This window comes from Halolactibacillus sp. JCM 19043, from assembly GCF_001310395.1.
Taxonomy (GTDB): Bacteria; Bacillota; Bacilli; order Bacillales; family Amphibacillaceae; genus Halolactibacillus; species Halolactibacillus miurensis.
This window is the reverse complement of sequence record NZ_BAXD01000003.1, coordinates 57,672-115,342: the sequence shown is the minus strand read 5'-3', so window position 1 is coordinate 115,342 and position 57,671 is coordinate 57,672. Positions and strand designations below refer to the sequence as shown.

Annotated in this window: 48 protein-coding genes and 17 pseudogenes (2 of these 65 cut by a window edge); all 65 read right to left on the bottom strand. The window is 38.9% G+C overall.

Annotated features, from left to right (window positions below):
• Nucleotides 1-3,310: pseudogene (locus JCM19043_RS03360) on the bottom strand (PolC-type DNA polymerase III) (it extends 983 nt beyond the left edge of the window).
• A gap of 61 nt (nt 3,311-3,371) precedes the next feature.
• A pseudogene (locus tag JCM19043_RS03355) lies at nt 3,372-5,065 on the bottom strand (proline--tRNA ligase).
• Nucleotides 5,066-5,093: 28 nt separating this feature from the next.
• Nucleotides 5,094-6,349 (bottom strand): annotated as a pseudogene (rseP, locus tag JCM19043_RS03350) (RIP metalloprotease RseP).
• Between the two features lie 46 nt (nt 6,350-6,395).
• Nucleotides 6,396-7,180 (bottom strand): annotated as a pseudogene (locus JCM19043_RS03345) (phosphatidate cytidylyltransferase).
• A gap of 1 nt (nt 7,181) precedes the next feature.
• A pseudogene (locus tag JCM19043_RS03340) lies at nt 7,182-7,965 on the bottom strand (isoprenyl transferase).
• A 272-nt stretch (nt 7,966-8,237) separates the two neighbouring features.
• Entirely contained in the window at nt 8,238-8,795 is a 558-nt protein-coding gene (gene frr, locus JCM19043_RS03335) for a ribosome recycling factor (RefSeq protein ID WP_062319976.1), read from the bottom strand.
• Nucleotides 8,796-8,798: 3 nt separating this feature from the next.
• Nucleotides 8,799-9,521 carry a UMP kinase gene (pyrH, locus tag JCM19043_RS03330; protein ID WP_062319973.1) on the bottom strand — a complete coding sequence of 241 codons (723 nt, stop codon included), beginning with the start codon at nt 9,519-9,521 and terminating at the stop codon, nt 8,799-8,801.
• Nucleotides 9,522-9,652: 131 nt separating this feature from the next.
• Nucleotides 9,653-10,537, bottom strand: a complete 885-nt coding sequence (gene tsf, locus JCM19043_RS03325; RefSeq protein ID WP_062319971.1) for a translation elongation factor Ts — start codon at nt 10,535-10,537, stop codon at nt 9,653-9,655.
• A gap of 88 nt (nt 10,538-10,625) precedes the next feature.
• On the bottom strand, nt 10,626-11,369 hold the full coding sequence (gene rpsB, locus JCM19043_RS03320; protein WP_062319969.1) for a 30S ribosomal protein S2: 744 nt from the start codon (nt 11,367-11,369) through the stop codon (nt 10,626-10,628).
• 167 nt (nt 11,370-11,536) lie between these two features.
• Nucleotides 11,537-12,034, bottom strand: coding sequence for a hypothetical protein (locus JCM19043_RS03315; RefSeq protein WP_143103135.1), 498 nt, complete (start codon nt 12,032-12,034; stop codon nt 11,537-11,539).
• Between the two features lie 14 nt (nt 12,035-12,048).
• Nucleotides 12,049-13,431 (bottom strand): DUF342 domain-containing protein, encoded by a 1,383-nt coding sequence (locus JCM19043_RS03310; RefSeq protein WP_062319965.1) that lies wholly within the window; start codon nt 13,429-13,431, stop codon nt 12,049-12,051.
• 26 nt (nt 13,432-13,457) lie between these two features.
• Nucleotides 13,458-14,216: a FliA/WhiG family RNA polymerase sigma factor gene (locus tag JCM19043_RS03305; RefSeq protein ID WP_062319963.1), complete on the bottom strand. Its 759-nt coding sequence runs from the start codon at nt 14,214-14,216 to the stop codon at nt 13,458-13,460.
• A 19-nt stretch (nt 14,217-14,235) separates the two neighbouring features.
• Nucleotides 14,236-14,735 (bottom strand): annotated as a pseudogene (locus tag JCM19043_RS03300) (chemotaxis protein CheD).
• Complete coding sequence (locus JCM19043_RS03295; protein ID WP_062319962.1) at nt 14,732-15,367, bottom strand: chemotaxis protein CheC; 636 nt, start codon at nt 15,365-15,367, stop codon at nt 14,732-14,734. The pseudogene JCM19043_RS03300 and the gene JCM19043_RS03295 overlap by 4 nt, the downstream one beginning before the upstream one ends.
• Before the next feature lie 8 nt (nt 15,368-15,375).
• The gene (locus JCM19043_RS03290; RefSeq protein ID WP_062319960.1) at nt 15,376-15,834 is read right to left on the bottom strand and encodes a chemotaxis protein CheW; all 459 of its coding nucleotides are present in this window, start codon (nt 15,832-15,834) and stop codon (nt 15,376-15,378) included.
• 14 nt (nt 15,835-15,848) lie between these two features.
• On the bottom strand, nt 15,849-16,232 hold the full coding sequence (locus tag JCM19043_RS18565) for a chemotaxis protein CheW (protein WP_369813741.1): 384 nt from the start codon (nt 16,230-16,232) through the stop codon (nt 15,849-15,851).
• A gap of 78 nt (nt 16,233-16,310) precedes the next feature.
• Nucleotides 16,311-16,373, bottom strand: a pseudogene (locus JCM19043_RS18560) (hypothetical protein); the annotation flags it as partial.
• A complete protein-coding gene (locus tag JCM19043_RS03285; RefSeq protein ID WP_369813740.1) occupies nt 16,355-17,875 on the bottom strand; it encodes an Hpt domain-containing protein in 1,521 nt (506 codons plus the stop codon). The gene JCM19043_RS03285 and the pseudogene JCM19043_RS18560, both read right to left, overlap by 19 nt.
• A gap of 16 nt (nt 17,876-17,891) precedes the next feature.
• A complete protein-coding gene (locus JCM19043_RS03280; protein ID WP_062320052.1) occupies nt 17,892-18,977 on the bottom strand; it encodes a chemotaxis response regulator protein-glutamate methylesterase in 1,086 nt (361 codons plus the stop codon).
• 6 nt (nt 18,978-18,983) lie between these two features.
• Nucleotides 18,984-19,529 carry a MinD/ParA family protein gene (locus tag JCM19043_RS17255; RefSeq protein WP_062319958.1) on the bottom strand — a complete coding sequence of 182 codons (546 nt, stop codon included), beginning with the start codon at nt 19,527-19,529 and terminating at the stop codon, nt 18,984-18,986.
• Nucleotides 19,526-19,840 (bottom strand): P-loop NTPase, encoded by a 315-nt coding sequence (locus tag JCM19043_RS17250; RefSeq protein ID WP_062319955.1) that lies wholly within the window; start codon nt 19,838-19,840, stop codon nt 19,526-19,528. The genes JCM19043_RS17255 and JCM19043_RS17250 overlap by 4 nt, the downstream gene beginning before the upstream one ends.
• Complete coding sequence (gene flhF / locus JCM19043_RS03265; protein WP_062319953.1) at nt 19,833-21,011, bottom strand: flagellar biosynthesis protein FlhF; 1,179 nt, start codon at nt 21,009-21,011, stop codon at nt 19,833-19,835. Before flhF ends, JCM19043_RS17250 begins: the two co-directional genes overlap by 8 nt.
• Nucleotides 21,008-23,041: a flagellar biosynthesis protein FlhA gene (gene flhA / locus JCM19043_RS03260; RefSeq protein WP_062319952.1), complete on the bottom strand. Its 2,034-nt coding sequence runs from the start codon at nt 23,039-23,041 to the stop codon at nt 21,008-21,010. The genes flhF and flhA overlap by 4 nt, the downstream gene beginning before the upstream one ends.
• A gap of 29 nt (nt 23,042-23,070) precedes the next feature.
• Entirely contained in the window at nt 23,071-24,159 is a 1,089-nt protein-coding gene (gene flhB, locus JCM19043_RS03255) for a flagellar biosynthesis protein FlhB (protein WP_062319950.1), read from the bottom strand.
• A 4-nt stretch (nt 24,160-24,163) separates the two neighbouring features.
• A pseudogene (gene fliR, locus JCM19043_RS03250) lies at nt 24,164-24,939 on the bottom strand (flagellar biosynthetic protein FliR).
• Nucleotides 24,940-24,941: 2 nt separating this feature from the next.
• On the bottom strand, nt 24,942-25,211 hold the full coding sequence (gene fliQ, locus JCM19043_RS03245; protein WP_062319947.1) for a flagellar biosynthesis protein FliQ: 270 nt from the start codon (nt 25,209-25,211) through the stop codon (nt 24,942-24,944).
• A 14-nt stretch (nt 25,212-25,225) separates the two neighbouring features.
• Entirely contained in the window at nt 25,226-25,894 is a 669-nt protein-coding gene (gene fliP, locus JCM19043_RS03240) for a flagellar type III secretion system pore protein FliP (RefSeq protein WP_062319945.1), read from the bottom strand.
• The gene (locus JCM19043_RS03235) at nt 25,887-26,594 is read right to left on the bottom strand and encodes a flagellar biosynthetic protein FliO (protein WP_197274728.1); all 708 of its coding nucleotides are present in this window, start codon (nt 26,592-26,594) and stop codon (nt 25,887-25,889) included. Before JCM19043_RS03235 ends, fliP begins: the two co-directional genes overlap by 8 nt.
• A 4-nt stretch (nt 26,595-26,598) precedes the next feature.
• Nucleotides 26,599-26,962 (bottom strand): annotated as a pseudogene (locus tag JCM19043_RS03230) (response regulator).
• Between the two features lie 29 nt (nt 26,963-26,991).
• A complete protein-coding gene (gene fliY, locus JCM19043_RS03225; protein WP_369813739.1) occupies nt 26,992-28,101 on the bottom strand; it encodes a flagellar motor switch phosphatase FliY in 1,110 nt (369 codons plus the stop codon).
• 75 nt (nt 28,102-28,176) lie between these two features.
• A pseudogene (gene fliM, locus JCM19043_RS03220) lies at nt 28,177-29,176 on the bottom strand (flagellar motor switch protein FliM).
• Nucleotides 29,177-29,203: 27 nt separating this feature from the next.
• Nucleotides 29,204-29,620: a flagellar basal body-associated FliL family protein gene (locus JCM19043_RS03215; RefSeq protein WP_062319941.1), complete on the bottom strand. Its 417-nt coding sequence runs from the start codon at nt 29,618-29,620 to the stop codon at nt 29,204-29,206.
• Nucleotides 29,610-29,831, bottom strand: coding sequence for a flagellar FlbD family protein (locus JCM19043_RS03210; RefSeq protein WP_062319939.1), 222 nt, complete (start codon nt 29,829-29,831; stop codon nt 29,610-29,612). Before JCM19043_RS03210 ends, JCM19043_RS03215 begins: the two co-directional genes overlap by 11 nt.
• Nucleotides 29,832-29,875: 44 nt before the next feature.
• Nucleotides 29,876-30,760, bottom strand: a complete 885-nt coding sequence (flgG, locus tag JCM19043_RS03205; RefSeq protein WP_062319937.1) for a flagellar basal body rod protein FlgG — start codon at nt 30,758-30,760, stop codon at nt 29,876-29,878.
• 71 nt (nt 30,761-30,831) lie between these two features.
• Nucleotides 30,832-31,203 carry a TIGR02530 family flagellar biosynthesis protein gene (locus JCM19043_RS03200; RefSeq protein WP_062319935.1) on the bottom strand — a complete coding sequence of 124 codons (372 nt, stop codon included), beginning with the start codon at nt 31,201-31,203 and terminating at the stop codon, nt 30,832-30,834.
• Nucleotides 31,204-31,212: 9 nt separating this feature from the next.
• Nucleotides 31,213-31,662 (bottom strand): flagellar hook assembly protein FlgD, encoded by a 450-nt coding sequence (gene flgD / locus JCM19043_RS03195; protein WP_062319933.1) that lies wholly within the window; start codon nt 31,660-31,662, stop codon nt 31,213-31,215.
• Nucleotides 31,659-32,918 (bottom strand): flagellar hook-length control protein FliK, encoded by a 1,260-nt coding sequence (locus JCM19043_RS03190; RefSeq protein ID WP_062319930.1) that lies wholly within the window; start codon nt 32,916-32,918, stop codon nt 31,659-31,661. The genes flgD and JCM19043_RS03190 overlap by 4 nt, the downstream gene beginning before the upstream one ends.
• Nucleotides 32,919-32,951: 33 nt before the next feature.
• Nucleotides 32,952-33,527 (bottom strand): MotE family protein, encoded by a 576-nt coding sequence (locus tag JCM19043_RS03185; protein ID WP_177220621.1) that lies wholly within the window; start codon nt 33,525-33,527, stop codon nt 32,952-32,954.
• Nucleotides 33,528-33,531: 4 nt separating this feature from the next.
• Complete coding sequence (fliJ, locus tag JCM19043_RS03180; protein ID WP_062319925.1) at nt 33,532-33,978, bottom strand: flagellar export protein FliJ; 447 nt, start codon at nt 33,976-33,978, stop codon at nt 33,532-33,534.
• Between the two features lie 6 nt (nt 33,979-33,984).
• A pseudogene (gene fliI / locus JCM19043_RS03175) lies at nt 33,985-35,291 on the bottom strand (flagellar protein export ATPase FliI).
• The gene (fliH, locus tag JCM19043_RS03170; protein ID WP_062319923.1) at nt 35,281-36,069 is read right to left on the bottom strand and encodes a flagellar assembly protein FliH; all 789 of its coding nucleotides are present in this window, start codon (nt 36,067-36,069) and stop codon (nt 35,281-35,283) included. The pseudogene fliI and the gene fliH overlap by 11 nt, the downstream one beginning before the upstream one ends.
• On the bottom strand, nt 36,062-37,072 hold the full coding sequence (gene fliG / locus JCM19043_RS03165; protein WP_062319920.1) for a flagellar motor switch protein FliG: 1,011 nt from the start codon (nt 37,070-37,072) through the stop codon (nt 36,062-36,064). The genes fliH and fliG overlap by 8 nt, the downstream gene beginning before the upstream one ends.
• 11 nt (nt 37,073-37,083) lie before the next feature.
• Complete coding sequence (gene fliF / locus JCM19043_RS03160) at nt 37,084-38,694, bottom strand: flagellar basal-body MS-ring/collar protein FliF (RefSeq protein WP_062319917.1); 1,611 nt, start codon at nt 38,692-38,694, stop codon at nt 37,084-37,086.
• A gap of 35 nt (nt 38,695-38,729) precedes the next feature.
• Nucleotides 38,730-39,032 (bottom strand): flagellar hook-basal body complex protein FliE, encoded by a 303-nt coding sequence (fliE, locus tag JCM19043_RS03155; protein WP_062319914.1) that lies wholly within the window; start codon nt 39,030-39,032, stop codon nt 38,730-38,732.
• A gap of 15 nt (nt 39,033-39,047) precedes the next feature.
• Nucleotides 39,048-39,502, bottom strand: a pseudogene (flgC, locus tag JCM19043_RS03150) (flagellar basal body rod protein FlgC).
• Between the two features lie 2 nt (nt 39,503-39,504).
• Nucleotides 39,505-39,897: a flagellar basal body rod protein FlgB gene (flgB, locus tag JCM19043_RS03145; RefSeq protein WP_062319912.1), complete on the bottom strand. Its 393-nt coding sequence runs from the start codon at nt 39,895-39,897 to the stop codon at nt 39,505-39,507.
• A gap of 614 nt (nt 39,898-40,511) precedes the next feature.
• Nucleotides 40,512-41,297 carry a GTP-sensing pleiotropic transcriptional regulator CodY gene (gene codY, locus JCM19043_RS03140; protein WP_062319910.1) on the bottom strand — a complete coding sequence of 262 codons (786 nt, stop codon included), beginning with the start codon at nt 41,295-41,297 and terminating at the stop codon, nt 40,512-40,514.
• 15 nt (nt 41,298-41,312) lie between these two features.
• Nucleotides 41,313-42,688, bottom strand: a pseudogene (hslU, locus tag JCM19043_RS03135) (ATP-dependent protease ATPase subunit HslU).
• Nucleotides 42,689-42,703: 15 nt separating this feature from the next.
• Nucleotides 42,704-43,249: an ATP-dependent protease subunit HslV gene (hslV, locus tag JCM19043_RS03130; protein WP_062319908.1), complete on the bottom strand. Its 546-nt coding sequence runs from the start codon at nt 43,247-43,249 to the stop codon at nt 42,704-42,706.
• A 13-nt stretch (nt 43,250-43,262) separates the two neighbouring features.
• Nucleotides 43,263-44,168: pseudogene (gene xerC, locus JCM19043_RS18555) on the bottom strand (tyrosine recombinase XerC).
• A gap of 321 nt (nt 44,169-44,489) precedes the next feature.
• Nucleotides 44,490-46,566: pseudogene (gene topA / locus JCM19043_RS03120) on the bottom strand (type I DNA topoisomerase).
• 122 nt (nt 46,567-46,688) lie between these two features.
• Entirely contained in the window at nt 46,689-47,594 is a 906-nt protein-coding gene (gene dprA, locus JCM19043_RS03115) for a DNA-processing protein DprA (RefSeq protein WP_062319906.1), read from the bottom strand.
• A 198-nt stretch (nt 47,595-47,792) separates the two neighbouring features.
• Nucleotides 47,793-48,083, bottom strand: coding sequence for an EscU/YscU/HrcU family type III secretion system export apparatus switch protein (locus JCM19043_RS03110; RefSeq protein WP_062319904.1), 291 nt, complete (start codon nt 48,081-48,083; stop codon nt 47,793-47,795).
• Entirely contained in the window at nt 48,080-49,933 is a 1,854-nt protein-coding gene (locus JCM19043_RS03105) for a hypothetical protein (RefSeq protein ID WP_062319902.1), read from the bottom strand. Before JCM19043_RS03105 ends, JCM19043_RS03110 begins: the two co-directional genes overlap by 4 nt.
• A gap of 24 nt (nt 49,934-49,957) precedes the next feature.
• A pseudogene (locus JCM19043_RS03100) lies at nt 49,958-50,733 on the bottom strand (ribonuclease HII).
• A gap of 105 nt (nt 50,734-50,838) precedes the next feature.
• On the bottom strand, nt 50,839-51,669 hold the full coding sequence (ylqF, locus tag JCM19043_RS03095; protein WP_369813737.1) for a ribosome biogenesis GTPase YlqF: 831 nt from the start codon (nt 51,667-51,669) through the stop codon (nt 50,839-50,841).
• A 38-nt stretch (nt 51,670-51,707) separates the two neighbouring features.
• The gene (gene lepB / locus JCM19043_RS03090; protein ID WP_062319900.1) at nt 51,708-52,232 is read right to left on the bottom strand and encodes a signal peptidase I; all 525 of its coding nucleotides are present in this window, start codon (nt 52,230-52,232) and stop codon (nt 51,708-51,710) included.
• 211 nt (nt 52,233-52,443) lie between these two features.
• Nucleotides 52,444-52,785, bottom strand: a complete 342-nt coding sequence (rplS, locus tag JCM19043_RS03085) for a 50S ribosomal protein L19 (RefSeq protein WP_062319898.1) — start codon at nt 52,783-52,785, stop codon at nt 52,444-52,446.
• Between the two features lie 137 nt (nt 52,786-52,922).
• Nucleotides 52,923-53,666 carry a tRNA (guanosine(37)-N1)-methyltransferase TrmD gene (gene trmD / locus JCM19043_RS03080; RefSeq protein WP_062319897.1) on the bottom strand — a complete coding sequence of 248 codons (744 nt, stop codon included), beginning with the start codon at nt 53,664-53,666 and terminating at the stop codon, nt 52,923-52,925.
• Nucleotides 53,656-54,180 (bottom strand): ribosome maturation factor RimM, encoded by a 525-nt coding sequence (rimM, locus tag JCM19043_RS03075; RefSeq protein WP_062319895.1) that lies wholly within the window; start codon nt 54,178-54,180, stop codon nt 53,656-53,658. Before rimM ends, trmD begins: the two co-directional genes overlap by 11 nt.
• Nucleotides 54,181-54,347: 167 nt before the next feature.
• Nucleotides 54,348-54,575 carry a KH domain-containing protein gene (locus JCM19043_RS03070; RefSeq protein WP_062319893.1) on the bottom strand — a complete coding sequence of 76 codons (228 nt, stop codon included), beginning with the start codon at nt 54,573-54,575 and terminating at the stop codon, nt 54,348-54,350.
• A 14-nt stretch (nt 54,576-54,589) separates the two neighbouring features.
• Entirely contained in the window at nt 54,590-54,862 is a 273-nt protein-coding gene (rpsP, locus tag JCM19043_RS03065; RefSeq protein WP_062319891.1) for a 30S ribosomal protein S16, read from the bottom strand.
• Between the two features lie 80 nt (nt 54,863-54,942).
• Nucleotides 54,943-56,294, bottom strand: a pseudogene (gene ffh / locus JCM19043_RS03060) (signal recognition particle protein).
• Between the two features lie 13 nt (nt 56,295-56,307).
• Nucleotides 56,308-56,625: a putative DNA-binding protein gene (locus JCM19043_RS03055; protein WP_062320050.1), complete on the bottom strand. Its 318-nt coding sequence runs from the start codon at nt 56,623-56,625 to the stop codon at nt 56,308-56,310.
• A 76-nt stretch (nt 56,626-56,701) separates the two neighbouring features.
• Nucleotides 56,702-57,671: the 3' portion of a signal recognition particle-docking protein FtsY gene (gene ftsY, locus JCM19043_RS03050; protein ID WP_062319889.1), read on the bottom strand. It continues 23 nt past the right edge of the window; only the last 970 of its 993 coding nucleotides appear in the window; its start codon lies off the right edge, out of view — the gene reads right to left on this strand; it ends in the stop codon at nt 56,702-56,704.

Sequence of the window (57,671 nt, the reverse complement as noted above, 5' to 3'; positions counted from 1 at the left end):
AATACCTGATAAATCTTGCAGCATCCGGATCATTGTCGGATCATCGTGACCGAGAATATCAAGTTTTAATAAGTTATCGTGAATCGAATGGAAGTCAAAGTGTGTGGTCTTCCACTCTGAGTTCCGGTCATCGGCTGGGTATTGAATTGGTGAAAAATCGTAAATATCCATGTAATCAGGGACAACAATAATTCCACCCGGGTGTTGACCAGTTGTTCGTTTAACACCAGTACATCCTTGAACTAAGCGATCCACTTCGGCATTTTTAATAAATAAGCCATTATCTGAAGCATACCCTTTGACATAACCGTAAGCCGTCTTTTCTGCGACGGTCCCAATTGTACCTGCTCGGTAAACATTGTCTTCACCAAAGAGTACTTTTGTATAGTTGTGAGCGACCGGTTGATACGCACCAGAAAAATTCAAATCAATATCAGGGACCTTGTCCCCTTTAAAACCGAGGAACGTTTCAAAAGGAATATCTTGACCATCTTTTTTATAAGGTGTGCCGCATTCTGTACAATCTTTATCTGGTAAATCAAAACCGCTCCCGTACTCTCCGTTAGTAAAGAAATGATGGTGTCGACACTTCGGACAGACGTAATGTGGCGGTAAAGGGTTTACTTCCGTTATTTCTGTGAAGGTTGCAATGAGTGACGACCCAACGGACCCACGGGAACCAACAAGGTAACCATCATCGAGTGATTTTTTCACGAGTTTATGGGAAATCAAATAGATAACCGCAAACCCGTGTCCAATAATACTCTTTAACTCTTTTTCCATCCGGTTGACGACAAGTTCTGGTAACTCATCACCATATAAGTTATGCGCAAACTGGTAACTCATATCACGAATCTCTTGATCTGCTCCTTCAATTTTAGGTGTATACAAATCATCTTTGACCGGGGTCACATATTCAATGAGATCACTGATTTTATGCGTATTTGTTACAACAATTTCTTTTGCCTTCTGTTCACCTAAAAATTGAAAAGCTTCCATCATCTCATCTGTCGTTCTGAAATAAGCATCTGGTAAGGTTTGACGACTGAGCGGATTGGCATTTTGTGATTTAATCAAGATTTGTCGGTAAATCTTATCGCGTTCTTCGATGTGATGGACATTCCCAGTCGCTACACACGGCTTACCTAACTCATCCGCTAGCTCGGTGATGTTTCTTAAAATATCGTACAGTTGAGCCTCGTTTTGAATAAGTTCCCGGGTAATGAGTGGGTAATAGTTAGCGGGTGGATGCACTTCAATATAATCATAAAATTCTGCCACACGAAGGGCATCTTCCTTTGATTTTTGCATCATCGTTTCAAACACTTCACCCTTATCACATGCTGAACCAATCAAAATCCCTTCACGCAATTGCGTTAGCTTTGAACGCGGGACACGGGGGACATAATGGAAATAGTCAATGTGTGCCATAGAAATAATCTTAAACATGTTTTTAAGTCCTACTTGGTTTTGAGCGAGTAGGACGGCATGGTAAGGTCTTGCGCGTTGATAACTGTTGCCCTCACCCATATGGTCATTAAACTGGTTATGATTATAAATCTCGCGTTCCGCTGATTCTTTAATTAATTTCCATAATAAGTACGCCGTTGCTTCCGTATCATAAATGGCCCGGTGATGCTGAGTCAGTTCAATATTATAATATTTACACAACACATTCAGTCGGTGACTTTTGAGTTGTGGTAAAATAAATCGTCCAAGTTCAAGCGTATCAATCACCGGATTAGTTGCTTCTGGTAACCCCGCTTTAATAAAGCCTTGATTAATAAAACCCATATCAAACTAGCGTTATGAGCGACTAAAATATCATCACCCATAAAGTCTTTAAATTCTTTTAAAACCTCTTCTACTTCAGGCGCATCTACTAACATATCATCCGTAATACCTGTGAGATTAATGATCGTCTCAGACAGTGGCTGGTGTGGATTACTGAATCGTTCAAATCGTTCAATGATTTCGCCGTCTTTTACTTTGACCGCCGCCAGTTCAATAATCGTATCATAAACCGCTGATAAACCTGTCGTCTCAACGTCAAATACAACATAAGTAGCCTCATCTAAAACAATATCTTTCGCATGGTATGCAATTGGGACACCATCATCGACCAGATTGATTTCAACCCCATATAACATTTTAATACCTAATTGCTGGGCTTTACCGTGTGCTTCAGGAAAGCCTTGCGCCCCGGCATGATCAGTAATGGCTATCGCTTTATGCCCCACTTCGCTGCCTGTTCCACAAGCTGTGCTGGTGAGAGTACCGCATCCATTTGCGACATCATCGTATGTGCATGTAATTCGATCCGCTTCTCATCCTCTGGATACGTATCTTCTCGTGTCGCCACTGTTATTTCATTTAAATCATTCATCATCATCGTTAACTCATTGCTAAAAGTATCGGTCTGGATGGTTCCTCTGACTTTTACCCACATCCCTTTTTTCACCCGAGCCAACCGTTCTTTATCTCGATCATCACGGGAGAACATTTTAACACTAAAGGAATCGGTATAATCTGTTATTTTGGCAATCAATAAATGACGACCTGATTTTAGTTCTCTAATTTCAGCATCAAACACATAGCCTTCAAAGATAATACGACGATTTTCTTCAGTGATTGATTCCATTGATACGGCTTCTTCTTTGATTGGATAACCAATGACAAGAGCTTCATCCTTATTTGGATCGTCAGCTTTTGCCTTTTGCTGTTTTTGCTGATCTTCCATTGCTTTTTTGACCATCAATTTATCTTCTAATGCTTTTTGTTCTTGGAACTTTTGAATATCTTCTGTCTTCACTTCTGTTTCGCATTCGACTTTCCATGTCGGCAAGCCGTACTTTAGACAGTAGCTTCGGAATGAGTCGTTAAATCGATTTTTAAGAACCACACTTTCTGTTTCATTCCGTGCTTTTAAATATAATTTTTGATTCTTTACGACTGGCAACTGTTGTTCAATCCAATCACGGTAAGCCGGCGAGAGTGCCGCACTTGATTCTAGAAAGTCACGCCAATAATATTGCATCAATTCACCATCAACAGATTGTTCACGTGATTGAATCGTAAAATCAATGGTCGCGACTGACTGAAACGTCTGCTGCAGTTTCATCCGAAATTGCTTAAACATTTGAATGGGTAACACATGTGGTAACTCAAAATGAAACACCCATTGTTTCTTTTTCTTATAGACATCCAGCTTTAAAAGTTGTGCTTCCGTAAAATAAGAGGCGCGATCGGCTTCTTCAATCTGTAGTTGCTCTAATAAAATAGTCATCTTTTCAGTTGGCGATGTTTTCATGACAATCCTCCTCACTGTTTGTAACGGAAAACCCTTGTTCTTCAACAAGGGCTTCGATTACTTATATAGTCTTGATATAGGCCATTAATTGTTCGATCGTCATCTCTTGTTTTTCATCACGTGTTCGTTCTTTAACTTCTACAATACCTTCTGTTGCTTTTTTACCGACCGTTACACGGACAGGTAAGCCAATCAAGTCACTTTCAGCAAACTTCACGCCTGCCCGTTCTTTTCTATCGTCGTATAACACGTCAACACCAGCATCCGTTAATTGTTCATATAAGGTGTCGCCAAGCTGTGCTTGTTCATCATTCTTACTGTTGACGACAACAAGATGAAGATCAAATGGCGCCACTTGTTTCGGCCAAACAATACCTGCATCATCATGATGTTGTTCAACAATAGCTGCAAGTGTACGAGAGACACCAATACCGTAACAACCCATGGTCAATGTTTCACTTCGACCTTGGTCATTTAAGACTTCTGCCCCTAATTCTTTCGCATAAAACTGCCCTAACTTAAAGACTTGACCAATTTCGATACCTTCTGCGAAGGCGATCACACCTTTACCGTCAGGTGACTTGTCTCCTACTTGGATAAAGCGAATGTCTTCATACGTAAACGTACCAAAATCGCGTGTCGGGTTGACATTAATATAGTGGTAACCATCTTCATTTGTCCCACATGTTGCGTTGGCAACACTTTTCACAGCTAAGTCACAAATGACTTGAATGTCTTCATGGACACCAACCGGTCCGAGTGAGCCAAAATCAGCGCCTAACTGTTCACGCGCCTCACGTTCAGTAGCCATTTCGACATTTTCCGCTTGTAAGACGTGCTTTAATTTGATGTCATTCACATCATGATCCCCACGTGTGACAACGAGCACATATTTCTCATCTGCCTTAAACAGTAATGATTTTAAGCCTTTTTCACGTGCATGACCTAAGAAGTCTGCGACTTCTTGCATCGTTTTTTGATTCGGTGTTGCTATCTTTTCAAGAGTCAGTGGTGTTTCAGTTGATGGCTCATAGTCATCATATACCTCTGCCATCTCAATATTCGCCGCATAATCTGACTCCGTAGAATAAGCAATCGTATCTTCTCCGACTTTTGAAAGAGCCATAAATTCATGCGTATCTTTACCACCCATGGCACCTGAGTCGGCAATCACTGCTCTAAAGTTTAAACCTAATCGGGTGAAAACACGACTATAGCTTCATACATCGCACGGTAACTCTCATCTAAACTTTCATCTGTTAAATGGAAAGAATAAGCATCTTTCATAATAAATTCACGGCCTCTTAACAAACCAAATCGCGGACGACGTTCGTCACGGAATTTCGTCTGAATTTGATACAGAGTGAGTGGCAATTGTTTATAGCTTCTGACTTCATCACGCACAATACTTGTGACGACTTCTTCATGTGTTGGCCCTAACACGAACGCACGATCATGTCGATCGTTTAAGCGCATCAGTTCAGGCCCCATCTTATCCCAACGGCCCGACTCTTGCCACAACTCAGCTGCTTGAAGTGCTGGCATAAGCACTTCATTCCCACCAATCGCATCCATTTCTTCTCTGATCACTTTCTCTATTAAGTTTAAAACTTTCTTACCAAGAGGGAGGAATGTATAGACGCCTGAGAAATTCTGACGAATATATCCCGCTCTAAGGAGTAACTGATGACTTATGACATCAGCATCTGCTGGTGTTTCTTTTAATGTTGGTATCAATGTTTGACTTTGTTTCATTTTCTCTTCCACCTTCTTAAACGTAATCTTAAAAGAATAATCGTTGTAAATCATTCCATGTAACAATAATCATGAGTAGCATCAGTAAGGCGAAGCAATAAAGTGCACCAATCCTTCTTTTTCTTGGGAGATGGGTTTACCACGAACGGCTTCAATACCGATAAATAATAACCGCCCACCATCAAGCGCGGGTAATGGCAATAAGTTAATGATCCCTAAGTTGACACTAAGCGCCGCTGTCCATGTCAAGAAACTATAAAAACCAGATTGGACGACTTGGTCGGTAAAATCATAAATGCCCACGGGACCTGACAAGGCATCGACAGTAAATTGACCGCTGATGAGCATCGCGACATTTGTGATAATCATTTTCGACCAGTAAAAGGTTTCATTCAAACTATAAGGAATCGCTTTTAACCATGACCGTTCTACGCCGCGCATCACACCGATGCGCCCAACCGTTTGATCATCGACTTGATAAGCCTCTGGAACCATTTCAAGTGCGATTGAATCATTATGTCGTTCAATTATTAGTGACAACGATTCATTCGGACGACTAGCCACATAGGTTTGAAATTCCATCCACGTGTTAATAGTTTGATTATCAATATTTGTAATGACGTCCCCTTCTATAAGTCCCGCTTCACTGGCAGGTGTATCAGGTAAAACGTCACCAACTTGCGCTTCTTCTACAGGAATGCCTTGCAATCCCGCTAAGAAGAAAAATAACACCGCCGTTAAGACGAAATTCATGAATGGACCGGCGAATAATTGTAGCGCTCGTTTAGTTTTTGATTTAGATCCAAACTGGCGGTGATACGGTGCGATTTGTGTTTTTGTTTCATTCATCACATAATCCGCCGTTTCACTTACTGTATAACGGGTCGTTTCCTCTTCACCTACGATACTTCCTTCGATGAATAAATCGTGCGTTAAATCCGCTTGTCTTACTTCAATCACTTCGGCGAGCGGATACTTTTCTTTGTGATCGATGATAATATCCGAAACGTCTCTGTCTTTATTAAACAATAAGCCAATATGCTGACCGGGTTTTAATTCAATAATCTCTGGGTCCTCACCCGCGACACGGACATATCCCCCCATTGGAAGAATGCGAATCGTATAGAGCGTCTCATTCTTTTTGATTGAGAATATTTTAGGACCAAAACCAATGGCGAATTCTCTTACTAACATACCTGTTTTTTTAGCAACGATAAAATGGCCGAACTCATGCACAAACACAAGCAGACCAAACATTAATATAAACGCAATGACAGTATTCAATCAAGTTGCTCCCTTCATGTCAATCTATTTACTTACATGGCCTTTTTCATCCGATAAATTGAATGAGATATAAAAAAGGAAAGACAAATAACCAGCTATCGAAACGGTCTAATATACCACCGTGTCCTGGCAATAACTTACCAGAATCTTTTACGTGATAATATCGTTTGAAAGCCGATTCCACTAAATCCCTACTTGCCCAACGGCACTTGAGAGTAAAGCGACGAGTCCGACGATGATAATCGATTCATGGACAGGGAATATTAAGTGAAAGGCGACACCTAACGTCGTCGCCAACAACATCCCGCCGACGGCACCTTCAATCGTTTTATTGGGACTAATCTCTGGCCACAATTTTCGTTTCCCAAAAATACGACCCGAAAAATATGCCCCTGTATCTGTGGCTAGAATCACGATAATCGCAAAGAAAATATATTCTAATCCAACGCGTTGTGTCTCAATAAAGTAATGAAAGCCTAAACCGATGTAAATAGCTGTTATAACCATAAAACCAGCATCTTCAAAGGTAAACTTGTTCTTAACGAGCACAGTATAACCTAATAACAGTATAACTAAACCAATCAGCACTTCTTGTTGCGCATTTTTTAATGGCATAAGCGAATCAATTTGCGGTAGTAAAAATACCCATAGAAGCCCCATTGAGAAAATTGTTGGCACTAAATATTTATGCATCTCGCGCATATTAAATAACTCGTATAACCCTAGCGATGAAATGAACAGCATCACTATGTAAAAAGGCCATCCCCCAAATATAACAAATGGGAAAAACAGCAAAATGGCGACAATCGCTGTAATAATTCGTTTTTTCATATCAATCCTCTTCTTTCTCGTTTAATCCACCAAACCGACGTTTACGCTGACTATAGGCACCCAATGCTTTCAGAAATTCTTCTTCATCAAAAGCAGGCCAGTGGACCGGACTAAACCAAAACTCACTATAGGCAAGTTGCCAGAGCAGGAAATTACTTAACCTTACTTCGCCACTCGTTCTAATTAATAAATCCGGATCAGGCAATGCTTTTGTGTACAGATGTTCAGTAATAACGTCTTCGGTAATAGACGCTACTGATAACTTACCATTTTGTACTTCTTCAGCAATCTGTTTAACAGCCTCTGTAATTTCGAACCTTCCACCATAGTTTAAAGCAATGTTAAGGATAAGACCTGTATTTGACTTCGTTCGTTCGACCGCTTCATCCATCGCTTTTCTTGTATGTGTCGGTAATTGATCAAAGAATCCAATCATTGTTACTTTCACATTTTCTTCAATTAACTCTGGTAAATAGTGATTGAGAAATTGTTGGTAATTTCATCAAAAAATCAACCTCTGCCTTCGGACGTTTCCAGTTTTCTGTTGAGAAAGCATAGATGGTTAATACTTTTACTCCTTCACGATTCGCAACCTTTACGATCCGTTTTACATTGTCCATCCCTTCTTGATGTCCTTTGAATCTCGGAAACCCCTTATCTTTTGCCCAACGTCCATTACCATCCATAATAATGGCAACATGATGAGGAATAACCTCTGAAGCATCACTTCTCTTATCTTTAGATACCTTTGTGCTGTCAGATCGATTTAATAAGTGACCTAACATATTTTTTGGTTTATACCATGACATTCATTTATTCACCCTAACCACTCTTTTGATTAATCAAAAAGAAGACTTTAAAGATTCTTCATACAGTTTATCATGTATTCTATATATATTCACTAGTTTCAATTATTTTCTTATGTATGGGTGTATTTTTTTGCTGGTTGTCTTTTTCAAATTCTTTGACTAAAACATCAAAAATGTGATTGATTAAAAAGATACCAAGTGAAAAGAGGTGTAGCAGCTGTGCTACACCTCTTTATTCAATCACATCATCAAACTTCCATAATTTCTGCTTCTTTTTCCTTCGTTAAGAGATCAATTTTAGCAATGTATGTGTCTGTGAGTTCTTGTACATCATCTTGGTAGCCACGTAAATCATCTTCCGTTAGGTCGCCACCTTTTTCAGCTTTTTTCAATCCATCATTAGCATCGCGACGGACATTTCGCACTTGAACTTTTGCTTCTTCAGCGAATTTACCAACCACTTTTACTAATTCTTTGCGACGCTCTTCAGTAAGTGCAGGAATGGCAATACGAACAACATTGCCATCACTTGAAGGCGCAAGGCCTAAGTCGGCTTTTTGAATAGCTTTTTCGATGTCACCAATAGAAGATTTATCAAATGGCGTAATCATTAGTAAACGCGCTTCAGGAACCGAAATCGTTGACAGTTGGTTCAGTGGTGTTGGTGCACCGTAATAATCAACATACACGCTGTTCAAAATGGCAGGGTTCGCACGTCCAGCACGAACAGTTGCTAAATTACGTGAGTATGACTCAATCGTTTGTTCCATTTTACCTTTTGCCTCTTTAATAATTTGTTCTGACATGGTTTATTTCCCCCTTATAATGGTACCAATTTCCTCACCAGAAACGGCCCGCTTAATATTACCTTCTTCTGTGACATTAAAGACTAATAGAGGTATATCGTTGTCCATACATAATGATGACGCTGTTGAATCCATCACACCTAAGCCATCATTTAACATCTTCATGTATGTGAGTTCATCATATTTTGTTGCGGTTGAATCGATCATCGGATCTGCGGTATAAACACCATCAACATTATTTTTTGCCATTAGAATGACTTCTGCATCAATTTCTGCTGCACGAAGTGCCGCTGTCGTATCCGTAGAAAAATATGGATTACCTGTACCAGCAGCGAAAATAACGACGCGTTTTTTCTCAAGATGGCGCATTGCCCGACGTCTAATGTATGGTTCAGCTACTTGGCGCATTTCAATGGATGTTTGAACACGCGTTTCAACTCCACAGTTTTCTAAGCTGTCTTGTAAAGCAAGTGAATTCATAACCGTCGCCAACATACCCATATAGTCAGCATTTGCACGGTCCATTCCCATTTCACTACCGACTTTTCCGCGCCAAATGTTTCCACCACCAACAACAACGGCAACTTCTACACCTAAGTCGACGACTTCTTTTACTTGTTCAGCAACCGATCGAACAATTTTTGGTTCCAGACCATACCCTTGTTCACCACTTAATGCTTCTCCACTTAATTTCAATACAATGCGTTTGTAACGTGCTGCGACCATAATTACCTCCATTATGTAGAATTTAATTCTATCTTACATGAACTTTTAATTCTAGACAAATATTTTTAAAGTTTTCCTAAAGAAAAGGGAACACGGTGTGCTCCCTTTTTAATTCAAACATGTTTACCTCATTATTTTTTAACTTGATTCATAACTTCTTCAGCAAAGTTTTCTTGACGTTTTTCCATGCCTTCGCCTACTTCATAACGTGCGAAATCAACAATTGATGCACCTTTATCCGCGACTAATTTCTTCACTTTTTGATCCGGATCTTTAACGAAACTTTGTTCTAATAGACAAATTTCTTCGAAGAATTTGCCTAAGCGACCTTCAACCATTTTCTCAACGATATTTTCTGGTTTACCTTCGTTAAGAGCTTGTTGCTTAAGAACTTCACGCTCTTTTTCAACTGTTTCAGCATCTACTGCATCACGTGATACAAAACGTGGATTGACAGCAGCAATGTGCATTGCAATATCTTTTGCGAAGGCTTCATCTGTAGTGCCTTCTACAACTGTAAGGACACCAATGTTACCACCCATATGGATGTAAGCGCCAAAAGCATCGTTATCAGTTTTTTCAGCAATGATAAAGCGACGAAGAGAAAGTTTCTCACCGATTTTAGCGATATTGTTGTTGATGAATGTTTCAACTGTTTCGCCATCACCGTGTAATGGTTGTTGTAACGCTTCTTCTACGTTCGCTGGTTTTTGGCTAAGTAAGTGCTTAGCTAATTCACTTAATAGTGCTTTAAATTGATCATTTTTAGTTACGAAGTCAGTTTCACAGTTGACTTCGAATAATACCGCTGTATTACCTTCAGTCAATGTATAAGCTGAACCTTCAGCTGCAATACGATCAGCTTTTTTAGCCGCTTTTGAAATACCTTTTTCGCGTAGGTAATCAATGGCTTGATCCATATCACCATCAGTTTCTTGAAGTGCTTTTTTACAGTCCATCATACCTGCGCCTGTTTTTTCACGTAATTCTTTTACCATACTCGCTGTTACTGCCATGTAAAATTCCTCCTTAGAATGTAAGTTGCTTAGACGTCGCTTTAAAAAAGGTGATAAAAGGTTACCCTCTTATCACCTCCGTTAACGTTTACTCTTCTGAAGCTACTTCTTCAGTTACTTCTTCAACTGTTTCTTCAACAGCTTCTTCTTCACCTTGTTTTACTTCTAAAATAGCATCAGCCATTTTACCAGTAAGTAATTTAACCGCACGGATTGCGTCATCATTTGCTGGAATGACATAATCAATCTCATCTGGGTCACAGTTAGTATCAACGATACCAACAATCGGAATATTTAATTTGTGAGCTTCAGCTACCGCAATACGCTCTTTACGAGGGTCAACGATAAATAAAGCATCAGGAATTTTCTTCATTTCTTTAATACCGCCTAAGAATTTAACCAGACGATCTTTTTCTTTAAGAAGTCCTACAACTTCTTTCTTTGGAAGGACATCAAATGTGCCATCTTCTTCCATGCGTTCGATGTCTTTAAGACGAGTGATACGCTTACGGATTGTACCGAAGTTAGTCAATGTACCACCTAACCAACGTTGGTTAATGAAGTATTGACCTGAGCGGATTGCTTCTTCTTTAACTGATTCTTGTGCTTGTTTTTTCGTACCAACGAAAAGAACTGTTCCACCGTTTTCAGCAACTTCTTTAATGAAGTTATAAGCTTCTTCCACTTTCTTCACTGTTTTTTGTAAATCGATAATGTAGATGCCGTTACGCTCTGTGAAGATATATTTCTTCATCTTTGGGTTCCAACGGCGTGTTTGGTGTCCGAAATGTACACCAGCTTCAAGTAGTTGTTTCATTGAAATAACTGCCATGTTTTTTTTCCTCCTAATAGGTTTTTTATTTTCCTCCGCTAACATCCTCAATATAAAAGACTTAAACATGAAAATAATTAAGCACCCTTTTACATTTCAACTAGCGTGTGTATTTAACACCGAGAACTAATATATCACATTTCATACATGAAGGCAAGCCTTCCACTTCAGTTTTTGTGAAATTTTATGATCAATGCCACTTCCGTTTTCCCTCGGTTTAATGCTTTAGCAATTTGCTCAGGCGTCTCACCCTTCTCGTACCGTTCAATAATCTCCGCTTGATACGATTTTTGATAAGCAACGGGCTGGTCTTCTATCGCATCAACGAGTGGCGTATAACTCTGTTCCTTAGACACTGACTTTTCAGCTTGGTCTTTGCTTATTTGTTCATCTTCATCTAAATGATGCGTCACGGAAGTTGATGAAGCGTTCTTTTCTATGTCTTGTTTCTGCATAGTGTTAAATGCATCTAATAACCGGTCATTCTCTTCTTTCATTTCTATGAGATACGACATCAACAGTTGCTCAAGTTCTTTTTTCTCTTCTTGGAATGTATGTTGCTCAGATTGATACGATTGTTGCTTTAGATAGTAATGTCTTAGAACAATAAACGTCACCATATGCAATAAAAAACTTAGTAAAATAAGGAGGTATTCCATTGACATTACCTACCTTTCTCTCAAGATCCTCGGTTTGATATCGGTGTAATCATAATTTCACCGTCTTCTAAGTAAGCGCGCGAATATTTATACGCTTTTTTCGTTGTTTCTTGGTATTTTCCGAAACAAAGGTCAACGTTTGGATAGAGTGTACCTTTCGCTAATAGACTCGCTTCATTTTCTTCTCCGATCGAAACAGTTAATGTCGCTTTCTTAGCTTCAATTTTCATTAATTTATCTTCTGTCAGCTGTAACGTATTTTTCTGTTTTAATAACAAAATCCGTTCTTTTGAACTGAGACCACCTGCTTGTGCTTTTGCCTCTAAACCCTGACCTAATTTTTTTAACTTTTTTACGTCTTCGAGTAACGTGTCACGTGCTAAATCCAATTGCTTTAATATTTCCATTGATTTTTGGTTGACAGCGATAGCCACGGTTGTTTTTGTGTCCATTTTATTGCCAATGTCTTTGGCTTCAATCGATTCTCCTGCAGAACAAACTCCACCAATAATATGGCCCGATTGACAATATATGTGGGACTGTGCCGTACATTCACTATGCAGAATTGAGTTATTCACATTGATATTTTGACCAGCAATCACCGTCGCTTGATTAATATAACCGATGTTAACATCCACACCCGCTTCTATCATGCCTTTTTTCATACCAACAATACCTTCAGTAATATGTACAGATCCCCCCGCTGTCAGTTGGCTCGCTTCAACGAGGCCATAAACGTACACATCACCTGTCGCTTCTACCGAATAACCTTCAGGTACGTTACCCCGAATTGAAACTGAACCTTCAAACTTAATATTCCCTGTTTTCATTGATACGTCTTCGTTTACCTCATAAGTGTTAAAAACACTGATTTTAGTATGGCCAATACTCGGCTTACCGATGATACTACTATAAAAACTCAACGTCTCATCATCAAAATAGACATTTTCACCTGCGGTATATTTGACGTTTTTTCCTTTTCTTCCATGAATGACTTTGCCATTAACTTTAAAACCATCCTGTTCTTTCGTAGGCAACGTGATCGTAGCAATCTTTTCATCTTTTTCAACCGTCGGGATTTTATGTATATCTCTAAAACTTTCACGTTCTTCTATATTCACAGTATCTGAGTCTTTTGTTAGAAAACGAATCGTACCATCCTCACCATCGACTGCTGTTTTACCCTCAGCAAGTAAAACAGGAAACGACAAGCCCGAATCTTTTTCGATAAGGCGGTTCAGTGACGCATTTATCAATCCTGCTTTGACATGTTGGGCTTTTAACCACCGTTTAAATGCTTCTGCTTCAATTTCCCCTTCAGGCCATCCCTCATTTAATGTGAGATAAGCTGCTAGCTTATCTTCTGTGATTGTTATTTCAAAAAAATCATCAAATGCTACCACATGATCGGCTCCTTTTGTTGACTGTTTTATATTTTTTGTAAAACATGTCGCAATTTAAAAACAGCTTGTTTGTGAATTTGTGATATTCGTGATGTGGTTAAATTAAGAACATGTCCAATTTCAGTGAAGGTTAGTTCATCGTAATAAAATAAACTGACAACGAGTTGTTCATTTTTATTCAGAGCTTTTATCGCCTCGGCAAGCTCTTCATGATATTCTTCTTTTATCATGGCTTCTTCAGGAGTAAGTTGCTGATTATCAATAATCGAATGACCGATACCTTCTTTAAAATCATCACTATTCTCACCGCTTTTTTCTTCAATAGATAAGAGGTTACTAAACAGTTGATCTTTAATCGTCTCTTCAACCTCTTGTCGGCTAATACCTACATGCTCACCAATTTCATCGGCTGTTGGCTCACGCTGTAAGCTTTGAGTCAATGACTGAATCGCTTGTTCAATTTTCTTTGTTTTCTCTCGCGCAGACCGAGGCAACCAATCTTCTTTTCTTAATCCATCAATAATGGCCCCTCTAATGCGGAAAGAGGCATATGTATCAAATTTCAAATCTCGTTCCGGCTCAAATTTATTGAGTGCATCAAATAAACCAAAAAAGCCCAAACTTCGAATATCATCGCGTTGGACACTTTTCGGTAAATGCACACCTATCCGTTGCGCGTGAAAATCTACTAAGTATTGATAATGTTCGACAAGACGATTAGCTATGTCAGGACTACGTGAATCACTCCACGCTAACCATAACTGATTTAATTTGTCTAAAGTCACAGGTAATCGCCTCCATTTCTTATAAATCTTGCGTCCCTTGATTGACTGTTCGAACATTCAGTAACAAGGTTTCAGTAGAAAATTCAATCGTGCGCCCACTCTTGCCACGGACATCTTCCGCCACAATAGGGATACGTTCTGTTTCTAAAAACTGCTTCACGGCCACAACGTTACGTTCGCTACTCTCAGCATATCATTCGTTGAGCTAAATGAAAACATTTGAGCGCCACCGGCAATTTTAGCCTTTAGTTGATAGCGCTTTGCTCCTTTGTCTAATAAAGTCTGTAACAATACAGGTAACGACGTATCGGCATATTTATAGACGTTGATATTATCTTTTTTAGCTGAGGTTGAATCAGGTAACATGACGTGTGCCATCCCAGCAATTTTAAGTCGGGTATCATAAATAACAACACCTACGCATGAACCTAAGCCTGACGTTCGCAAATGCATCGGTGCTTCAGCAAACTTTAAATCAGCAATACCGACTTTAACTATATGGTCTACTAATGTTTTCATTCATCATTAACTCCAAGCTTGTCAAATAAGTGATCAAATGAGTCGGGATCAGGTAACAAGAAAAAGTGTCCTTTAATCGGATCGCCTTCATCTTCATGGTCATCAATTAACGTGTCAATCACCATTGCATAATCACTTACTTGGGAAATTTCGAGCAACCCTTCTGCGAGGATTGCACCTGCCATGTCGATCGTGAGTAACGGAATAGAAGGTTGAAGACTTCCACCGATGAAATCTGACAAGGCAGATAAATAGGAACCGGCTAAAATATTACCGATTTCTTGCAGTGCTGATAAAGCCATAGGATTATCTGGGTTATTAACAACCGAAAAATCATCGATACCGGTTAATTGTTTAACAAAACTTTCTGCTTCCTCGGGAGAGAGAATAAAAAACATCTGTCCTGGCGCTTCACCCTCAATACGGAGAAAAACGGCTGTAATCACTTCTTCTGGTCCACCAACTAGATTCATCATCTCTTCAAAATCAACGACACGTACCGATGGTACGTGCATATCGATTTTTTTATTTAACATTTTTGATAAGGCTGTTGCCGCATTACCAGATCCAATATTACCAATCTCTTTCATAACATCTAATTGAAGTGGGGTTAATGTTTCGATAGAAGCCAATTCATCACCTACTTCTCTTCATAAAATTCTTTTAGCACATCTGTAGATAAAATCTCATCAATGTTCAGTAAAATGAGTAAGCGTTCATCATACTTTGCCACGCCATTAATATAATCAATTTTTACTGTACCGATTGTTTCAGGTGCTGGTTCAATTGATTCATTCGGAATATCTATGACATCGTAGCATGCATCAACTATAAGGCCTACATCCTTTTCATCATGTTGAATAATGATAACCCGTGTAGCCTCTGTTTCTTTTTGAGCTTCAAAATTAAAGCGCTCGCGCAGATCAATGACAGGCGTCACAACGCCGCGTAAGTTAAGGACGCCTTTAACGAACGGTGGAACGCCCGGAATACGTGTAATGGGCATAACACGCTCAATCGCGCCTACTAAGTCTACGGGTAATGCATACTCTTCATCGTTTAATTCAAAGACAATCGATTTTAAAAATTCTAAAGCCATTGTTATACCTCCTCTTACTTAATTAATGCATCCGTATCAACAATTAGGGCTACTTGACCATCACCTAAGATGGTTGCACCAGAAATTGCAAAGACGTCTGTTAAATAGTTTCCTAATGATTTTAATACCACTTCTTGTTGACCAATAAAGGAATCAACAATAAGACCCGCCATCTTCTCACCTTGTCTAATAATGACAACAGAGTAAAAGTCATCTTCCTCTGTTTCACCAGGAACATTAAAGATATTTGACAATGATACAAGTGGCACAACGCGTCCTCTAAAGTCAATCACCGGCTGATGATGAGCTGAAAGGATATCCTTTTTATTAACAATAGCTGTTTCAATGATTGAAGATAATGGAATAGCATATTTTTCATTTTTAACTTCTGTTAACATGACAGAAATAATTGACAATGTTAAAGGTAGTTGAATAACAAAGGTTGATCCTTCATTGTATTTAGAGTCAATGGTAATATTACCACCGAGAGATTCAATCGTATTTTTTACAACATCTAACCCTACGCCTCGACCTGAAATATCTGAAATCGTATCAGCTGTTGAGAACCTGAGGCCATAATAAGCTGGAATACTTGTTGATCAGAATAGCTCTTAGACTCTTCAAGTGTTAATACACCATTGGCAATCGCCTTTTTAAGAACTTTCTCACGATCAATCCCAGCCCCGTCGTCAGCAATTTCAATAAAGACGTGATTCCCACTATGATAAGCGTTTAATTTAAGCGTACCTTGAGTAGGTTTACCCTTGGTTTCCCGTTCACTTGGTGTTTCAATACCATGATCTAAGGCGTTACGGATTAAGTGCACAAGTGGATCACCAATCTCATCAATCACCGTTCGATCAAGTTCTGTCTCAGCACCATAGATTTGTAAGTCAATGTCTTTATTTAAGTCTTTAGCTAATTGACGCACCATACGTGGGAAACGATTAAAGACTTGATCCACAGGTACCATCCGCATTTTTAAGATAATGTTCTGCAAATCTCCAGAGATACGTGACATATGTTCCACAGTTTCTTGTAATTCATTATTTTTTAATGTCGTTGATATTTGCTCCAAGCGACCTCGGTCGATGACTAATTCTTCGAATAAATTCATCAAAGCATCCAAACGATCGATGTTCACACGAATCGTTTTACTAGAAAGTTGTGACTTTTTCTTCGCATTTGTATCGGTCGATGTTTGCTCTTGTTCGGCTGATTCCTGTTTAGATACTTCATCCGTATCAACTGATCTTTCCGCCGTAACATCACGATCATACGCTTGAATTTCTAGTTCTTTTACAACAACAGTATCAATCTCAGACACTTTGTTTATCTTAGCGGAAACATCTTCTGCTGAGTCTTTCGTAACTAAAACGACCGTAAAGCTATAATCAAACTTTTCTTCTTCAAGTTCTGGTACAGATGGCGACGATTTGATCACTTCTCCGAGTTTTTCGAGAATTTCAAATACCATATAGACACGTGCTGCTTTTAATAAAGTCGTCTCTTGTAAGGTGACAGTGACTTGATAATTGTTAAATCCACCTTCAGCTGATTGTTGTAAAACTGTTAGTTCGAATTCATCTAAAGAGACATCAGTATTAACCATCGCTTCGGTCGGTTCATTTGAAGCTGACGTTGTAACAGCTTCAACGTTCTCTCCGTTTTCCATCGCTTCTAATTGGTTCACAAGACTTTTTACGTTCTTTTTACCCTCACCACCATCGATGATATCTAAAACCATCGCTTCAAGTGCATCAACAGCCTTAAAGATGACATCTAACATCGCTTCATTAAGTGTCACTTTATGATTACGAATGGCATCTAACACATTCTCCATTTTGTGAGTTAAGTCAGCTAAATCTTGGTATCCCATTGTCGCTGACATACCTTTTAACGTATGAGCAGAACGGAAAATTTCATTAACGATTGAAACATCCTCTGGATTCTTTTCTAATGTTAACAGATGATCATTTAACGCTTGAATATGCTCTTTACTTTCTTCAATAAATACATCTAAATACTCATTCATCTCCATCACATTCACCTCTCACTTAAACTAATTTGACAATACGCTCACTAATCAGCGTTAAAGGTTCAACAAAATCAACTAATTTTGTTTTTTCCGCTGCTTGAGGCATACCGTAGACAACACATGTTTCCTTTGATTCTGAAATCGATTGAGTGAATGGATGCTGTTCTTTCATTTGTATTAACCCATTCGTACCATCGGATCCCATACCAGTCATAATCACACTTATTAGTTCAACACCTCTAAGTTCAGCTAATGACTCGAATAACACATCAACGGCCGGTTGGTGGCCATTTCTGTTCTCTTCTTTGGAAATACTGATGCGGAAGCCTTTACTAGATTTTTTTACTCGCATTTGGAACCCACCTGGGGCAATATAGACTACACCAGGGTGCAACATATCTCCGTCCTCGGCTTCTTTTACCGTCACTTTTGACAATTGATTGAGTCGGTCGGCTAAAGATTTTGTGAAACCCGCTGGCATGTGCTGTACAACAACAACCGGCGCGTTTAAATCTTCAGGTAATTGCGTGATGACTTGTTGCAAGGCACGTGGCCCACCTGTTGATGTACCAATACCGACAATTTTTTTAAATGCCTCTGGTTGGTCGCCGAGCGGTTTGGCTGGACGCATGTGGGTTCTTTCTGGTCTTGGCACGAGCTTTTTAATCGGTAAAGTTGGCATATCTCGCTTCAGTGTTTTTACTTCAACTTCAGCAGCTTCTAACACCTTACTTATTATTTCGTCTTCTATGTCTTGAATGTTTAGAGAAATAGACCCAGAAGGTTTTGGAATGAAATCAACAGCACCATATTCCATTGATTCTAAAGTCTTATCCGCTCCTTCTCGCGTAAGACTTGACAGCATAACGACAGGTCTTGGATCATTAGTCATTATTTCTTTTAAGGCTGTAATCCCGTCCATAACCGGCATTTCAATATCTAATGTAATGACATCTGGTTGATGTTGCTTAATCTTATCTAGCGCATCTTGACCATTTCTAGCCGTATCGATGACATGGATACGCGCATGGTCTGCTAAGATATTTGAAATCATTTTTCTCATGAAGGCGGAATCATCAACAACAAGCACGTTTACTTTTTTCATCATGATCTACCTCTCCTTGATTAACTTCTTTAATTTTGATATAAATCCTGACGTTTGCGTCGTTGGCTCTGCACCGGGATTGATTAAATAATGAGACATTAAGTCATGTATGTCTTTGGCAATCGTTGATTTTGGATCGGATAGGATAAAGGGTGTCTGTTTGGACACAGCTTTTGATACAATTTTATCATAAGATAGCTGTCCAAGTGACATGATATCTTTATTTAGAAATTGATATACCACCCGCTTCAAGCGTTCAATGGCCATCATACCTTCTTTTTTTGCTTGCACACGGTTCATAATTAAATAAAATGGCAGATCATTATTGCGGGCATGAACATGTTTAATCATGGCATAAGCATCCATCATAGCCGTCGGCTCTGGGGTTGTTACGACAAAACACTCATCGGCCGATAAAATATAAAACAAACTTTCCCTTGTCGCTCCTGCGCCCATATCGAAAAAGATATAATCGTACTGAGCAAGTACGCGATTAAACTGATCTAGAAAGAAATGTATTTTTTCTTCATTCATTTGAAAAATATCCGTCAAACCAGAACCAGCTGTAACGTAAGCGAGTCCTTGACTTGTCGTTCAATCACCGTTTCAATATTTAAATGTTGTTGAAACATGTCAACGATGGAGTACTTACTTTGGAGTCCGAGTAAGATATCTATATTACCCATACCTATATCTAAATCAAAAATCATTACTTTTTTACCTCTATTAACAAGATCGATCGCTACGTTAAGTGTAATATTGGATTTTCCAACGCCACCTTTGCCACTGATAACGGCGATGGTTTTCGCTTCGTGTGCGCCTTTATTCATTTGTCTTCGTAATTGTTGTGCTTGATCATTCATGTTGTTGTGACCTCATAATGTGTGAAGATAAGTAACGTGGTGTCGCACGTTTAATGTCGTCTGGTACATCTTGTCCTGTCGTGACATAGCTGACACCTAGCGATGATTCCATCACTAAGTCAACGATGACACCTAGTGTATCTGTTTCATCCAGCTTCGTTAAGATAAACCCTTTTAAAGGAATCTTATCAAATTGATGATAGATCGCAAGGATATCTTTCGGCTTTGCTGTTAAACTTAACACTAAATATGTTTCAATATCTTTTGATAAATCAACAATTTGGCCTAACTCCCGAATATATTTTTCATCTTTAAAATTACGTCCTGCCGTATCAACAAACACACGGTCATATTCTTGGAACTTTAGCCGTGCTTTTTGGTAATCCTCCACGGTATAACAAACCTCAATCGGAATATCTAAGATTTTCGCATAAGTTTTTAGTTGTTCGATAGCCGCAATCCGGTAAGTATCTGTCGTAATCATGGCAACAGATAGCTTGTCTTCCATTAAACTCTTAGCGGCAAGCTTAGCAATGGTCGTTGTTTTACCAACACCGGTAGGGCCGACAAGGTGAATGAATTTTGTTTGAAAATTCATGACACCTGAGGCTGTTTCATAAAAATAGTTCGTCAGTCTTTCTTTCACTTGATTTTTTATATCATCATACACGAGGGTTTGCTCATCGTTTTTATCCATTACTGCTTGAATGAGCCTCTCTGCCTGTGATTTGGATATGTCTTCTGCTAATAATTCTTGATAAACCATATCATAACTAGCAGGAAATTGACTTTTTTGATCCGTTGATTCTTCCATCCATTTCCTTAGTGAACGAAGTTCTTCAAGCACGATTTGTTGCTCTTTTTCCGCCTTCGTTTCGTTTGTAATAAAAGATTGAAGGGAGGCTTTTTTTTGATTCCCTTGCTGGTCAGCTATTTGGTACGGTTGCGCTTGTGAAACAGGTCTTTGAGGTGATGGCTTTTTTATCGGTGATGGCTTCTGTTGTGGGTCAACAGCTGCGACCACCTCAATATTCTTCTTTTTAAATAAACCTAAAAACCCACCTGTTTCGACTGTTTTACTGTTTAAAATAACCGCATCCGGTCCGAGTTCTTTTCTCACTTGTTGCATCGCCTCAGGCATTGATTTTGCGATATACTTTTTTAACTTCACGTCATGTTCACCACCCCTACACTTTGGACATCTAAGTTCGGTTCCAATTCATTATACGATAACACCACAACATGAGGGAAGAACCGATCCAACAGTTGTTTCATATACATACGAATGGTCGGTGAGCACAAAATAATCGGGTACTCTTCATGAAGAGAAATCTTCTCAATTTGATTTTTCACCGCATGGATTATACGCTGTTGTTTATCGGGGTCTAACGCTAAATAATTACCATGCTCCGTTTGTTGAACGTGTTCAGCCATCGTTTGTTCTACTTCACCAGCCACGGTTATAACTTTCAGTTCTGATTTACCTTGCGAGTATTGCTTCGTAATTTGTGATGCGAGCGACTGTCTCGCATACTCACCAAGTAATTCCGTATCGTTTGTCATCTTCCCAAAATCAGCTAACGTTTCAAAAATAACCGGAAGATTTCGAATCGAGACTTGCTCGCGTAATAGTTTGGCTAATACTTTTTGCACGTCCCCTACAGATAAGACGTCTGGCGTGACCTCATCGACTAAGATAGGATACGATTCCTTCAAATGATCAATCAGTTGTTTTGTTTCTTGACGTCCGAGTAATTGATGCGCATGTTTTTTAATGACCTCGGTAATATGCGTTGCCACAACAGATGGCGGATCGACCACAGTATAGCCATTGAGCTCAGCATCATCTTTTAGTTCTTCTGTGATCCATTTCGCTGGAAGACCAAAGGCTGGTTCCGTTGTTTGAATACCTTCTAAATCATCACCATCTAAACCACCAGTCATGGCCAAGAAGTGATCCAACAATAATTCACCTGCTGCTACTTCATTACCCTTTATTTTTAGTGAATAAGCATTCGGCTGTAGTTGAATGTTGTCTCTAATTCTTACTACTGGAATGACTAAACCAAGTTCAATCGCCAGTTGTCGTCTGATCATCACGATGCGGTCCATTAAGTCACCGCCTTGACTCGCGTCAACCAGAGGAATGAGAGCATATCCGAATTCAAATTCAATCGGATCCATACTGATTAAGTCGACCACATTTTCTTGAGAACGCATATCTTCTGTTGTTTCTTCTTCTTCGACTTCTGCCTCATCGACAAACGCTTCCGTTTTGGGACGTTCTAGTAAGTAGCCACCTCCAATCAGAATCAAAGCGATGATCGTCGTTAATACTGAATTAATCGGAGTAAATCCAAATAGAAAGATGGTTCCACCTGCTACATATAATAGTTTAGGATATTGTAGTAATTGCCCGGTAACATCGGTACTTAAGTTACCTTCAGATACCGCACGGGTCACGATAATACCTGTTGCTGTTGAAATCAGAAGCGCAGGTATTTGACTGACAAGCCCATCCCCAACTGTTAACTGCATGTAGGTTGATAAGGCTTCATTGAAGCTCATCCCTTCTTGCAACATACCGATAATTAAACCAAAAATGATATTGATCATGACGATAATAATACCGGCAATGGCGTCTCCTTTGACGAATTTACTCGCACCATCCATGGCCCCGTAAAAGTCAGCTTCGCGTTCGATTTTTTCACGACGCTGTTTCGCTTGTTGTTCATTGATCAGTCCTGCGTTTAAATCTGCATCAATACTCATCTGCTTACCAGGCATCGCATCTAACGTAAAACGCGCACCCACTTCTGAAACACGCTCTGAACCTTTTGTAATAACTAAAAACTGAATAATGATTAAAATGACGAACACAACAAAACCAACAAGCGGATTGCCACCAATAACAAACGTTCCAAATGTTTCAACCACATTACCCGCTGAACCTGTACCTAAAATAGATCGTGTCGTTGAAACATTAAGACCTAACCGAAATAGGGTCAGTAATAGTAAGAGCGATGGCAAAATCGAGAACTCTAATGGTTCTGATGTGTTCATCGCAACTAAAATGACAATGAGGGAAAGTGAAATATTCGTCAATATTAAAATACTTAAAAGTATATCTGGTAGTGGAATAATTAACATCACGATAATCGTGATGACAAATAACACAACGGTAAAATCTCTTGCTCGCATAAATGTTTACTCTCCTTACCCTCAGAAAACTAAGCTTTTTTCTCTAAACGATAGACATAGGCAAGTATTTCAGCCACTGCCTGATAATACGATTCATCAATATCTTGACCAATCTCAACGTCCCGGTATAGGGCGCGTGCTAATGGACGATTTTCGATAATCGTCACCTCATGGTGCGTCGCAATTTCTCTCATCTTAAGGGCGACATAATCGACCCCTTTTGCCACAACGAAAGGTGCTTGGTGGGACCCATTACTTTCATCATATTTAATCGCCACCGCATAATGTGTAGGGTTAGTAATAATGACGTCAGCCTCAGGTACCTCACTCATCATACGACTCATCGCCATCTGACGTTGTCGCTCTTTAATTTTTGATTTGATTAGCGGGTCGCCTTCAATATTTTTATATTCATCTTTAATGTCTTGTTTAGACATACGAATATTTTTTTCATAATCATATCGTTGGTATATATAATCTAATACACCAATAATAAATAAACTAATCGCGCCAGCAATACCGATAAAAATAGTCGTCTCACCAAAAAAGGCAAGGGCGGTATCTAAATCTTTAAAGGCTAACATAAAAACGTCATCTTTTCTCATCCATACAACCGTCACCGTCACAGCCGCCACAAAACTAATTTTAAGTAATGACTTGACCAGTTCAACTAAAGCACGGGGAGAAAATAAGCGTTTAAATCCTGAAATCGGATCAATTTTATCTAACTTAAAGGCAAGTGGTTCTGTCGTAAATAAAAAGCCAATCTGCGCTAAATTACTCGCTACACCGCTTATGAGTGCGACACCTAATACAGGTGCAATCGTTAAGCCGATATAACCTAGTACTTCGACAATAATTAATTGAATGGAATCAAAGGTTAACGTCCACTGCGTATATTCTGAAAATACTTTCGTTAATAGATTCGTTAATCGCATCTTCCAAAATGAACCGAGCAACATAAAGGTTAAAAAAATCATAAATAGCGCCACAGCCGTATTGATATCTTGGCTTTTAGCGACTTGTCCCTTTTTTCTTGTGTCTTCTCGTTTTTTTGGTGTTGCTTTTTCTGTTTTTTCACCAGAGAAAAATTGGAGATTCAGTTGTAAATAAGTCATGTAATTAACCTCCAAGAATACGCATAAGCACTTGCATCATTTCAATAACATAATGTACGAGACGCTTCACTAAATCAATATAAGCGATCATAAACAAACTTAGGACAAAAAGTGCCACGCCAATCTTAAGCGGAATGCCGACGACGAATACATTTAATTGGGGTACTGTACGAGCGATAATGCCTAACGTCACATCAACTAAAAATAACGTGCCCACAATGGGAATCGCCATCTGAAAGGCAATTAAAAAGAGTTGATTAAAGATATTAACGGCCGTCACTAACAATTGATCTTGCCCTAAATCAATGAGTTGGTCCACTTGGATGACATCAAAGCTATGGATTGCTCCTTGAATCAGGAGATGATGACCATCGACGGCAAGGAGAAACATTAACGCAATGATATATAAATATTGACCAATAACAGGTCCTTGCGCACCTGTTTGTGGGTCGATGACATTTGCGATCGCAAAGCCCATTTGAAAATCAATAAAGTTACCTGCAATTTGAATAGCGGACATAATAATATAAGCGACAAAGCCAATAATTAAACCGATAATGACTTCTTTTATAAGCAAGAAACAAAGGTTAAATCTAAATCAATAATCGGTAACTCCATGGTAAACATCATCATCATGCTCACAAAAGCAGCAAAACCGATTTTAAATTGCGTGGGAATATTGCGATAAGAAAAAATCGGTAACGTCACAAAAAATCCTGCAAGTCGACCAAAAACAAGTAAAAAAACCGTCACCCAATCGAGTTCAATAACAGCTAGCATCGTTATCTAATAACCGTAGTAAGATTCTGAAAAATCTCCGTAGTAAATTGCACCACTTGCGTGAGCATCCACGGACCGAAAATAACTAAGCCGAATAAAACAGCGACAATCTTTGGGATAAAGGCTAAGGTTTGCTCTTGGATTTGTGTTGTTGCTTGAAATATGCTGACGAGTAGACCGACGACAAGTGCTAAAATAAGCAGGGGGCCTGCCACCATTAATACGGTCGTAATGCCACGTTCAGCTAATGAAATAACAAATTCTCCACTCATACTTTCGCCTCTTTCTAATTAAAACTCGATAATAATGCTTCTGATATTAAATACCACCCATCCACTAAGACAAATAAAAGCACTTTAAACGGCAATGAAATCATAACTGGTGGCAGCATCATCATCCCCATCGACATTAAGACACTGGCAACGGTCATGTCAATGACAAGAAACGGAATGAAAATCATAAAACCCATTGTAAAAGCAGTTTTTAATTCACTAATCGCAAATGCCGGGACTAAAGCTGTCAGTGGAATGTCTTCGATTGTTTCAATTTCAGGTGCTTCAATATAGTTTAAAAATAAAGCTAAATCCCGTTCACGGGTATGATCTGCCATAAACATCTTAATGGGTGTACTCGCTCGTTCATACGCTTCCTCTATGTTGATTTCTTCGTCTAATAATGGCGTTAAGGCTTGTTCATTAATCTCTGAAAAAGTTGGCGCCATAATAAAGAAAGTCATAAATAAGGCAAGGCCAACCAATAATTGATTAGGTGGCATCTGTTGAGTTGCGAGTGAGGTACGTGTAAAAGACAACACGATAATAATTCTTGTAAAGCTGGTCATTAAGATTAGTATACCAGGAGCTAGTGAAAATACCGTTAGTAGCAGTAGTAACTGAACAGAGGTCGCTACATTTTCCGGATCACTTGAACTAAATATATCAATAAATTCATTCATAGCGATCATGCCCCTTAATATCTTCTCTTATCTTTGACTGTTTATTTTTCATCTGTATTAATTCACCTTCGAATAACGCCGAAAAGGATGCTTTATTTGTGTGATCGGAAGATGTTATATCATTGTTTTTAAATTGTTTTTGTTGCTGTAAAGATTGCGTAACTTTTGAAAAAAGGTCAGCACCTGGTGCCTCTTTGTTACTTAACAGTTGATCAATAAACGCTTGATCTGTTACTTCTGTTAATAATTCAACCGTATCACCTACACCAAGTAGATACACAGTGGAACCAACTTTTACAAGTTGTACCGACTTGTTCATACCAACAGAAATTCCTCCAAGGTTTTCAAGGTTTTTTAATTGCCCCTGTTTTGACGTGAATTTATTCATCAGTTTAAGTAAGACGTAAATAAGCACAACGACAAGTGCTAATGCTAATAGAAATCGAATGACTAAGCCCCAAAAACTAAGCGTGTCATCATTATCTTCAAATAAAGATGGCGTCGTTTCCGCTGGTGTTTCTGCTTGATCGTTCAGAACCTGATTGTTGCCATCATCTGATTCCGATTGGTTTGTTTCTGATTCATCTGTGGAAGATTGGCGATAAGCATCAAGTACGGATCCATTATCGTCTTCAGCGAGGACAGTATGCGGAAACAAACAAATAAACATAATAAAACAAAGGCTAATCCAACGTTTCATCATATTATCCTAATGCTTTATTGATGGCCTCTAACACACGGTCAGCTTGAAATGGCTTAACAATAAAGTCTTTCGCTCCCGCCTGAATAGCATCGATTACCATTGCTTGTTGTCCCATTGCTGAGCACATAATAACAGTCGCATTTGGATTGTGTGCTTTAATTTCTTTTAATGCTTGAATCCCGTCTTTTTTCTGGCATGGTAATATCCATTGTCACAAGGTCTGGTGTTAGTTCAGTATATTTTTCTACAGCAACTTGTCCATTTTCAGCTTCCCCTACGACATCAAAGCCATTTTTAGATAAAATATCTTTAATCATCATTCTCATAAATGCTGCATCGTCTACGATTAATACTGTATTTGCCATGGTTGTTTCCTCCTAAAATGTCTCCATTATTATCTTAGTTTTTTTAGTCGATCACTTTGACTAATAATTTCTGTTACTCTCACACCAAAGTTCTCATCAATAACGACAACTTCACCTTGTGCAATAAGCTTATTGTTTACATGAATATCAACCGGTTCACCGGCGAGTTTATCAAGTTCTAAAATAGAGCCTGTCGATAAATCTAAAATGTCTTTAACTGCTCGTTTCGTGCGACCGAGTTCTACTGTCACTTGTAGCGGAATATCTAACAGCATATCTAAATTGCGCTTTTCATGTTCCGGCAATTGGATCGGTTCAAACGCTTGGAAACTTGCTTGTTCGATGTTTTGTTGATTCGCCATCGGTTCACCCATATTTCTAGGCTGACGTGGTGGCTGTTGATACATTTGTTGTTGCGGCGCCTGATTCATATTCAGTTGCGGTTGTGTCTGTTGTTGTGGCTCTTGCGATACCTGATTAGGAGTCTCTTGCACTGGTGGCGCGACTTGTTTTGGTTCTTCTTTTGGACCATTTAACAACTCATCAACCATTGCTTTCGCAAAAGATGGCGGTAATAACTGCATGATTTTCGAATCAATCAATGACCCAATCTTTAACTGGAATGAAACTTTAATGATAAATTCATCATCCGGAATATATTTATCACTTTCCTCTGTCCCCACTTCTAACATCACCGTTTGAGGGGGAGAAATGTCAATGCGTTTTGAAAACATCGTTGACATGCTCGTGGCGGCTGTTCCCATCATTTGATTCATTGCTTCCTGGACGGCACTCATATGGATTTCATTAAGTTCAGTTTCACTATTAGACCCATCGCCACCTAGCATTAAGTCTGCAATAATTGACGCATCACTTGATTTTAAGACGAATAAATTATCCCCTTCAAAACCTTCTGTGTACTCGACTTCAACACCGACATGAGGATGCGGAAATTCTTGTTCTAACTGATTACGTTTAACAATTGAGATCTCTGGTGTCGTTATATCTACTTTTTGATTTAATAATGTCGCAAGTGTCGTTGCTGAACTACCAAAAGAGATATTACCAATTTCACCTAATGCATCTATTTCAATATCTGAGAGAATATTTGCGGTATCTTCTAGTGTCTCATTTGTCACGTCGTTTGTTTCTGTTTCTTCTTCATCTGATGTTCCGTTTAGTAGAGCATCAATCTCTCTTGTGATAACATACCATCACTCATCATCGGAAGACCCTCCTTTAATTTCATCAATCACCTGCACAGCGACGTTATTTTTTTGGCTACCAGGCTGAACATAAAACAATGGTTCCTCACTTGACTGCATGATTAAAGCTCTTCAATCGATTGATTTAACTTCAATACATCGCCCTTACCTAATTCAAGTAAATCATCAATGGTAATACGTGTTTCACCTAATACCACACTGAGTTCAAGCACCGTTGATGAAATGTTTTTTGTTAATTTCTCATACTCACCAGGTTTCCGTTCTTTTTGGGCTTCATTCTGCATCCAATAATGAACAGATAACCGAGGGATAATCGGCTCCAAGACACATGTGGGATACAAATATTAATCATCCCGCTCGTCTCACCTATCGTCGTATTTAATGACACAACAATTACCGTTTCATTTGGTGATACAAGCTGTAAGAATTGGGGGTTCACTTCAAACTCTTCAAGCATGGGATCGATATCAATCACACTCGCCCACGCTTCTTGTAAGTTGTCTAGTGACTTTTCAAATAGATTTGACATAATGGTAGATTCAATCTCCGTCAAGTTCTCTATTTTATTTAAGCTTGTTCCCCGACCACCTAAAATTCTGTCCAACATCGCATAGGCAACGTTTGGATTAATTTCGAAAATGATTCGGCCCTCGAGAGGCTCCATACTGAAAATATTTAAGACCGTCATTGTTGGAATGGATCGAATAAATTCTTCATATGGAATTTGATCAACTGAAGCGACAGAAATATGCACATAGTTTCGTAATTGTGCTGAAAAATAAGTCGTCAACATACGGGCATAATTTTCATGGATTCTCGATAAACTTCGCACTTGATCTTTTGAAAACCTCAGCGCGCGTTTAAAGTCATAACTTTTTACTTTCTTTTCTTTCTCTTCTTCTTTTAATTGATTGGCATCCATTTCCCCTGAGGATAGTGCGGATAGTAAAGCATCTATCTCATTTTGGGATAAAACCTCATCTGCCATAAACTCACCTCCGGTTCGGAGTCGTTATTACTGAACAATCTTATTGATAAGATAAATGTCCGTAACTTCCCCTTCTTCCATTAACACATTGACTTCATCTTTTAATCGATTTTCAAATCCAGATAAATCACTTTGTAAGGCACTGGACTCCAAATCTACTGTTTGTTTAATTAAAATATTTTTAAACTGAAACATGCGTTTTTCTACTTCTTCTTTAGCATCTTCATTATTCGTAATGATATTAAATTGAAGTTGTGCATAACGATTATCAGCTAAATCAATATTGATTGATTCTGTCGTGTATGAATACTCGATCTGTTCATCAATCGTCAACTCGCGATTAGGATCATCTTGATTCATCAGTATGTAAATAATCGCCGCCATACCTAAAATAGAAACTAAAACGAGGCCGATGATAATATTTTTAAATACTTTACTTGCCATTTGTTTCACCTACCTGCTGATGCCAAGGAAACATGCCGATATTTTTATAGAAGGTTTGTGATAATTGACTTATCTCGGCTTCAGTTTCTCTAACAAAATATTTCTTACCATTCACAAGCGTAATCGTCGTATCCGGTAAAGCCTCAACTTTTTCAATATACATCGCATTTAATGTAAACGTACTTCCTTTAAAATTGGTCAATGTAATCATAATTTAAGTTGGGAGTAAGCCTTTTTAAGGCTTACTCCTACCTCCTATCGTTTTAGATTGACAAGTTCTTGTAAGATCTCATCAGACGTTGTAATAATACGTGTATTCGCCTGGAAACCACGTTGAGCAGTAATCATATCTGTGAACTCCTGTGCTAAATCTACATTAGACATTTCTAATGCACCAGAAACAATAGCCGCTGTTCCATCTGATTCCGGCACAATTAAATCCGGATAACCTTCGACATCATTACTCACCATGCCATCATTGACAGAAGACCGATACATGTTGCCACCAATCTTTTCTAATCCCCCTGGGTTAGAAAACTTAGCCAGAAGTATTTGGCCAGCTACTTGAGTTTGACCTTCTCCATCAATATAGTTAACCGTCCCATTACCTTGAATACTAAAACTCGCCGCGTTTTCTGGAATGCGAATAATACCAGCGTTTCCTCCAGCTGGATTATCACCTACGAGATATTGTCCATTTGCATTGACGATATAGCCGTTTTGATCTAAGTACATATTTCCCGCTCGTGAATACTCTAAATTAACATCGGTAATATCAATGGCGGTATTTAATGTAGCTGAATCCTCAGGTGCATCGACATTTGATGCAAATATAAACATCCCATCACCTTCAAGAGCTAAGTCTAATACACGATTTGTCGTTTGACGATTACCTTGGGTATGGATGTTATCAATAGATCCCATTTGCGATCCCAGTCCTACTTGAATCGCATTAATCCCCCCACGAACATTGGTTGGTTCTGATGCTCCTGAGGTTGTTTGACTCATCATATCTTGGAAAGTTGTCCGCGCTTTTTTATAGCCTGTTGTATTTACGTTTGCGATATTGTTACCTACGACATCGAGTTGTGTTTGAAACCCACGCATACCTGCGATACCTGAATACATTGATCTTAACATCTAAGTTCCTCCTTCTTGTATCTACATCAATCAGTCAGTAGATACACATGCCTCCCAATCTGGGTCCAGCATTAATCAATTATGATTGTTCCATTTATATTAGTGAAAATTTTCTCTGTTGCTTCTTCTCGGTTCATCATCGTAATGACCGTTTGATTTTTGGCACTGACTACTAGTGCCGCTTCATCGGTTAACACAAGTGAATCTGTAATACCTTTAGCCTTTGCTTTTTCAACTTGTTCGGCTATTGAATGCCACTTTGATTCATTCATAACAATGTTGCGCTCAACCATACGTTGTTCTGCATGTTTTGTTAACGTAAGTGTCGATTGTTTTTGTTCAAGGATCGATTGAAACGCCTGCACAGGTTTCTGTGTCGATGTTTTCGGTTTGGATGAGGGCAACATGGCCTGTTTAGGTAGTGGATGAATATTAATCCCCATAAGACCCTCCTATTCTGATGTGTTTTGTGTCGATATTCTTAACACTTCATCGGTATAAATTTTTTGATTATTTTCAAGTTCAATCACCGCAAATCCTTCTTTTTCAGAAATGGCTTTCACTTGACTTGTGATAATCTCTTTTGGTTCAATGATTTCACCAGATTCTTCATCCAGTTTATAATAACTCACTTCTTTTCCTATCATATGGCTATATTGAATAACCGGTGATACCGTTTGATTGTGAACCAATTGTTGAATAGAATTATTCATATTCATCATTTGTTCCAGCGATGAGAAGGTCGTCATTTGTGCGATAAATTCTTTATCGTCCATGGGATCAAGCGGATCTTGATTTCTAATTTGCGCCATTAATAGTTGTAAAAACTCTTCTTTACCCAGGTCACTACTTGGTTCTCGTTTTGGTTGATTGCTTAAGTAATACGAAGAATCTATTTTCACTGGTAAACTCCTTCCTGACTGAGTATCTCACTAAAACTTAATTCGGCTTCCTCGTCTTCTTCAATATAAATGGTGGGTTCCTCTTGATTACTTGCTTGTTCATCTTGTTCTTGATAATCCAGTAATTCAGATGGATGGGCGATTGCCGCTTGCTCTTCTTGTTCCACGATTACTTGATGTGGCGAGAACATGTGACGCAATTCTTTCATATTCGCTTCTAACGCTTCTTTTGCCATTTCTGATGTAGCTATCAGTTTAACAAACATTTCACCATCAATCTCCATCATCTCAACGGTAATCTGACCTAAGTTGTTCGGGTTTAGTTGAAGCTTAATCTGTTGCTGGCCTAAGAGATTTTTGCCAACTTGCATCTTTTGTAAGACAGCTTCAAATTGATCCATCAACTCTTGATTTAACGTTTGTTGATTAGTTGAGGCTGATTGACTTAAATGAATCGTTAATTGTTCTAAAGGCTGGGTACCTTTTGATGTGGCAAAAGCTTCTCCAAATGTCGGTTGTGACTTACCAGATTGACGATCGAGTGCTTGAGCTAACCATTTCGTTATGTCATCGGTCGTGACTTTACCATGAGTGACATATCCCTTTTCACTTAATGCCATGCGCGATTGGAATTTAGCTAGCATATCTTTTAATAGTGTTTGATTTTCTTCTGTTAAAAGTTTACTAGATAACACTTGCTTCATATCGTTAGGTAAACCAGTGAACTGATCAAGTAGCTTGAGCCAATCTTTACTTGATAATTGATCCGTATTTAATTCCTTCAACATAGGCAGTATTTGTTCTAACACAGGCTGTAATTGAATTAAGGTACTCAATTGCCACATATCTTCTTGACTAAGATTGTCCATGTCTATATTGAGTGTCTCCATAAGTGATTCTGTCTCAAGACCTAGCGCCTCTAGTTTTTCTAGTAAAGATGTGATATCTTTTTCACTTAAATCCGCCGCATCTTTTAACATTGATAATAAGGATGGCACAGAAAAACCAGCATCTATATTTAGATCTTGCATCATTGATTCTAAAGACATCGTATCATTTGTATGAGATAGATTATTAACAATCATTCGAATGTTCGACGATGCGTCATTAGTAGAATCAATCATATTTAGACTCGATTGGTCCAACGTCTTTTTAAAGGCTTGTGCATCTCTATTGTTGATGGAATTACCTAAATGACTTGCAGGTTTAGACGCTAAAATAGCCGGTTGATTAAATAACATGTCCATCGTATTCATTATTTCACCCCCTTTCAATAGAAGCTCGTCATGTTACTGATATAACAATTCTGTTAATTCAGCAGCTTTTTCTGCTTCCATAAATGAAAGAATCTCACTACGTTCTTCTGATGGTACGCCTTTTAAAATATCAACCGCAATTGTTGTCGACGTTTCAGAAAGAATACGCGCAGCACTCTCAGGTTCCATATCTGAATAAGTCGATACCATGTCTTCTATCCGTGCTTGTTGCTCATTTTGACTGACGATTTCTGATTGATATTCGGCTAATTGATTATTTAAATCGACAATATCTTGTTCAAGTGCTTCAATTTCGTCATCTTTTTCTGATGACTCCATCATTAAACGATTAATTTGTGATTGATAATCACCAATTTGAGCTAAATATTCTGCTTCCATCGCATCGATATTTGATTCTTCTTCTGTCGTAATCAACTTTTCAATCCCAGGCACACGATTGAGAAAGATTTTAGTATTTTTGACTGGCTCCATGCCTAAAAGTGACAAAACAATATAAATAATCGTGACAGATAATACGAGCGGAATAATAGCTAAAAGTAAATAACTTAGCCAACTTTTTTTCTTTTTTTCTTTTTGTTTCTTCGCCATATTTTCACCGATCCCCATGATTATAATATTGTCTGATGGATGCCTCATCTAACATTTTACTTTCCGTCTCTTTTTCTTTCGTTTTAATCAGTTCCCACTTGTGATCAATAATTTTTTCATACTTCTTCACTTCAACATGTTGATCTGTTAATAATAATCGCTTGCCTTCCATAATGGACCGTTTCTCATTAACCGTTGTTTCAACGTGTCGTATCCGCTTTTTTAATTGCTGCAAGTATGTATGATGGGTCATTAATGACGTCACTGAACCTGACGTATGAAGCGCTTGTTGATATTTATCTTCAATCGTCTCTTTTTGTTTTAGTAATTGATATAACTCTTCAGCAACCGTTTCAAATTCACTAACGGCTGATGTGTACTCTAGCTGGGCTTCGTTTTTTAAATTTTCTTGGTGATGTAATATTTTTTCGAATGCTTGGATATTGGTCATCTGATTTTACCCTCCATATAGTAAGGATTCCACCTGATCAAAAGCCACATCTCGATGACAATTATCTTCAATACCTTGTTTTAAGAACGTGATAATTTTCGGATGCAGTTGAATAGCTCGGTCGACTTGTGGATTAGAGCCGCGCTTATAAGCACCGATTTGAATGAGCTCATAGTTTTCTTCATAGCTCGCTAGGTAACTACGTAATTCATTCGCAAGTTTTTGTTCTTTTTCGGTTGTAATTTGTGGCATCACCCGACTGATAGATTTTAAAACGTTTAAGGCTGGATATTGTCCACGTTCAGCTAATTTTCGATCTAAGACAAAGTGACCGTCTAAAATACCTCGCGTTGTATCAGCGATTGGATCATTTAAGTCATCACCATCAACGAGCACAGTATAAAAAGCTGTAATGGTCCCTAAGTCACTCGTTCCTGTTCGCTCTAACAACTTCGGTAATATCGCAAAAACAGAAGGTGGATAACCTTTCGTTGTTGGTGGTTCGCCAGTTGCTAAGCCTACTTCCCGTTGCGCCATCGCGACACGGGTGACGGAGTCCATCATGAGATTGACATTATAACCACGATCTCTAAAATATTCAGCAATAGACGTGGCGGTATAAGCACCTTTAATCCGCATCAAAGCGGGTTGATCGGATGTGGCAACGATAACGACTGATTTTTTTAATCCTTCTGGACCTAAGTCCTTTTCTATAAACTCTCTCACTTCACGCCCACGTTCGCCAATAAGTGCAATGACGTTAATGTCAGCCTCACTATTTCGGGCAATCATACCAAGTAACGTACTTTTACCGACACCACTTCCCGCAAAAATACCGACGCGTTGTCCTTTTCCAACTGTAAGCAACGTATCAATCGTTTTAACGCCAATCTCAATAGGTTCTAAGATACGTGGACGTTTTAACGGATTAGGCGGTGATTGTTCTGTATTCATCGTCAGTAGTCCTAGCGGGAGTTCTGAACCATCTAAAGGTAAGCCAACAGCATTGATCACTTTACCGACGAGTCTTTGTCCCACTTTAACCGTTAAAGGTTTACGCGTCGCTTCAACTAAACTACCTGGCCCTATATCGTTTATCTCAGTGTATGGCATTAACACCACAACATCATCATGAAAACCAACGACCTCTGCCATGATTTTGTCATACTTTGATGTATGAATGTAACACACTTCCCCCATTTTCACTTCAGGTCCTGTTGATTCAATCATCAAACCAACCACACGTTTGACCTTGCCAAAATGGTATAAGTCTCAGTAGCATCGATAGTATCAACAAGTTGATTAATATCCACGTTGCATCTCCTCCATCGTTTCCGTTAATGCCTCATGAATTTTTTCTAATTGTCGATCAACACTCACATCTAACTGGCCACTAGGTGTCTCAATGACACAACCACCTGTTGGCAACTTATCGTCAGGTAAAACAGATAACATAACGCCGCGAGTTAACACGCGAGATAGTTCATCTGTTTGAGAATGGATCAAATCAAAATCATGAATGCTCACTCGAATACGGATAATTGTTTGATCGTGATACGCTTTAATAGCTTCTTTTACGATTGGTAAGAGTGCGTCTTTTGACATCACTGAATCAAATACGACTTTTTTCGCCACGAACATAGACAGTTCTACTATATCGGTATGGGCTTTATCAATGATGATTTCTCGTTCTTGTTCCGCTTGATGAATAATTTCATTGGCTTTTTCAATACGTGATGAAAAGTCCGACATCGCTTGTGCCTCACCCGCTTCATAACCAGCTTGATAGCCGTCATTCTGAGCCGATTCAATCAACGCTTCCTTTTCAGCTTCCCAGTTAGTTTTAGCTTGTTCGATGTCTTGTTGCGCCTGTTGTTTCTCTTGTTCTATTTGTTGTTGTACGTTTACTAGCGCTTGGTTCAACTGTGCTACTTCATCGTTTAAATGTGCTTTTTGTTGTTCTAATTGTTCAATTTCTGAGAGCGACTCATCTTCTTCGATTATGTGATTAGCAGAGGCTGTATCTTCGACTTTAAACTGAATCGGTTTCAATTTAATTTCGCGAGGTTTAAGCGGTTTAAAATCAGACAATGATATCATCTCCTCCACCACGTGCAATCACAATCTCACCCACTTCTTCTAGTCGACGAATCGATGCAACAATACGCGTCTGGGCTTCCTCTACATCTTTTAGACGAACAGGTCCCATAAATTCCATTTCTTCTTTAAATGTTTCCGCCATACGTGAAGACATGTTACTAAAGACGACTTCTTGCACTTCTTCACTAGCGACCTTCAGCGCAAGACGTAAGTCATCATTCTCAACTTCTCGAATGACACGTTGAATGGCTCGGTTATCAAGCGTAACAATATCTTCAAAGACAAACATCCGCTTTTTGATTTCTTCAGCCAGTTCAGGATCTTGAATTTCTAGCGCATCGAGAATTGTCCGCTCAGTCGAACGATCGACCCCGTTCAACACTTCGACAACTGCCTGTATACCACCCGTTTGGGTATAATCTTGTGTTACCGTTGATGAGAGTTTCTGTTCTAAAATACGTTCCACCTCATAAATGATTTCGGGTGAGGTTGAATCCATTAGTGCAATACGCTTTGCGATATCCGCTTGCATCTCTTGCGGTAACTCAGAGAGAATCTGACCGGCTTGTTCATTATCCAAGTACGATAAAACAAGTGCAATCGTTTGCGGATGTTCCCCTTGAATAAAGTTTAGAATTTGATTCGGATCCGTTTTGCGCGCGAAATCAAACGGCTTTACTTGTAGCGAAGACGTTAGTCGACTAATGACGGCTTGTGCTTGTTCCGCTCCTATCGCTTTTTCTAATACCGTTTTAGCGTAAGCTATACCACCTTGTGCAATATAATCTTGCGCGAGAGCAATTTGGTGGAATTGCTCTAGGACGTCTTCTTTTTGATTATTATCAACTTTTTTCACTCCTGATATTTCAAGTGTGAGTTTTTCAATTTCTTCTTCTGTTAAATGTTTATAGACTTGAGCAGACACATCTGGTCCAAGTGAGATAAGAAGGATTGCTGCTTTTTGTCTACCTGTTAACTCTTGTTGTTTTGCCATTTAGACTCCCCCTAATCCTCAGAAATCCAGCTGCGGAGTAATTTCGCAAAATCATCCGGTTTCTCAGTCGCCATTTTCTCTAATTGCTTACGTTTAATAGAGCTTTCAGTATCTTCTGGCTCTTCAATCTCCGGTATTTCTGTCGTTCTTGTTTCTTCAGACATGTACATGCCTTCTCCTGTAACGGTCGTTTGTTTAGGCTTTCTTATAATTAAGATGACAATAACTCCTATAAGCGCTAATAATACGACACCAATCGCCACATAAGCCCACATAGGCAAGTTAAAGCCTCCTTCATTTGTCTCTCTTGAAATACCGTTAAACGTTTGGAAAACGATGGATGTTTTTTCTGCAGGGTTTATATCCGTGATATTACCATCAATAGATGTCGTAATAATTGAATCGAGGATGGATTGAACGCTTGCTTGTACCTGTTGTTGTTCCTCTACAGTTAACAGTTCAAAATTTCCTTCTTCATCCGTCGTTGCTTTTGTATTATCAACAGCGACTTGAATACCTAAATCTCTCAAACGATAAGGACTTTCGCTAATTTCGCGTTGAATACGATTGAATTCATAATTGATGGTATCTTGCTCTAGCTCATATTCACCAACACCACTTCCATCACCAACAGGATATTCAGTTACATCCTCTTCACCTGTACCAGCAGCTGCCTCGTCAAGCGCACCTTCGCCTTCATACGATTCACGAATCGTCTCTAAGCTAACCGGAATACCTTCCATTGCTTCTTCGTCAACGGGTTCAACGAGCTGTTCAACCCGATTTTCTTGCGTGAAATCTAAGTCAGCCGTCACCGTTGCGATGACTTTTTCTGGTCCAATCATGACGGATAACATTTGTTGCACGCGCTGTTGCAAGTCACGCTCAATTTCTTTTTTGATCGATTGTTGTTGCGCAAACACATCTGACGTAGAATTAATATTATCATTATCTAAGTTATAATAATTAAAGTATTGATCCATTATGACGATATTATCAGTAGTAAGTTTCGGAACAGCTTTTTCAACGAGATGATAAAGCGCCCTTACTTGTTCGTTATTAAATTGATGCCCCGGCTCAAGGCTCAAATTAATAGCAACGGATGTTGAGTCTGTCTGTTCCGTAATAAAGACGGATTCTTCCGGAAGGTTAATCATCACATTTGCTTGGTCAATGCCTGAAAACCCTGACAATAAATTCCCTAACTCAGATTGCATCGCATCGAGTTTAATCATATCGAACTCATTATCTGTCACACCCCATGACGTGTTCGCACTAAAGAACCCATAGTCAATTTGACCAGAGTCCGGAATACCTTGGGCTGCGAGTTCGACGAGCAAACCTTCCGCTTGTCCTTCTGGGACATAAATCGTGGTTCCACCATGACGCACTTCATGTTCAATCCCGCGTGTATCGAGTTCGACTTTCACTTGTCCTGCCTCTTCTTGCGATAAGTCTGAATACAGCTGAACCATTGGGGTACGTGAAAAGAAGATGGTTCCGCCAATAACGATAATCAAAAACAAGATAACTGATGAAATCATCAATCCCTTTTGTTTAGTTGAACGTTGACGCCAGAAGTTTTCAATTGTTTCTTTAAGTTGTTGTAATTTCTCTTTCATTCTGCGCCTCCATACCAATAAAAATCACTTATAAATTAAAGTTGCATTCGCATCATTTCATTATAAGCGGTAATAACTTTACTCTGAACTTCAACAGCTAAATTCAGCCCGACTGAAGCTTTTTGAGCTGTAATCATCACATCATGAAGGTCATCAATTTGTCCGTTCACGAGTTGTTCTGTCTTAGCCTGTGAATCTAGTTGTAACTGATTCACATCATTTAAAGCATCTGTCAGCACATTTTTAAATGAGGCACTGTTGGCCTTCGGTTCAGTTGTCATGTCCGTTTTCATTGTTGGAGGAGTCATAGGTTGGATGAAATTTGTTTGAATCGTCATAGTTTACCTCCTTAATTACTTACCAATTTCTAATGCTTTCATTAACATGCCTTTTGTCGCGTTAAGCGCCGTCACGTTTGCTTCATAAGAGCGCGTGGCACTCATTAAGTCTACCATTTCTTGTAGTGGATCGACATTGGGCATTTGTACATAACCAGCCTCATCTGCATCTGGATGATTTGGATTATAAACAGTAACAAACGGGGCATCATCTTCTGTGATACTTGCTACTTTCACACCATTCACACTCTTATTCTCATCACTTTTTATCCGGGAAAATTGATCCCTAAACTTGGTGAGTCTGTCTGAAAGTTCACGATTTTACGGCGATATGGTTCAAACTCTCCGTCTTCATTCATTCTCGCCCTCGTTGAGTCAGCATTAGCAATATTTGCAGAAACGGTGTCCATTCTTAGTCTCTGGGCGGTAAGTGCTGAACTACTTATATTCATACCATTAAATACTGACATCCTTAACTTCCTCCTCTAATAACCGACTGTAAGCTATTAAATTGTCCATTCATTCGATCAATCAAGGCATTGTAATAAATCTGATTTGTAGCCAAATTCGACATTTCCTTATCGACATCGACATTATTCCCATTATGGTTATACGATGTGCTGTTGTTCGTTGTCACATTAAATTGACTGTTTACTTCATTAAAGTTGAAATGTTTGTCATGTGTTCTTTTTGTTTGCATGTTAGCTGTTAATTCATTGTTTAATATTGATTTAAATGCTACTTCTCTTGCTTTGTAATTCGCCGTATCTACATTTGCGATATTATTAGCAATTGTTTTGTTATTGAGCGCGGCATAATCTAAACCGTGTTGCAGCGAATCAAAAGTTCGACTAAAAAACGTCATTCTAATTCTCTCCTTATAGTTACATAGATAGTAATCTCTTGTCATTGTAGATGAAAAGATTGGGATTGTCTATGTTTGATAGCGATTCCAGAACAAGGGCATAGAACGCATTTTTACCTATCTAAAAAAATGTATTTAAGTCCATATAACCATTGCGTTTTTATTTTTTTCTCATGTGTTTTTAATCTGAATTTCATCACGTTTTAATCTTACTTTTTATGGATTTGTTTTAGTATTTTTTAGTATTATTCCACCTAAACATTAGCATGAAATTCCTTATTATAGCAACGCGATTTACACCGTCTTAACACATGGTATATTATATCATTTTTATTTCTCATTAGCATTATTTTTCTTCAAAAGGCTAAATCCTAAGAAAAATAGTCAATATCAGGATTTGTAATTTACTATTTGTTCCTCCCATTCTTATATTTGTTACGGCTGGATGAGTGAATGAGTTTAATCTCCTATATCTTTAGACTGAAATTTTATTAAGTTGAGTATAAGACGGCGACAGTTCGACGTTTATGCTACCAATAAAATACCTCAAACTAAAAAGTCAACATCGATACGTGAGATCGATGTTGACTTTTAATGACATACTTTTAATCACTTTAATTTTGAGACGATTTTAATTTTTGCAGTTCAACAAGGAACTTGTCATTTAAGACTTTAATGTAAGTCCCTTTCATACCAAGAGAGCGTGATTCAATCACACCTGCTGATTCTAATTTACGCAAAGCATTCACAATCACTGAACGGGTAATACCCACACGATCAGCTATTTTACTTGCAACTAAAAGACCTTCTTTACCATCAAGTTCAGCAAAGATATGTTCAATCGCTTCTAACTCACTATAAGACAATGAGCTAATGGCCATTTGAACAACAGCTTTTGACCGTGCTTCTTGTTCGATTTCTTCTGACTTTTCATGCAAGATTTCCATACCAACAACGGTTGCACCGTATTCAGCTAAAAGTAAATCATCATTATTAAAATCAGTATTTAAGCGGCTTAGAATCAATGTTCCTAATCGGTCCCCGCCACCAATAATCGGTACAATCGTCGTTAAGCCATCTTTAAATAAATCTTTATTTTCCACAGGGAAAGCTGTATATGGGCTATTTATATCCATATTTGATGTGGTCTCTTTAATATTAAATAAACTTTCCGTATATTCTAACGGGAATTGACGTTCTTCTAACATAGCTTTCATTCGCGGATTTTCAATTTGTTGATTAATTGAGAAGCCAAGCAACTTCCCTTTACGACTGACGACGAAGATATTCGCACTCATAATATCTTGAAGTGTCGATGCTACATCATTAAAGTTAACCGACTTTCCCGTTGTCCCTTGTAATATTGAATTAATTTTTCTTGCGCGTAGTAATAATTCCATAGTTATCCTCCATTATTATAAAATATATTGGCTTAAATCTTTGTCTTTTGCTATTTTTTCTAACTTATCATCGACATATTGTGGTGTAATTTCAATCTCGACCATAGCCATCGCATCTGCTTCAAATGATAAATCTTCTAGTAGTCTTTCTAATATCGTATGCAGACGTCGCGCGCGATATTATCGGTTTCTTGATTCACATGAAAAGCAACTTCAGCGATGCGTCTAATTGCCTCATCAGAAAACGTCACCGTTACTTCTTCCGTTTTTAATAACGCTTGGTATTGTTTAAGCAACGCATTTGAAGGTTCTGTTAAAATTTTAACGAAGTCATCCACCGTCAGTTTTTCAAGTTCTACTCGAACAGGGAATCGGCCTTGTAACTCAGGGATTAGATCTGATGGTTTTGACATATGGAAGGCACCCGCTGCAATAAATAAAATATGATCTGTCTTTACCGGGCCATACTTTGTGATGACAGTAGATCCTTCAATGATCGGTAAGATATCCCGTTGTACTCCTTCACGCGAAACGTTCGCATCACGTGAAGATTGACCCGCCACTTTGTCAATTTCATCAATAAACACAATACCCGTATTCTCTACACGATCACACGCCGTTTGGTAAACGTCATCCAAATCAATAAGCTTTAGTGCTTCTTCTTGCTTTAACACTTCTCGCGCTTCTTTTACGGATAATTTGCGTTTTTTCATTTTTTTCGGCATCATGTTTGATAACATATCTTGCATCTGTTCTATTCCTTGATTATTCCCAGTATCAAACATACCCGGCAGTTGTTCTTCCACTTCAATAGTAATCAGATGATCTTCTAATTCACCTAAAGCTAATTGTCGTTTCATCTGATCATGTTTTTGCTTTTTATCTTCTGTTGGTTCATCGTCTTCTTCCGGATTGGAAGATTGATTAAAGAACATTTCAAATGGATTTTTAATTGCGTTCTGTCCTCTTTTACCACTTGGGGCTAAATAATCTAATAACCGCTCATTAGCAAGCGCTTCTGCTTCGTCTTGTACGAGCAATGTCCGCTCTTCTTTCTCTAATCGAATAGCTGACTCAACCAAATCACGAATCATTGATTCAACATCACGCCCGACATAACCTACCTCAGTAAATTTTGTTGCTTCCACTTTGATAAAGGGTGCCCCTACAAGTTTTGCTAAACGTCTGGCGATTTCTGTTTTACCTACACCCGTTGGCCCAATCATTAAAATGTTTTTAGGTACCACTTCATCGATTAAGTCATCCGCTAGTTGCATGCGTCGATAGCGATTTCTAAGTGCAATCGCAACAGAACGTTTCGCTTGACGTTGACCAATAATATAATGATCAAGTTCTTTCACAATCTCTTTTGGTGTGTATTCTTTTTTCATTTTGTCACCTCTTTACTACACTAATTCTTCAATGACTATTTGATCGTTTGTATAAACACAAATCTCTCCAGCGATCGTTAAAGCATGTTGAGCGATTTCTCTTGCGGTTAAATCTTTAGCATATCGCTTCAAACTACGTCCGCTTGCAAGAGCATAATTGCCACCAGATCCAATGGCTAGTATGTCATCATCTGGTTCAATCACTTCCCCTGTACCTGAAACGAGTAGCATGGTGTCTTTGTTCATAACAATCAACATCGCCTCTAATTGTCTAAGCGCTTTATCACTGCGCCACTCTTTCGCCAATTCAACCGAGGCACGGGTTAAATTACCATCGAATTTTTCTAAATAGGCTTCAAACTTCTCAAATAATGTAAACGCATCGGCGACAGAACCTGCAAAACCTGCAAGTACTTTCCCTCCAAATAAACGTCTCACTTTCTTTGCTTTATGTTTCATGACAACAGCATTTCCCATTGTCACCTGTCCATCACCACTCATCGCACATTTGCCTTCATGGCGCACAGCAAAAATAGTCGTCGCATGAAATTGTTCTGGCATTCTTTCACCTCATTTACTTCTTCTTTGCCCGCGGATGACTATGATCATAGACATCTTTTAATCTATCTTTCGTTACATGTGTGTAAAGCTGTGTAGAAGAAAGATGTGCATGTCCTAATAATTCCTGTACACTCCGTAAGTCTGCGCCTTCATTCAATAAATGTGTCGCAAACGAATGTCTGATCATATGGGGGTGTACGTGAACCGTCAACGCGGCTTTTTCTGTTAATTTATTTAATATCAATCGCATCCCTCTAGTGGTCAGCGATTTTCCCCTCGCATTTAAAAAAAAGTGCTTCTGTCTCATTATTTTGTTGTAATGTCTGTCTACCATCATTAATATACCGAGTAAGCGCAACTTCAGCATAGGAACCGATAGGAATGTATCGCTCTTTGTTGCCCTTTCCTAAGACTTTGACGATATTAAGTGAGCAATCAACATCTTTTAACATCAACCTTGGCATTCACTTACACGCATACCTGTCGCGTATAACAACTCTAACAGAGCTTGATCTCTTTGACCTAATGGATCGGTTAAGTCACTTACTTCGAATAACTTTGAAAGCTCTTCTTGATATAAAAATTCAGGTAATTTTTTATCTTGTTTCGGTAATCGGGTGCCCATAAAAGGATTATCTGATACATAATGTTCTCTCTCCATGAATTTAAAAAAAGTTCTTAACGTCGATAACTTTCTTGATACACTTCGACGAGAAAGCGATTGTTCGTATAAATCCATTAAAAAAAGACGTACACATGCGTCATCTACTTCATTCATTTCATTGATTTGTTCCTTCTGCATAAACAAGAAAAATTGATCAATATCATGTAAGTATTCCTTTATCGTATAATAAGAGGCATTTTTTTCGATTTGCAAATACATTTTAAACTGATTTTTATACATTGAAAATGCTTGCATTAAAAATATCCTCCTAGTCAACCGATTAAATCAAACGTACCATATTCTTCATCATTTAGCAACTAATTTACCGAATTGCTCTAACAATCTGAATCGTCTAACATTTTGTCGTTACTTCGCGTTCACTGTTGGATCCGCGACATTATGTCAAGTATATTTACTTACCAACGGATAATTATATAGTTGTTTAAAATAATTGTCAATGAATTTTCTCACAAATGCATCAATTAAAACGATTGTGACTTTACTGACGACCGTTTGCTGTTTAGATTTCAGATACAATCAAAAAAGAGTACGCCCGAAGGCGTACCCTAGTACCGTTTAAGATTGTTGTTCTTCTTTATAATCACAACTTGAACATTGTATTTGCGTGCCTTTTTTCACTTTCTTTTCAACTAACATCTCACTACATTTTGGACATGGCCGTTCAATCGGCTTATCCCATGATAAGAAGTCACACTCAGGATATTGATCACATCCGTAAAATGTTCGCTTCTTCTTAGACTTCCGTTCGACTATTTGACCTTTCTTACATTTCGGACATGCGACGCCAATCTCTTTTAAAATTGGTTTCGTGTTACGACATTCAGGGAAGTTTGAACAAGCCATGAATTTACCATAACGACCCATTTTGTACACCATTTCCGATCCGCATTTTTCACACGTTTCACCAGCTGGTTCATCTTTTATTTCGATTTTCTCCATCTCAGCTTCCGCTTTCGTTAAGCGTTTCTCAAAACCTTGATAGAAATCATCAATGAGATTGACCCATTTAATATCGCCGTCTTCAATTCGGTCAAGGTCATGTTCCATTTGAGCCGTAAAATCAATATCAATGACTTCAGGGAAAAACTCAACAATAAGATCCATCACTATGCCACCAAGTTCCGTTGGGACAAAGCGTTTATTATCAAGACTCACATACTCGTTTTTGAATCGTATCTAACGTCGGGGCATAGGTTGACGGTCGGCCAATACCTTTTTCCTCCATCGTTTTCACTAAACGCGCTTCTGTATACCGCGGTGGTGGTTGCGTGAAGTGTTGATTCGGGATGATTTTATCAGCTTTAACGGTCATCCCCTCTTCAAGTTCTGGCAATAAGCGATCTTCATCTTTTTGATTGTCGTCATTACCTTCTACATATACTTCCATAAACCCTTTAAATTTAATTTGAGAGCCATTTGCTCTAAATTGCACACCGTTTTGATTTAATGTCACCGTAACAGTATCCATTATAGCTGGCGCCATAAGACTCGCCGTAAATCGTTCCCATATAAGCTTATATAAGCGATATTGATCACGAGAGAGCACAGATTTTAACGAGGCCGGCGTCCGGAAAGCACTTGTCGGACGAACCGCTTCGTGAGCATCTTGGGTTTTTTGTTTACTTTTAGATTTTCGATCAGCACCTAAGAATTTTTCACCGTACTGCTCTTTAATATATTGCTGTCCCTCATTACGAGCTGTTTCAGACAGTCGGGTTGAATCTGTACGCATGTACGTAATTAAACCTGTAATCCCACCATCTTTTTTACCTAAATCAATACCTTCGTAAAGCTGTTGGGCTAGCATCATCGTTTTACGCGCTCGGAAGTTTAATTTACGCGCCGCTTCTTGTTGTAACGAAGACGTCGTGAACGGTAGTGACGGGTTCCGCTTACGTTCACGTTTTTTCACTGACTCAATGTCAAAATCTTTTGATGGTATTTTCTCTAAAATTTGATCGACATCATCTTTTGTTGATAACGCTACTTTTTTATTATCCACTCGATAAAATTGGCCATCAAATAGTTCGTCATCCTTTTTAAACTTCGCATCAATCGACCAATATTCTTCCGGTTCAAAGTTTTTAATCTCATTCTCACGGTCAATAATCATTTTAACAGCGACCGATTGAACACGACCCGCACTTAAGCCTTTTTTAACTTTCTTCCATAGTAATGGACTAATATTATAGCCGACCAGACGGTCAAGAATACGACGTCCTTGCTGGGCATCTACTAGATTCATATTAATCGAGCGCGGTTGCTTAAATGATTCTTTGATCGCATCTTTTGTAATCTCATTAAAGACGACGCGACACTCTGAATCTTCATCAATATTTAAGGCATGGGCTAAATGCCAAGCAATCGCTTCCCCTTCGCGGTCGGGGTCAGCTGCGAGGTAAACTTTTTTTGCTTTTTTTGCGGCTGTTTTCAATTCTTTTAATACCGGTCCTTTGCCTCGGATGGTAATATATTTTGGTTTATAATCGTTGTCATAATCAACACCCATTTGAGACTTTGGTAAGTCAATCACGTGTCCCATTGAGGCTTTTACTTTGTATTTACGACCTAAATATCGTTCAATTGTTTTCGCCTTCGCCGGCGACTCTACTATTACTAAATAATCTGCCATTTCTTCCCCTCCAAGAGGTTTCGTTTTTCATGCTTAAAAATATCTGTGAAATCTCCACTATTATTAAATAGAAGATTAGCATTTGTCAAATGAAGAATGAAAAAAAGGCCAGATTTCTCTCTTTATCGCTTAGAATTTTGATTAATAATTTCCCAGTTAAGCTTATTCTCAAGCCATTCTTCAACAATATCTTGGGTATTTTGTACCAATTTTGCCCCTTGTTGGATTAAGGTGTGACACCCTACTGTATTCGGATTAAGAATATCACCCGGCAAAGCCATCACGATGCGCCCCTGTTCTAGCGCTTGGTCAGCCGTGATCATCGTGCCACTTTTTTGCCTTGCTTCGATGATTAATGTACCAAATCCTAGGGCACTGATGAGACGATTACGCTCTGGAAAATGAAATCGCGCCGGTTTTGTTTCTGGTGGATATTCCGATAAAATTAAATGATGGGTCGCTAATTCGTGAAACAACGCCCGATTTTCATAAGGATATGGGTACGAAAATCCACTGCCAATAATCGCAATTGTTTTTCCACCCGCATCAACGGCCAATTGATGGGCAAACCCATCAATGCCTTTCGCTAGTCCTGAAACAATCACAAAGTCTTTTACAATCGGCAAGAGTAACTGCTGCATTCTTCTTTCTGTATGAATCGTTGGTTTACGCGAACCGATGACACTTATTCGGTTCACATGACGGAGTAAACGTTCTTTCCCTAACCCGTACAAAACAACAGGAGGATCTGGGATGGTCCGAAACACGTGCGGATAGTCTTGATCGAGTATGGTCCATGTTTTACATGTTCGATTTGATAATTGTTTCATAAATGTCTTGAATCCATTTTTGATTTGATTGGTCATGTGCTGACACTGTTTCGTTGTTAAGACCGATAAAACTGATGGGTGTTGATTTATAATCGCTTCTATTAGGACATCATGATTTAATTGAATAAGTCGGTACAGCTTTCTCCTACCAATCCCTATTTCTTCATATAAATAGATGATACATTCACGATTGTACATAAGACGCCTCCAATGACTTTTTTCTTTAGTGTAAGACACGGTCATATTCATGTCGACAGTACGTCTTCTTAAAGCAAACGAACGTTTTCTTTATATAAACTAAAATAGGGCACTAAAAAAGAAAAAAGAGGCGTTTTTAATAAAAACCCTCCTTAGTATGTGCCTCATTATTAAATTTTTACGCGTTTAATGGGTTGATTAGTTCGTTTCATTTGACCGATCGACATGATAAATGAACGCGAACACTTCTGCGACTACTAGATATAATTCTTCAGGTATTGCTTGATTAATGTCAATTTGCCCTAGCATTTCAACTAAACTTTGATCCTCTTGAATGGGAACGCCAGCTTCATGTGCACGTTTGATGATTTCCTCTGCGACATAGCCTTGACCTTTAGCTGATACGACAGGTGCTAAGTCTTTGGTTTCATTATATCGCAGCGCCATCGCTTTCTTTAAATGGTGCGGTCGCTCTTTTTCTTCTGTCATGCCCGCACATCCCATCTTTTTTGGTCAGTTATGGTCGCTTGATACATCTCATTATGAGTCACCGTTGGTTCTTTGTCTTTAAAAGGGCGATGGTGAATAGAGGTCAATTGGTAATCCATGCGCGCTAAACCTTCTTTTAGTTGCGGTTTTAACGGTTCTAATAGGGCGCTTACCTCTTGGTTATTAATCACCGTCACTTGGATTAAGCGATTTTGTATCGCCATATCAACAATGGTTTCTCCTAATGAACCAAGGGTTAAATAAAAAGCGATATGGCAGTAATTCGGATCGAGTTCTCCCGACTCTCGCTTTTGTCCATACATGTCTAAATATACTTCTTGCTCTTCCCCTGTCGTCATTGGTAGGGCAATCCCGTAATGAATAAAATGTTCATCTTGCCTTACAATCGATAACTGTTGATCCGTCAATGATTGAATCAATTGATCTAGAGCCGGTATCTTTGTTTGAGATGATTGTTGGACATCTAGCAAGAGTTGTTTCAAGGTCCCACCCTGTTCAGATCCATCCATTAATTGCTGCTCATATGTTAGTCCGGATCTTAAGAGGAAATCTTTAACCCCTACTAAAAACTGATGTTCAACGGGCAAAGTTTGAAGTAACTGTGTCTCTTTCACAAGTGGTGTAAGTGTTTTAAAGTCCGTTTGCGTCAGTTGACGGTCAAACAATTGACGCAATAGCTGCTGAATATTTTGACTTGTTTCACCATTCGGACTCTCAATAAATTGTTTCAGTAACTGTTGGTTGTTACCCGTTAACTGTTGCGATACCTTTTGATATATTGACGGGTTTTCTCTAAGAAATGTCTGCAACTTCTCGGTTCCAAGCATCTGTTCTGTCGGTGATTTTTCGATCAACATGAGCTTTTCATTAGAGACTTTTGCCACTGTTGCTTGAATTATTTCTTTTGAAACGAGCGCCTCATTGTTGATGTCTGACACATTAACTTGAGGGAAAACCTCTTTTATCTGGGCGTGATTTTGGTTCAAAAACGTTTGTCGTTCTTGTTGATTGAGTGGGAGACGTTCGAGTGAGACCCATTGTTTTAATTGTTGGGCTGTTTGCTCATTTAATCCCATCTGACTTTTAAGTAATTGTTCAACTGCTTTTGGGATGTTAGTTGTGTGATCAATTGATAGACCTTTTTGATTAAATAACGTCATCACCTGCTCTATTTGCCTATCGGTCAAAGACGGTGTCGTTTCATTAGGTGACGTGATCGGTGTTTTAATCATTGACAGTTGATCTATCAGTTGCGCTAGCTTTTCTGATGGTGCCATATTTGTTAAGGCCTGCATTAATTGATCGACTAACATAGCTGTCGACTCGGTTATCACCCGGGAAAATGATGCGACCGTTTCACTCGACAGCGGTAATTGATGTTTGATCATACTCATTAACGCATTCTTCACTTCTGGTTGTGGTTGCGCTTTATAAATATCTAACGCTACTTTAAACTGCTGCGGTTTAACTGGGATGTTTTCTGCTAACAACTGACGCAATAGCTGCTCTGCTTCTTTCGTTACAGGTAACGCCATTTTTTTAAGAAGCGCTCCAAGTGGTGCATCATGTTTTACCGCTTGTTGTTCGACCATTTTCAGTTCTGGTATGTCACCCGATGAGATAACTTCAAACACATAACTCTTGCCCTTTTCAACCGGCACTTCAAGTTTGGCGGTAACGCGATTATGCCCCATTTTAATTGTGGCTATTTGGTCCAGATGCAATTGTTCAATTGTCCCTTTCACAATTTGCCCTTTTGATAACGGAAGTTTTTTATTTGATTGCGCGTGATTTAATGTTTGATTAGCATACTGTCTTTGAACTTGCATCCTCTCACCCTTCCCCTTAAACGCTCATAAATATGCCTTCACAGGCGCAAATGATCGTCTGTGAATCGATGTAACCCCATGTGTTTTTAACCCTTCTAGGTGGCTCTTTGTGCCGTAGCCTTGATTATGAATAAAATCATAACCCGGATACTCTTCATCGTAATGTGCCATGATACGGTCACGTGTCACTTTGGCTATCACACTCGCGGAGGCAATAGAGATACTTTTCATATCACCTTTAATTAATGATTGTTGTTGGATAGCGTATTTAGCTTAATCGCATCAAGCAACAAATAATCCGGTGTGAGGGGCAAGGAATCAATCGCTTCAATCATGGCCTGTTTAGTCGCTTCTAAAATGTTGATATCATCAATAACATCCGGTGAAACGATACCAACACCAACAGCAAGCGCTTGTTGTTGAATCGCTTCAAAGAAAAACTCACGCTTTGTTGATGACAATTGCTTAGAGTCTGTCAATCCCATTAAGTCGCATGCTTCCGGTAAGATAACTGCCGCTGCGACAACAGGACCAGCAAGAGGACCACGGCCGACTTCATCCACTCCACAAATCAGCTGATAGCCTTCATTTTTAACCGCTTGCTCGTATATAAACTTACGCAAATAGTCTTCTTTTAATTGCGCGCGCTTTTTTTGTACTTTGTCATAGCGCAGGAGTAATTCTTTTACGCCTTTACGTTCATCTTGGCCTAGTATGGCTAATGTTTCATCGTCTACTGGCTGACTTAGTAGTTGTTTGATTGTGGTAATAGGTTGTTTACTTAACTCTACCTGCTTCATACTTTCCCCTACTCTCTTACTGTTTATATCGTATGTATTGAAAAAAAAGTGAACGCGATTCTTCGAACTATTTTCATTTAACTGAGAGATAGACAAAAGACGCACCTATAGCGATGCGTCTTCTGGACGTTCTAATGAAATTAACCCAAGTTTACCTGAACGATAGTCACGTATGATTAGCTCAGCGGTTTTATCATAATCGACTTGATTACCTGAGGCAAGCGCACCTCTTAAGCGACCAACGTGATCAAAAAGTGGTACAACGTCTTGGTCAATATCTTCAATTTGGTATCGTTCCATCAGGACATGTGGATAATGTTCTTTTAAGTAACGCAATAAAAAGACAGCTAAGTCATCCATATGAAGAATTTGGTCTTTAATTGTCCCAAGACAAGCTAAGCGATAACCGATGACTTCATCTTCAAATTTTGGCCAAAGAATCCCTGGTGTATCAAGTAATTCAAAGTCCTTTTTCACTTTAATCCATTGTTGACTGGTTGTCACACCTGGACGATCCCCTGTTTTCGCAATCTTTTTATTAGCTAAACGGTTGATCAGTGTTGATTTGCCGACATTGGGAATACCAATGATCATTGCCCGGGCCGGACGTGGCTTGATGCCTTTTCTACGCATCCGCTCCATCTTATCATGTGCCATGATTTTAGCTGTTTCTACTACTTTTTTAATGTCTTCTTTTTGATTGACATCGACACTAATCGCACGTTCGCCTGACGCGTTAAAGTGATCGATAAACGCTTGTGTCACTTTTGGGTCCGCTAGATCTTTTTTCATTAAGACGCGCATTTTTGGTTTTTGATTCAGAATTTGTTTAAGCATCGGATTCTCTGAAGCAAATGGCGCTCGTGCATCCACCAGTTCAATCACAAAATCCACAAGTTTTAATTTTTCTTGCACTTGTCTTCTCGCTTTGGCCATATGGCTGGAAACCATTGAATCGGCATATTTATCACTCCTTACCGAACTATATTAAAATTATCTAGTGGCCAGTAGCGTAAAAACGCTCGACCCATAATCCTTTCTTTTGGCACAAGGCCAATCGTCCGGCTATCTGTTGAATTACTCCGGTTATCACCTAATACAAGATAGTAACCATTCGGAATACTTTCATGACCTGGTTCGATATCGTTCACAGTAAAATCATTCGTAAACGCATTCGGGTCTGTTAAAAAGTACTCCTGTTTTTCTGTACCATTAATGTATAACTGATTATCTTTATATTCAATCGTATCACCGGGTAAGCCAATAACACGCTTTATATAGTCTTTTTGTTTTGTTGCCTGAAAAACAACAATATCAAATCGTTCAGGTTCATCAATATAGTACGATAGCCGCTCCATCATTAAGAAGTCACGGTTATGTAGTGTCGGTTCCATCGAATCACCATCGATTGAAATGGGTGTCAATACAAATGTTCTTATGAGATAGACGGACAAAACAATCGCCAGAATTGTCATCAAATGACTTAATGTTTTTTTCATTTTTCTCTCACTCCGCAAGTGACGCGTTAACGTCGGCATTTACTTTAGTGTATCAAATATTGATCTATTTATGGTGTTTACTTATCTTTTCTCATGATAGGCTCATCTTTATTTTCAGTACGTTTGACACATGATCTCAATAAATTGCAATTTTAGCGTTGAAAAAAGGAGCTTGAACTTCAAGCTCCTTTTTTGATCGTTTCTCGTTAAATTAGCGGATTTCTTTAATACGTGCAGCTTTACCACGTAGGTTACGTAGGTAATAAAGTTTCGCACGACGTACTTTACCGCGACGTAGAACTTCAATCTTATCGACACGTGGTGAATGTACTGGGAAAGTACGTTCAACACCAACACCATAAGAAATTTTACGCACAGTGAAAGTTTCACTGATGCCGCCGTTTTGACGTTTAATAACGACACCTTCATAAACCTGGATACGTTCACGTGTACCTTCGACTACTTTCACGTGTACCTTAACCGTATCACCAGCTTTGAATACTGGGCGATCCTTAAGTTGTTCTTTTGTAATGTCTGCAATTAATTGTTGCATGTGTATACACTCCTTCTCCACTCATGTTCATATAAGAGGAATTCTTACAGCGGAACATCGTTTTCACTTAAGCTTTCGCTCAAGTCCAACAGTTACTATATCATAATTACAGCTTAAAAACAAGGTTTTTGAGCTGTTTATTTGTTTTTTTCTTCTGCTTTAACTTCCGCTAGTAAGGCTTGTTCAAGTTTTGAGAGTGGATACGTTTCTAATAAGTCTGGCCGACGCAAATACGTCCGTCTCAGTGATTCTTTTTTACGCCACTCATCTATTTTACCGTGATGACCGGAACGCAGCACTTCAGGTACGATATGGCCCTGAAACTCAGCTGGTCGGGTATAATGCGGGTGCTCGAGTAGTCCAGTAGAAAATGAATCTTCTTTTGCAGAAGTTTCATTACCTAAACCATCTGGCAATAATCTAACGACACTATCTATGACCACCATCGCACCAAGTTCACCGCCAGTTAAAACAAAGTCTCCAATTGAGATCTCATCAGTGACAAGATGCTCTCTAATTCTTTCATCATAACCTTCATAATGTCCACAAATAAAAATCAAATGCTCTTCTTCCGCTAATTCTTCTGCTTTTTTCTGTGTATAACGCTCACCTTGTGGACACATAAGAATCACACGCGGGGGTTTTTCTTCACTCTTCTCAATTGCCTCAACCGCACGAAATATTGGCTGCGGCATCAATACCATACCGGCACCGCCACCATAAGGGTAATCATCGACCTTATTGTGTTTGTTATCAGCATAGTCTCTAAAGTCAATCGCGTTGTAGTGAAACACACCATTATCTTGTGCTTTTTTCATAATCGATGACTGTAAGACACCATCGAACATGCTTGGAAAGAGAGTAAGAATATCAATCTTCATCTGGCAACAAACCTTCCATAGGTTCAATGGTCACGCGTTTGTTGTTAACGTCTACTTCTTTAACGACATCTTCAATGTAAGGAATAAGAATATCTTTCTTGCCTGTTTGTTTGACTACCCAGACATCGTTAGCGCCAGGAGATAAAATTTCTTTAATTTCACCGAGAACGCGTCCCTCGCTCGTTGATACTTCACACCCTAAAATTTCATGGTAATAATACGCATCTTCCTCCAGCGGCGTTTGATAAGCTTCAGTAATCCTAAGCATCCCTTCTTTGAATAATTCAACATCATTAATGTTGTTATACTCTTCAAACATCACCATATCAAACCCTTTATGTTGACGATGTGATTTGATAGTCACGATTTCTGGTTGGTTACTGCCTTTTTTAAACAGAAATAAGCGCTGACCTGGCGTAAAGCGATCGTCAAAATCAGTGATTCTTACGATTTTCACTTCTCCTTTAATACCGTGCGTATTCACAATTTTACCGACATTAAAATAAGTTGTCATATCTTCACCTCATATAGTTATTTTTTCATCTCAAGGACGACAAAATGAATCGTCATTCAGATAAAAAAACATATCGATTGTTTCATTTGTTACTCTCGTAATCAATCATGCGTTATTAAAAAGTCACATGATGCAGAAAACAGGGAAAGGTTACCCTTTTCCCTGTTCTACATAATGTCTAGATAAATACGTTTTTTAGTATCCGTTCCAGCTGCATAAACAATCGTACGAATTGACTTAGCAATACGACCATTCTTCCCGATCACCTTACCAACATCCGCTTCATTGACCGTCAGATGAAACACAAGCTTGTTGTGCTCTTCTTTTGTGTCAACACGGATATCTTCTGGATGATCGACAAGTGGTGTCACGATTGATGTTATCAAGGCCTCCATGTGATCACACTACCTTATTTTTGGTTTTTTGAGTCGTGGAATTTTTTCATGATGCCTTCTTTAGAGAATAAATTGCGAACAGTGTCTGATGGTTTTGCACCATTAGCCATCCAGCTCATTGCTTTTTCTTCATCTAATTTCACTTCAACCGGGTTTGCTACCGGATTGTATGTGCCGATTTGTTCGATGATACGTCCATCACGTGGCGCACGCGCATCTGCAACTACTACACGATAAAATGGATTACGCTTTGAACCCATACGCTTTAAACGAATTTTTACTGCCATGTTTTTGCACCTCCATTAAAAATGTATTTCACAAGTTTAGATTGTATCAGATTGTTTTAAGTCTGTAAAGTGTTTTTACATTACATAAACGGAAAATTAAGTCCTTTTTTCTTCTTACCCTTCTTCCCGCCTTGCATTCCAGACATTTGTTTCATCATTTTTTTCATTTCATCAAATTGTTTTAAAAGACGATTGACTTCAGAAATCGGACGACCCGAACCCTTCGCAATCCGTTTTTTTCGACTTGCATTCATTAGCCCTGGGTCTTGTCTTTCTTTTTTCGTCATCGACTGAATAATAGCCTCAACATGAACCAATTGTTTGTCATCAATTTGGACATTTTTTAGACCTTTCATCTTATTTGCTCCTGGCAACATGCCTAAGAGCTCATCAAGTGGCCCCATACTTTTGACTTGTTCCATTTGATCAAGAAAATCATCGAACGTAAAACTTGCCGTACGCATTTTTTGTTCCAGTTCTTTTGCTTTCTTTTCATCAATATTGTCTTGCGCTTTTTCAATAAGAGATAAGACATCGCCCATCCCTAAAATACGCGAGGCCATCCGTTCTGGGTGGAAGGCTTCCAATTCATCTAACTTCTCGCCCATACCAGCGAATTTAATCGGCTTATGTGTGACAGCGCGGATTGATAATGCCGCCCCACCACGCGTATCACCATCAAGTTTCGTTAAAACAACACCCGTAATATCAAGCGTACTATCAAATGTTTCTGCTACATTGACCGCATCTTGACCTGTCATCGCATCAACAACTAAGAAAATCTCATCTGGATTAATATCAGCCTTAATTTGTGTCAATTCACCCATCAAATTTTCATCAACATGCAGTCGGCCAGCCGTATCGACAATCACGTAATCTAAATGTTCCGCTTTCGCATGCTCAATCGCTTCTTTGGCTATATCGACCGGATTTTTCTCGGTTCCTTGGCTAAAGACCGGAATGCCGAGTTGCTTACCGACCGTCTCTAATTGATCGACCGCCGCTGGACGATACACATCACAAGCGACTAGCAATGGCTTACGGTTATGTTTTTTACGCAACAAATTCGCCAGTTTACCAGAAGTCGTTGTTTTACCTGCCCCTTGTAAACCGACCATCATTATCACGGTTGGCGGGCGTTCGCTTACCGCAATTTTACTCTGTTCCCCGCCCATTAACGCGGTTAATTCTTCTTTTACAATTTTGATGACTTGTTGGCAGGTGTTAAACTTTCCATGACCTCCGTACCAACCGCTCGTTCCTTAATTTTCTTTACAAAATCTTTCACAACTTTAAAGTTAACATCCGCCTCTAAGAGTGCTAAACGGACCTCGCGGGCCATTTCTTTAACATCTTGTTCGGATACTTTCCCTTTACCGGTCATTTTTTTAATCGTACTTTGCAGACGATCTGCTAAGCCTTCAAATGCCATAGAGAAATCCCTCCTAATCCAATTCTTTTAACGCGTTAATATCTGATAATAACGCCTTATCGGTCACTTTTTCTTCTAATGTTTTAATCAACGCTTGACGTTTTAGAAACTTTTCATACAATTTCAAGCGTTCTTCATACGATTCAAGCATCTTTTCTGTCCGTTTAATATTATCATAGACAGCTTGTCTTGACACATCAAAGGTATCAGAAATTTCCCCTAAGGAGTAATCTTCTAAATAGTATAATTCCATATAACTCCGCTGTTTTGGCGTTAAGAGCGCTTGATAAAAGTCTAATAAGAAATTCACCCGCGTGGTTTTCTCTAACATCATCTCGTTCACTCCTTGTTAAGTAAAAAAACTTTACATTAAGCATACTAGACGATAACACGTCGTCCGTCAAGCGTCACTCTTCCGTCAACATGTCACTGAATAGCCCGTAAACAAACGCTTGCGGATCAAATGGTTCAAGATCAGTCATTTTCTCACCTAAACCGACATACTTCACGGGAATATTGAGTTCTTTTCTAATCGCAAGGACAATCCCACCTTTAGCGGTACCATCTAATTTTGTTAAGATAATACCGGTCACATCCGTCGCTTGTTGGAATTGTTTAGCTTGAACAAGCGCATTCTGTCCCGTGGTTGCATCTAAGACAAGTAACACATCATGCGGGGCACCTGGAATTTCTCTTTCTATCACGCGTTTGACCTTACTAAGCTCATTCATTAAGTTCACTTTATTTTGTAAGCGTCCCGCCGTGTCACAAAGTAATACATCCACTCCGCGCGATTTAGCCGCTTGAATCCCGTCAAACATGACGGCTGCTGGGTCACTACCTTCGCTTTGCTTGATCACGTCAACACCGACGCGCTCACCCCAGACTGATAATTGTTGAATAGCACCCGCTCTAAACGTATCGCCTGCTACAAGCAAGACTTTTTTCCCTTCTTGAGACAATTGATACGCTAATTTACCAATTGAAGTCGTTTTACCTACGCCATTAACACCAACGAAAAGAATGACGCTTAAGGCGTTTTCCTGTAAATTTAATGGTGATGCTTGTTCAAAATCATCTCCCGCATAAATTTCGGCTAATTTTTCTGAAATGACACCTTTTAATTCACGCGCATCTTTAATATTTTGACGCTTCGCTTCCATTTCTAAATCTTCGACAAGCGTCATCACTGTATTGACACCGACATCTGCTGAAATCAACATTTCTTCTAAGTCTTCGAAAAACTCTTCATCAACTTTGCGGTACCTAGCAACAAGATCATTAAGTTTGGATGAGAACGATTGTCTTGTTTTAGACAACCCTTCTTTATACTTATCTGATACTTCCTCTGTTTCTTTTGTTTGGGTAAACTTATCC

Bases quoted from the DNA above. Each gene is read 5' to 3' on its own strand.
- frr (WP_062319976.1), bottom strand. From the start codon at position 8,795: ATGTCAGAACAAATTATTAAAGAGGCAAAAGGTAAAATGGAACAAACG.
- pyrH (WP_062319973.1), bottom strand. From the start codon at position 9,521: ATGGTCGCAGCACGTTACAAACGCATTGTATTGAAATTAAGTGGAGAA.
- tsf (WP_062319971.1), bottom strand. From the start codon at position 10,537: ATGGCAGTAACAGCGAGTATGGTAAAAGAATTACGTGAAAAAACAGGC.
- rpsB (WP_062319969.1), bottom strand. From the start codon at position 11,369: ATGGCAGTTATTTCAATGAAACAACTACTTGAAGCTGGTGTACATTTC.
- JCM19043_RS03315 (WP_143103135.1), bottom strand. From the start codon at position 12,034: ATGTCAATGGAATACCTCCTTATTTTACTAAGTTTTTTATTGCATATG.
- JCM19043_RS03290 (WP_062319960.1), bottom strand. From the start codon at position 15,834: ATGGCTTTAGAATTTTTAAAATCGATTGTCTTTGAATTAAACGATGAA.
- JCM19043_RS18565 (WP_369813741.1), bottom strand. From the start codon at position 16,232: ATGTTAACAGAAGTTAAAAATGAAAAATATGCTATTCCATTATCTTCA.
- JCM19043_RS03285 (WP_369813740.1), bottom strand. From the start codon at position 17,875: ATGGAGATGAATGAGTATTTAGATGTATTTATTGAAGAAAGTAAAGAG.
- JCM19043_RS03280 (WP_062320052.1), bottom strand. From the start codon at position 18,977: ATGAAAAAAGTAAACGTGCTTGTTGTTGATGATTCCGCCTTCATGAGA.
- JCM19043_RS17250 (WP_062319955.1), bottom strand. From the start codon at position 19,840: ATGAATGATCAAGCACAACAATTACGAAGACAAATGAATAAAGGCGCA.
- flhA (WP_062319952.1), bottom strand. From the start codon at position 23,041: ATGCGAGCAAGAGATTTTACCGTTGTGTTATTTGTCATCACGATTATC.
- flhB (WP_062319950.1), bottom strand. From the start codon at position 24,159: ATGACTTATTTACAACTGAATCTCCAATTTTTCTCTGGTGAAAAAACA.
- fliQ (WP_062319947.1), bottom strand. From the start codon at position 25,211: ATGAGTGGAGAATTTGTTATTTCATTAGCTGAACGTGGCATTACGACC.
- fliP (WP_062319945.1), bottom strand. From the start codon at position 25,894: ATGAATGAATTTATTGATATATTTAGTTCAAGTGATCCGGAAAATGTA.
- JCM19043_RS03235 (WP_197274728.1), bottom strand. From the start codon at position 26,594: ATGAAACGTTGGATTAGCCTTTGTTTTATTATGTTTATTTGTTTGTTT.
- JCM19043_RS03215 (WP_062319941.1), bottom strand. From the start codon at position 29,620: ATGGCAAGTAAAGTATTTAAAAATATTATCATCGGCCTCGTTTTAGTT.
- JCM19043_RS03210 (WP_062319939.1), bottom strand. From the start codon at position 29,831: ATGATTACATTGACCAATTTTAAAGGAAGTACGTTTACATTAAATGCG.
- flgG (WP_062319937.1), bottom strand. From the start codon at position 30,760: ATGTTAAGATCAATGTATTCAGGTATCGCAGGTATGCGTGGGTTTCAA.
- JCM19043_RS03200 (WP_062319935.1), bottom strand. From the start codon at position 31,203: ATGGGGATTAATATTCATCCACTACCTAAACAGGCCATGTTGCCCTCA.
- JCM19043_RS03190 (WP_062319930.1), bottom strand. From the start codon at position 32,918: ATGAATACGATGGACATGTTATTTAATCAACCGGCTATTTTAGCGTCT.
- JCM19043_RS03185 (WP_177220621.1), bottom strand. From the start codon at position 33,527: ATGGCGAAGAAACAAAAAGAAAAAAAGAAAAAAAGTTGGCTAAGTTAT.
- fliJ (WP_062319925.1), bottom strand. From the start codon at position 33,978: ATGACCAATATCCAAGCATTCGAAAAAATATTACATCACCAAGAAAAT.
- fliG (WP_062319920.1), bottom strand. From the start codon at position 37,072: ATGGCAAAACAACAAGAGTTAACAGGTAGACAAAAAGCAGCAATCCTT.
- fliF (WP_062319917.1), bottom strand. From the start codon at position 38,694: ATGAAAGAGAAATTACAACAACTTAAAGAAACAATTGAAAACTTCTGG.
- fliE (WP_062319914.1), bottom strand. From the start codon at position 39,032: ATGACGATTCAAACAAATTTCATCCAACCTATGACTCCTCCAACAATG.
- flgB (WP_062319912.1), bottom strand. From the start codon at position 39,897: ATGACGTTTTTTAGTCGAACTTTTGATTCGCTGCAACACGGTTTAGAT.
- codY (WP_062319910.1), bottom strand. From the start codon at position 41,297: ATGGAATTATTACTACGCGCAAGAAAAATTAATTCAATATTACAAGGG.
- hslV (WP_062319908.1), bottom strand. From the start codon at position 43,249: ATGCCAGAACAATTTCATGCGACGACTATTTTTGCTGTGCGCCATGAA.
- dprA (WP_062319906.1), bottom strand. From the start codon at position 47,594: ATGTACAATCGTGAATGTATCATCTATTTATATGAAGAAATAGGGATT.
- JCM19043_RS03110 (WP_062319904.1), bottom strand. From the start codon at position 48,083: ATGACAGAAGAAAAAGAGCGACCGCACCATTTAAAGAAAGCGATGGCG.
- JCM19043_RS03105 (WP_062319902.1), bottom strand. From the start codon at position 49,933: ATGCAAGTTCAAAGACAGTATGCTAATCAAACATTAAATCACGCGCAA.
- ylqF (WP_369813737.1), bottom strand. From the start codon at position 51,669: ATGGCCAAAGCGAGAAGACAAGTGCAAGAAAAATTAAAACTTGTGGAT.
- lepB (WP_062319900.1), bottom strand. From the start codon at position 52,232: ATGAAAAAAACATTAAGTCATTTGATGACAATTCTGGCGATTGTTTTG.
- rplS (WP_062319898.1), bottom strand. From the start codon at position 52,785: ATGCAACAATTAATTGCAGACATTACAAAAGAACAACTTAAGGATCGC.
- trmD (WP_062319897.1), bottom strand. From the start codon at position 53,666: ATGAAGATTGATATTCTTACTCTCTTTCCAAGCATGTTCGATGGTGTC.
- rimM (WP_062319895.1), bottom strand. From the start codon at position 54,180: ATGACAACTTATTTTAATGTCGGTAAAATTGTGAATACGCACGGTATT.
- JCM19043_RS03070 (WP_062319893.1), bottom strand. From the start codon at position 54,575: ATGGAGGCCTTGATAACATCAATCGTGACACCACTTGTCGATCATCCA.
- rpsP (WP_062319891.1), bottom strand. From the start codon at position 54,862: ATGGCAGTAAAAATTCGTTTAAAGCGTATGGGTTCAAAGCGTAATCCA.
- JCM19043_RS03055 (WP_062320050.1), bottom strand. From the start codon at position 56,625: ATGTTAGAGAAAACCACGCGGGTGAATTTCTTATTAGACTTTTATCAA.